We start from the raw sequence: 52,436 nt of genomic DNA, 5'->3' as shown, positions 1-52,436 counted from the left end.
CGGCCAGGTCGAGTCCCACAGCCTGATGGACGGCGCCGATGCCCACGACCTCGACCAGGCCCTCACCCGCCGCGCGATCGTCCGAGGCAAGCTGGGTGATACCGATTCGTTCGACGTCCGCCGCTCCAAGGCAGCCGGCGACCTCGCCCGCCAGGACCTCTCCCTGGACCTGCTCTTCGCCGACGAAGAAACCGGTGAAGTCATCGCGCAGTCACCCGGTCGCAAGGTCGTCCTCAACGTCCACATCACCGACACCACCCTCAACGACGACGAGACAGGCAACGAGTCCGAGAACCCGTTCGTGAAGCCCGACCCGAACCCGGTCGCGAATCCGGTGGGGCGGTGGGCCGACAAGCAGGTCCCGATCTCCACGGCGCAGATCAAGGAATGGCTCCGCGCACGCGACACCACCGTCATCGTGCGCCCCGTCATCGACCTCAAGGACTGCGTCCCGGTCGATTCGTACGAGATCCCCGACCGCATCCGCCGCCGAGTCGAACTCAGAGATCACACCTGCCGGTTCCCCGGCTGCCCGAAGCAAGCCACCGCTTGCGACGTCGACCATGCGAAACCCCACGGCCAAGGTGGGCAGACCTGTCCCTGCAATTTGGTTGCCCTGTGTCGACGACATCACCGCGCCAAGACCTTCTCCCGGTGGCGCTACGTGATCGTCCTGCCTGGTTTCTACCTGTGGACCAGCCCCCATGGCCGACACTTCCTCGTCGGACCCGACGGCACCCGAGCCCTCGACCCACCACGCTCACCGGACCCCGGCGAATAGCTCGAGTGCCCAGCACCCCGCTCATCGGCGGGGCCTGTGGCATGCCCGGGGCGCGTCAGTGGCCCTCGCCTGACGCGCGCACATGCCGATGTGAGGCTGATGGGACGGCCGCCGGCCGCGCGGGCTGACGTCTCAGCCTGGTTGGGCGGAATTGGCGTCCGGAATGGCCTGGTCTGCGCCATTTCTGCCCAACCGGTGGAGTGCCATCACCGTCACACGGAGGACCGCACGGATCTGCCGCTGAGCGCGCTTTCCGGCACGCGGCGACCGCACCCAGCGAGCAACTCGGCCGGGGGGCGCCCGCTGTCACGGAGCGACCGCAGGCGAACCCGTGACCGGCGCAGAGCGCCGTGCGATGCGATCTGCGGGCATCGGCGCCGGGCGAATCGCATCTGTGCCGTTAGCTCGACAGCGGCTCGACCGATGCAGCCTTGACGGCCTCGACGAAGAGCGGATGAGCCCTGGTGAGCACCAGGTCGTCACGTCGCACGTGGACGCCCACGGTGTTCCTCGCGGCGTTCAGCACACCCAGCCCGAGTCCGCCCGCGACGAAGGCGCCGCCGACGCCGGCCAACAGCCCGGAGAAGTCGTCTCCGACCGTGGCCGCTGCGACCAGGACAGCAACACCGGCCAGTCCCACGAGCACTGCAAGGCGCCTGTTGCCGCTCCAGCGGTCATGGGCCGCGTGGGAGAACGGCAGCGTCACGCGGTACCGGCGTGAGGTCATCATCGCCGCGAACAGGAAGCCGACGATCGAGCAGAGCAGCAGCAGCGTGACCCACGACGGCGTGGTCTGACCGCGCAGCGTGACGCGTTCGTCGGTGACGCGTCCTGTCTTCACACAGATGTCGAGGTCGACGAGCACGGTGCTGCCCGCCGGCCCCAGGATCACGTCAGCCATGCGCTCAGGCGCCAGGAACGATCCGCAGGTCCCGTGCTGCTCCGCCGTCGAGCGCAGCCAGCGCCTCCTGGTAGGCCTCGGAGTCGTGAGCCGCACGCGCAGCGTCGACGCTCTCGAACTCGATGACGATCGTGCGGGTGTTGAGCCCTGCCTCGTAGACCTGTTCCGGCATGCCCCGGGCGAGGAAACGACCGCCGGCTCCGGTCAGAGCGGGGCCGGCGAGGGCGGCGTACGCCGCGACCTTGTCCGCGTCGTAGACCTCGGGGTACGTGCTGATCCAGTAGGCAGGCATGAGGTCCATCATGCCGTCAGTGATACTCGACCCATGTCCGACCTGTCGTCCGAGGATCAGAAGCTCGTCACGCTTGCCCGCGCCACCCGCGCTCGCATCAACGCTGCGGAGGGTGCAGCGGTGCGTGACACCGACGGACGCACCTACGCTGCGGCGACCGTGGACCTCCCCTCGCTGAAGCTGACCGCCGTCCAGGCGGTGGTGGCGATGGCCGTGGCCTCGGGCTCCACGGGCGTCGACGCCTGCGTCGTCCTCGGGGGCGCGGACGACCTGACCGAGCCCGATGAGGCCGTGCTGCAGGACTTCTCCGGACCCGACGGCGTCGCGATCCACCTGGGCGATGCGCGCGGCATGATCGGGAATTCCTTCACGTCCTGAAACCCGCTCGTCACCACTGCGGGGTAGATTCATGGTGTGACAGATCGCGGCTGGCACCAGCACCAGGACGCCGTTGATCGGCTGTCGTCGTCGTACGCAGCCCTGCCGTCCGGTGCCCCCGTGCGCCTCGCGAAGCGCACCACCAACCTGTTCCGCGCGCGTACGGCGTCCACGGCGCCGGGCCTGGACGTCAGCGGCCTCGACGGCGTGATCGAGGTCCTCGCCGACAGCGAGGACGGACCGGTCGCCGAGGTGCAGGGCATGTGCACCTACGAGTCGCTGGTCGACGCGACTCTCCCGCACGGCCTGGTTCCGTACGTCGTCCCGCAGCTGCGCACCATCACCCTCGGCGGCGCGGTCACCGGTCTGGGCATCGAGTCGACGAGCTTCCGCCTCGGCCTGCCGCACGAGTCGGTGGTCGAGATGGACGTCTTCACCGGCGCCGGCGAGGTCGTCACGACCCGACCCGGCGACGACCTGTTCGACGCCTTCCCGAATTCCTACGGCTCGCTGGGCTACGCCACCCGGCTGCGCATCCGACTGGCCCCCGTGCCGTCCTTCGTCGCTCTCCACCACCTGAAGTTCGACGACGCCGACCTCCTGGTGAAGACGATGAGCGAGATCGCCGCCACCCAGGAGTACGACGGCGAGCCGGTCCACGGACTCGACGGAGTCTCCTTCGGGCCGGGTGAGCACGTGCTGACCATCGCGCGCTGGACCGACGAGCCCGGACCCACGTCCGACTACGCCGGCCAGGACATCTACTTCCGTTCGCTGGAGACGTGCGACCGCGACCGCCTCACCACCTACGACTACCTCTGGCGCTGGGACACCGACTGGTTCTGGTGCTCGGGCGCCTTCGGTGCGCAGGACCCACGGATCCGCCGGTTCTGGCCGCGCCGCCTGCGCCGTTCCGACGTCTACATGCGGCTGCTGCACCTCGACCGGCGGTTCGGGATCGCCGACCGTCTCGACCGCCGCGCCGGCCGACCCCAGCGCGAACGGGTCGTGCAGGACGTCGAGGTGCCGGTCGAGCGGCTGGGGGAGTTCCTCGCCTGGTTCGACGAGGAGATCGGGATGCGCCCCGTCTGGCTGTGCCCCCTGGTCTCGACAGGCTCGACCAACGGGGCCCAGTGGCCGTCGTACCCGCTCGAACCGGGGCGGCTCTACGTCAACGTCGGCTTCTGGGGCACGGTCCACGTCGGTCCCGACGCGACGGACTCCCCACGCAACCGCGCGATCGAGGCCAAGGTGCACGAGCTCGGCGGCCACAAGTCGCTGTACTCCGAGGCCTTCTACGACCGCGAGACCTTTGACGCGCTCTACAACACCACCCACCTGGCGGTGGTGAAGCGCCAGTTCGATCCCGACGACCGCTTGACCACCCTCTACGACAAGGCAGTGAGGAGCCGATGACAATCCGCCAGGCACCAAAGGTGCGCATCCCCGCCCTGACCATCGCCGACGCTTTCGGCATGGTGATCGCCGACGAGCTGCCCCTGCGCTTCACGGCGTACGACGGCAGCTCGATCGGGCCCGACGATGCTCCCTTCCACTTCCACCTCGCCACCGAGCGCGGGCTGTCCTACCTCGTGAGCAGCGTCGACCCGGACCTGGCGCTGGCGCGCGCGTACGTCGCCGGCGACCTGATCCTCGAGGGCGCCCACCCGGGCGATCCCTACCCGATGCTGGTGGCCCTCAAGGAGGGCATCAAGTTCCGCCGGCCGTCGCCGACCGATGCCCTCATGCTGGTGCGGACCCTCGGCCTCAGCCGGTTCCTGCCGCCGCCCCCGCCCCCTCAGGAGGCGCCCGGTCGGGTGCGGCGGGTGATCGACGGCGTGCGGCACAGCCTGGGACGCGACGCCGAAGCGATCAGTCACCACTACGACGTCTCGAACCGGTTCTACGAGCTCGTCCTCGGCCCCTCGATGACCTACACCTGCGCGGTCTATCCGACCGATGACGCCACCCTCGAGGAGGCGCAGTTCGAGAAGTACGACCTGATCGCCCGCAAGCTCGACCTGAAGCCCGGACAGCGCCTGCTCGACGTCGGTTGCGGCTGGGGCGGGATGGTCCGCCACGCGGCGCGCGAGTACGGCGTGAAGGCGCTCGGCGTCACCCTCTCCGAGGAACAGGCGTTCTGGGCGCGGCAGGAGATCAAGCGGCAGCGGCTGGACCACCTTGCGGAGGTGCGCCACCTGGACTACCGGCTGCTCGAGGAGACCGGGTTCGACGCGATCAGCTCGATCGGGCTGACCGAACACATCGGCATCAAGAACTACCCGTCGTACTTCGGCTTCCTGCACGACCGCCTCGCTCCCGAGGGTCGCCTGCTCAACCACTGCATCACCCGCGCCCACAACCGCCCGACCGACACCGGTGCCTTCATCGACCGCTACGTCTTCCCGGACGGCGAGCTGACCGGCTCCGGCACGATCGTCGCCTCGATCGAGGATGCCGGGTTCGAGGTGCAGCACCACGAGAACATCCGCGAGCACTACGCCCGCACCCTCGCTGGCTGGTGCCGCAACCTCGCGGAGAACTGGGACGAGTGCGTTGCCGAGGTCGGGGAGAACACCGCTCGCGTGTGGGGCCTCTACATGGCCGGGTCGCGGTTGTCCTTCGAGCGCAACGAGATCCAGCTCCACCACGTGCTGGCGACGAAGACCAACGGTGAGGGGGCGAGCGGCTACCCGCTGCGGCACCGTTTCTAGTCGAGGCTCCAAACCCCGATAACCTTCGCGGGTGAGCACCAGGGCCCAGCAGTACGACGCCGAAGTGGTCGCGCGCGAGCAGTTGACCCCGCACCTGGTGCGCCTGACCCTGGACGTGCCCGGCTTCGTCTCCACCGGCATCGCCGACGAGTGGGTCGGGCTGATCGTGCCCGGGCAGTTCCAGAGCCGTTACTACACGGTCCGTTCGGTCGAGGACAGCACGCTGGTCCTCGACGTCGTGGTCCACGAGGTCGGGCTGGTCACCGAGTGGGCGCTGACCGACCCGGTCGGACAGCGGGTGACGATCACCGAGGCGAAGGGCTCGTTCCTGCCGCCGGTCGATGCCGCCTGGCTGCTCCTCGTGGGTGACCTGACCGCGCTGCCGGCCATGGCCCGCATCGCCGCGACCCAGGGGGCTTCGCTGCCGACCCGGATCGTGGCCGAGGTGCCGGCCGACTCGCGGATCGAGGGCTACTTCCCCGAGGGGGCCGACGTCACCTGGCAGCCCGGTGACGGCGAGAGCCGTTTGGCCGAGATCGTCGAGGGTCTCGACTGGCCCGAGGGCGACGGCTACTTCTGGATGGCGGGGGAGTCCGCGCAGATGCGGGCGATCCGCAAGCACGTGATGCGCGAGCGCAAGCTCCCCAGCACGCACTACGACGTGATGGGCTACTGGCGGGCGGTGACCCGACGGCAGCCTCGCGCCGTTGATCCCGGTCCGATCTGGCGCGCAGGCAAGGCCGCAGGGAAGTCAGACGACGAGATCTGGGCCGATTACGACGCAGCACAGGGAGCACAGCAATGAGCGACGACTTCGGCGACGAGATCGACACGGACGACGACGAGTTCGACGAGGACTTCGGGGCGCTGCCGCCGCCCGCACCGGCCCCGGCGATGTTCGGCTCCCTCAACCTTCCCGACAACTACCGCAGCGGCTTCGCCTGCTTCGTCGGTCGCCCCAACGTCGGCAAGTCCACGCTGACCAACGCGCTGGTCGGGCAGAAGATCGTGATCACCTCCGACAAGCCGCAGACCACGCGGACCGTGGTGCGTGGCATCGTGCACCGCGCCGACGGTCAGCTCGTGCTCGTCGACACCCCCGGTCTGCACCGGCCCCGGACGTTGCTGGGCGAGCGGCTCAACGACCTGGTGAAGACCACGTGGGCCGAGGTCGACGTGGTCGCGGTCTGCTTCCCGGCCGACGAGAAGATCGGTCCCGGCGACACGTTCCTCGTCAACGAGCTGGCCAAGGTCCGTCGTACGACGAAGATCGCGGTGGTCACCAAGACCGACGTCGCGACGCCCGAGCGCATCGCCGAGCACCTGGGCGACATCGTCGCGCTGGGTGTCGAGACCGGCACCGACTGGGCCGAGATCGTGCCGGTGTCCTCGGTGAGCGGCGACCAGATCGAGCTGCTGGGCAACCTCCTCGTCGCGTTGATGCCCGAGGGCCCGCCGCTCTACCCGGACGGTGACCTCACGGATGCACCCGAGGAGATCCTCGCTGCCGAGCTGATCCGGGAGGCCGCGCTCGAAGGCGTCCGCGACGAGCTCCCGCACTCGATCGCCGTCGTGGTCGAGGAGATGGGCCTGCGCGAGGGCCGCGACGCGGACCGGCCGCTGCTCGACATCCACGCCAACTTGTACGTCGAACGCGACTCACAGAAGGGGATCATGATCGGCCACAAGGGCGCCCGCCTGCGCGAGGTCGGCACCGTTGCCCGCAAGCAGATCGAGGCCCTGCTCGGCACCCCGGTCTACCTCGACCTGCACGTCAAGGTTGCCAAGGACTGGCAGCGCGACCCGCGCCAGTTGCGAAAGCTCGGTTTCTAGCGTTACCCAATCGCCCAGCAGCGGCCGAACTTCTGGCCCATCGACCACTGCTCGGCGGTCGGCCACTCGTAGCCCCACTCGAAGACGAGCGGGTCCTTGGCGGTGTCGGCCGCGGCGTCCTCGCACTGGCCGCGGCCGGCCGCACGGACCTTCTTCTCGCCGGGGTACTTGCCCTCGTCGAAGACCACGACGTCGATGGCACGCCACTTGTGCCGGGCCGAGCAGGGCACGCGTTCGAAGTTCTTCGCATCCGGGGCAGCCGTGCCGCACATGGCGAACCGGTCGCTGACCTTGCGCTTGCCCAGCACGCCCTTGAGGCTGGTCGTGAGCTGGGCGAGGGTCGACGTACCGGCCAGGACGACTGCGTCGCAGCGGTACCACTCGGCGCCCGCGTCGGAGTCCTTGACGGTGGGCGTGAACCACACCGGGCGGATCATGCTGAGACGAAGGCGTTCGCGGGTCCCGCCGACGTACTTGATCAGAGCCTGCGGGCAGGCGCTCGCGACCTGCGCCTGGACCCGCTCGGAGTCCACGGCGACCAGGTGACCGTCGACGACGGCATTGATGGTGCCGACCGCCACGGTCTCGCTCGTGTGGCCGGCGGTGCAGGCCACCGGTCCGATCTCGGAGGTCGGGGCGACGGCGGTCTCGAACGGCAGCGGGTAGCAGGCGCCGGCCTTGGGAGCCGCGGGCGGAGCGGCTGCGACGGTCTGGGTCGCGGTGGGTTCAGCGGCGTCCGGGTCGCCCTTGCCGTCGTCGCCGCTGCAGGCCGTCAGCGTCACCGCCAGGACCAGGACAACCGATCCCAGCAGCCCGCCACGGAGCCGGGCACGCCTGCGACGTGTCACTTGGCGCTCCTCGCCCAGCAGACAGAGCGCCGTATGCCGGCGTCCCACTCGGCACGGTGGAAGAAGGTGAAGCCGTACTCGAACTCCGCGGGGTAGTTCAGCCAGGCCTTGACCGACTGGGCGCAGAAGGACCGGGTGCGGCTCTCCATGACGCGGTCGCCGGGGTACTCGTCCGTCGGCTTGCCGAGCTTGACCGTCGTGACCGCACGCCAGTCGTGCTTCTGTGCGCACGGCACCTTCTCGCCCTCCGCGACCGATGCTCCGCGGGCACAGCTCAACCACGCGTCGTTGGGCCTGCCTGACAGCATCCCCTTCGCGGTCTCCGGGAGCGGTCGGTACTCGGGGCTCGAGGCATTGCCGCCGACGACGTCGCAGCGGTACCAGCGGGCGCCCTTGCCCCAGGCCTTCTCCGAGGGGCGGAACCAGGCCCAGCTGATGGTGGTGCGCAGGACCAGGCTCTCGTCGGCACCGACGAACGCAGCGAACTGCGTGGAGCACGTGGTGTAGGCGTAGGTGGCCAGCTCGGTGTCGTCGTACTCGACGTCGTCGAACGTGGCGGGGAGCTCACCGGTCACGAACGTCTCGGCGGTGTGCTTCTTGGCGCAGTCGATGGTCTCGGTCGCGTTGGCCGGCCGGGCCACGTCATCGGGCGTCAGGTTGCGGCACAGGCCGTTCTCCGGGAGCGCGGTGGCGTCCACGAGGTCGGGGTCGGTGTTGCCGCCCTGGTCCTCGGCGCCGCAGGCCGTGAGCAGGCCACTCGCGAACGTGAGCAGACCGAGCAGGAGTACGGCGACGGCGCGTCGCTGCGTCATCGCGTGGGCTCCCTTCTCATGCGGTCAGCAGTGCCGCGATGGTAGCGCCCAGGGTGTACGCGGCTTCGTTCGCGGCGTCGTCCACCTCGCCGAGGACCCCGAGGACGTCGTACCCCTGCCGCCAGCCGAGCGCACCGACGATCGACTCGACCGAGCGCTGGGCGCCGGTCAGGTCGTAGCGACCGTGCAGCCACAGGCCGTAGGGCCGGCCCGCGGTCGAGCCGGTGGCGTCGCTCGCGTCACCGGGTGCTCCGGTCGGGTCGAGCGAGCCGCCGATGGACAGGAAGGTCGAGTCGAAGAAGTGCTTGAGCGCCCCGCTCATGTAGCCGAAGTTGGCGGTCGTGCCGAGGAGGTAGCCGTCGGCGGCGAGGACGTCCTCGGCCGTCGCCTCCAGCGCAGGTCGTACGACGACCTCAACCCCCGCGCCCGACTGCACCTCCTCGTCGTGCGCGCCGGCGACCACCTGGTCGAGCAACGCCTGCATCGACCGGGTCGGGGAGTGGTGCACGATCAGCAGACTGGCCACGAAACGAGACTAGCCCCGGCCGCAGCGGCGACCGATCCTGTTAGAGTGGGGCGTCATGATGATGCGAGCCCTTCTCCTTAGCGGCCGCAGCGAGGTCCCCGCCTAATCAGGCACAGCCAGCCGGACCCCCTCGTTGCGGAGAGAGAGTCGCGCGCCCGGCGCCCCTGCAAGACCAGCCGAGGAATGTCATGACCCACCGCATCACCATCCCGAACCAGCAGCCGAGCGGGATGCCGTTCGAGCGTTACCGGGCCTTCGAGCCCGTCACCGTGCCGGACCGCACCTGGCCGGACCAGAAGATCACCCGCGCGCCGCGGTGGCTGTCCACCGACCTGCGTGACGGCAACCAAGCGCTCATCGACCCGATGAGTCCCTCGCGCAAGATGAAGATGTTCGAGCTCCTCGTGAAGATGGGCTACAAGGAGATCGAGGTCGGGTTCCCGGCCGCGAGCCAGACCGACTTCGACTTCGTGCGCCAGCTCGTCGAGGGCGACAAGATCCCCGACGACGTCCGGATCTCGGTGCTGACCCAGGCCCGCGAGGACCTGATCGAACGGACCGTTTCGTCGCTCGCCGGCGCCGACAAGGCGACCGTCCACCTCTACAACGCGACCGCCCCGTTGTTCCAGCGGGTGGTGTTCGGCGTGAGCGAGGCCGAGTGCATCGCGATCGCGACCCGCGGCACCGAGTGGGTGATGAAGCACGCCGAGAACCTGCTCGAGGGCACCGACTTCGGCTACCAGTACAGCCCGGAGATCTTCACCCAGACACCCACCGACTTCGCGATCGAGGTGTGCGAGCGGGTCTCTGACGTGTGGCAGCCCGAGGAGGGTCGCGAGATCATCCTCAACCTGCCCGCGACCGTCGAGATGTCGACGCCGAACACCTACGCCGACCAGATCGAGTACTTCTCGCGCCAGCTGAGCCGCCGCGAGCACTCCGCGATCAGCCTGCACCCGCACAACGACCGCGGCACCGCCGTCGCGGCCACCGAGCTGGCGCTGATGGCCGGTGCGGACCGGGTCGAGGGCTGTCTGTTCGGCCACGGCGAGCGCACCGGCAACGTCGACCTGGTCACCCTGGCGATGAACCTGTTCAGCCAAGGCATCGACCCCCAGGTCGACCTGTCCGACATCGACGAGGTCCGCCGCACGGTGGAGTACTGCACGCAGCTGCCTGTGCACCCGCGGCACCCGTACGCCGGTGACCTCGTCTACACCGCGTTCTCCGGCTCGCACCAGGACGCGATCAAGAAGGGTCTGGAGGACCTCGACCGGATCGCTGCCGAGCAGGGCAAGCCGGTCGGCGAGATCCCGTGGGAGGCGCCGTACCTCCCGATCGACCCGAAGGACGTCGGCCGCACCTACGAGGCCGTGATCCGCGTGAACAGCCAGTCCGGCAAGGGCGGCGTCGCCTACGTCCTCAAGGCCGAGCACAGCCTCGACCTGCCGCGGCGCGCACAGATCGAGTTCAGCCGGGTCATCCAGCAGCGCACCGATGCCCAGGGCGGCGAGGTGACGCCGGACGAGATCTGGTCGATCTTCCGCACGGAGTACCTCGACCGCGAGGAGCCCTACAGCCTCGTGGCGTTCTCGTCGACGACCGACCAGGAAGGTGACGACCGCCAGGAAGTCACGATGGTCGTCCGTGGTGAGGAGCAGTCCTTCACGGGGATGGGCAACGGTCCGGTCGCGGCCTTCGTCGACGGCATGCGCCAGGCGGGTGCCGACATCCGGGTCCTCGACTATGCTGAGCACGCCCTCTCCTCAGGAGGCGACGCGGTCGCAGCGGCGTACGTCGAGTGCGAGATCGCCGGCGAGATCGTCTGGGGCATCGGCATCCACCACAACATCGTGACCGCCTCCCTGCGTGCGGTGGTGTGCGCGGCCAACCGGGCCCAGGCCATCACGATTCCGTCGTCCCCGACGGGAGCCTGAGCATGGGTCGCGCCGCGTTGGCCTCGGAGATGGTCGGCCAGTGCTTCATCGAGGGGCCACGCGGACGCGACCGCCTGGAGTTCACCGAGTACGGCGGCGGTGACGCCTGGGTCGTGCTCGTGCCGCCGTTGCTGGTGTCGCGCCGGGTGCACGCCCACGCGGCGCGCGCTCTCGCGTCATCCGGCCTGCACGTCGTCGTGCTCGACCCCCTCGGGCACGGCCGGTCCGACCGTCCCGAGGACCCGCTGTCCTACTCGGTGACCGCGTACGCGGAGCAGGTCGTCGCACTGCTCGACCACATGGGTGCGTCCCGCGCGGTCATCGGTGGCAGCTCGCTCGGTGCGAACGTCGCCCTCGAGGTGGCGGCGATCGCCCCCGAGCGGGTCTCCGGCCTGGTCCTGGACGGTCCGGTGCTCGACAACGCGCTGGCCGTGCAGATGGCGCTGCTGACCCCCGTGCTCCTGGCCGCGCGGTACCTGCCGCTCTCGGTGACGGCGCTGCGGACGGCGACGCGACCGGTTCCGCGCCGGTTGCTGCCGCCGTGGCTCCGGATCGCCCTCGACACGTTCGACCAGCGCCCCGGCGTGGTCGCCGCGGCTGCTCACGGTGTGCTCTTCGGACGGTTCGCCCCCTCGTCGGTCGAGCGCGCGGCGATCACCGCACCGACGCTGGTCCTGGCCCGCTCGGGCGACCCGTTCCACCCGGTCGCCGATGCGGAGCTGCTGGCCGGCGAGATCGCCGGGTCCACGATCGAGCACGCTTCTGCGCCGCTGGAGTGGCGACGCCGCCCCGAGCGGCTCGACCTGGTCGTGACCCGCTTCGCCCGTGAGTGCGCGCGTCCGGGGCTGCGGAACCGTCGTACCCGCTCCTCCTGATCGGTCAGCAGTTGGATCACGAGTCCGGGCCGGGACTTTGGTCCCGGGTTCGCTGATTCGCCGACCCGGCGGCCCGTTCGCTGAAAGGGTGGGCCCATGAACACCCCTCTCTCTCGTCGCTTTGGCATGCCCGGACTCCGTCGGATGGCCGTGGTCGTCGCCGCTGCAGGCGCCCTCACCCTCGGATCGGCGGGCGGTGCCCACGCCGGCACCTGGAGCCACACCGACCCCGCCGGCGACGTCCACCAGTTCACGGAGGATGCCGCCACCCCGGTCCCCGACCGGGTGATCGGCGACGTGGTCCGCACCAACGTCACGCACTCCCGCACCCACCTCGTCTTCCGGATCACGCTCAAGCAGGCGCTGCCGGCCACCGACTGGGCGGTCTTCGCCGACATCCGCACGCGCGTGGCCCGGTTCGACCTCACGATGCTGCGCATCGGTGACATCCGTGGGCTCGTCCTCCTCAACGCGAAGGGGAACAAGGTCCGCTGCTCCGGCCTCTCCCGCACGCTCGACGGCCGCGTCGTCCGTCTCGTGGTGCCGCGTGCCTGCATCGGCCGGCCGAGCCTGGTCCGGGTCGGGGTCGGCGTCACGTCGAGCAACCCTGACGGTGAGTTCGGCGAGTTCGGCGACGACGCGTTGCGGGGCACCGTGCGGGAGAACCTCGCGCTGTCCCCGCGCATCTACCGAGGCTGATCTCCGGAGTGGTGCCCGGCTCCTGTCGGAGGCGGGCGCCACAATGGGGGAGTGCCGCTCTACCGTGACGAAGCGATCGTCCTGCGCACCCACAAGCTGGGTGAAGCGGACCGCATCATCACGCTGCTGACCCGCGAGAACGGCCGGATCCGGGCGGTGGCCAAGGGCGTGCGTCGTACGACGTCCCGGTGGGGCTCGCGACTCGAGCCCTTCACACACGTGGACCTCCAGCTGGCCGAGGGGCGCAACCTCGACACGATCACGCAGGCCGAGACCCGCGGCGCCTATGGCGCACAGGTCGGGCGCGACTACGACCGCTACACCGCCGGCACCGTCATGCTCGAGACCGCCGAACGTCTGGTGGTCGAGGAGCGGGAGCCGGCGCGCCAGCAGTTCGGCCTCCTGCTCGGTGGCCTCAACGCGATGGCAGCGGGGGAGCGCGGCGCCCACCACGTGCTCGACTCGTACCTGCTGCGCGCCCTCGCCATCGCGGGCTACGCCCCGGCGTTCGTGGAGTGCGCCCACTGCGGCCGTCCGCCGGTGATGGCGACCGGCGAGCTCAGCCACCACCGCTGGTTCAACCCGTCGATGGGCGGGGTGCTGTGCTCGACCTGCCGGATCCCCGGCTCGGCCACCCCTGCCCCCGAGACCCTCACCCTCCTCGGCGCCTTGCTCGCCGGCCACTGGCCGACCATCGAGGCCGCCGACCCCCGTCACGTCCGCGAGGCCAGCGGCCTGGTCGCGGTGTTCGTGCAGTGGCAGCTCGAGCGGGGCCTGCGTTCGCTGGCCTACGTCGAGCGCTGACAGACTGCCTCCTGTGACTCGCTCCACCCGACGCTCCCGTGCCGCCGCGGCGACCGCCGCCCGTCGCACCGAGGTCCGGCCGCCGACGCCGCACCCCTCCGGCGCAGCTCCGCCCGCGATCCAGCCTGAGCTGGTGCCGCACCACGTCGCGATCGTGATGGACGGCAACGGCCGTTGGGCCAAGGAGCGTGGCCTGCCGCGCACGAAGGGCCACGAGGAGGGCGAGTCCAGCCTGTTCGACGTCGTCGAGGGTGCGATCGAGATCGGCGTGAAGGCGATCTCGGCGTACGCGTTCTCGACGGAGAACTGGTCGCGCAGCCCCGACGAGGTGAAGTTCCTGATGGGATTCAACCGCGACGTGATCCGCCGACGTCGCGATGAGATGCACGAGCTCGGCGTCCGGGTCCGCTGGGCCGGTCGGGCACCGAAGCTGTGGAAGTCGGTCATCACGGAGCTCCAGGTCGCCGAGGAGATGACGAAGGACAACGACGTCCTCACCCTCACCATGTGCGTCAACTACGGCGGCCGCTCCGAGCTCGGTGACGCGGCCCGCGGGCTCGCTCGCGACGTCGCCGCGGGGAAGGTCAACCCGGAGAAGGTCGACGAGCGGACGCTCGCGCGCTACCTGTACGTTCCCGAGCTCCCCGATGCCGACCTGATCTGGCGCACGTCCGGGGAGCAGCGGCTCTCGAACTTCATGCTCTATCAGGCGGCTTATTCGGAGTTCGTGTTCACCGACGTGCTCTGGCCCGACGTCGACCGCCGCCACCTCTGGCAGGCCATCGACACCTACGCCCGCCGTGACCGGCGGTACGGCGGCGCGGAGCCCAACCCAACTGGTTGAGCTGGGTCGGCGCACCGACCAGAATTGCTGTCCCGAGGGCCTTGCAACGACAATTCTGGTTGGTACGACGCGCGTCAGTGCTCGTCGTAGTGCGCACCGTGCTCGGCGTGCCGGTGCCCGTCGTGGACGTAGTCGACGTGGTCGTCGTGCGGCACGGCCAGGTGTCCGCAGTCGGGGCCGTGGGCGTGCGGGTGCTCGTCACAGGCCTCGTGCAGCGGCACCGTGCCGTCCGGGAACGGCTCGCGGAGCCGCGCTCGTCGTCGGCTCCAGATCCCGATCGGCCACGCCACGACGTAGCAGGCGAGGGCGAGCAGGACGATGGTCGGACCCGGCGCGACGGTGGCCTGGTACGACGCGAAGGTGGCCACCACGAGCCCGCCGACCGACGCGAAGACACCGAGCACCATGGCGGCGCCGATCGTCGTACGGAACGAGCGGGTCAGTTGTTGGGCGGTCGCCACGGGGACCACCATCAGCGCGGAGACGAGCAGGAGCCCCACCGTGCGCATCGCGACGGTGACACTGACGGCGGCGAGCATGGCGACGAGCACGTTGTAGAACCGCACCTGCAGGCCGGCGACCCGGGCGAACTCCTGGTCCTGGGCCACGGCGAACAGCTGCGGCGCCAGTCCCACGCTCAGCCCCACGACGGCGATGGCCAGCACCATGGTGACGATGACGTCGTCGGCGGAGATGGTCGTCAGCGAACCGAAGAGGTACCGGTTCAGGGACGAGGCGCTCTGGCCGTCGATGCCACTGACGAGGATGCCGCCGGCGAGACCGCCGTAGAACAGCAGCGCCAGGGCGACGTCACCGTTGGTCTGTCCGCGCTCACGGATCACTTCGATGAGCACGGCGCCCAGGATCGCCACCACGACGGCGGCCCAGGTGGGGGAGGTGTTGGTCACCAGCCCGATGGCGACACCGGTGACCGCGACGTGGCCGATCCCGTCGCCCATCAGGGCGAGCCGGCGCTGGACCAGGAACGTGCCGATGGCCGGCGCGGCCAGGCCGGTCAGCAGCGCGGCGATCAGGGCGCGCTGCATGAAGGGGAGTGCGAACAGCTCGGCGGGACTCATCGACCTTCACCTCGGGGTCGGTCGACGGGGGAGCCGACGTGGGGTACGTGGTCGGTCTGCTTGGGCGCGGAGTCGTGAGGATGGTGGTGGTGCGTGTGCGGTTCGGCGAACCACGGCTGGTGCACCTCGTGATCGGCCAGGGCAGCGCCGTCGTACACGATCCGTCCGTCGCGGAGCACGACGGCGCGGTCGACGAGTGGCGCGAGCGGCCCGAGCTCGTGGGCGACCAGCACGATCGTGGCGCCGCGGGACTTGAGCTGGGCGAGGGTCTCGGCGAGCACCTGCTGGTTCGGCAGGTCCACGCCGGCTGTCGGCTCGTCGAGGAAGAAGAGCTCGGGTTCACCGGCGAGGGCGCGGGCGATGAGGACCCGCTGCTGCTGCCCGCCGGACAGGTTGCTGACCGCTTCGCGACGCCGGTCGGCGAGCCCGACGATCTCGAGGGCGTCGTGGATCGCGGCCCGGTCGGCACGTGAGAGCGGACGCAGCAGGCGGCGGCGGGTCAGCCGCCCGGCGGCCACGACCTCCCAGACCGAGGCAGGGACGCCGGCGGCCGCGGTGGCGCGCTGGGGGACGTAGCCGATCCGGCACCAGTCGTCGAAGTCGTCCAGGGGTGTGCCGAACATCCGCACCTCGCCGGCGGCCAACGGCCGGAGACCGACGAGGGCGCGCACGAGGGTGGACTTGCCGGAGCCGTTGGCCCCCATGAGGGCGACGAATTCGCCGGGCGCGACGCCCAGGTCGATCCGACGCAGCACCGGGCGCCCGCCCAGGGCGACGCTGCCGTTGCTGATGGCGACAGCGGGCGTGCGGGTGGTGTCGTCGGTCGTCATCGACAACCGTTGGCGGAGACGAGGGTCTCCAGGTTGGCGTTCATCAGGGAAAGGTAGTCCGAGCCCTTGGGTGCGTCCTTGATCAGGCCCTCGATCGGGTCGAGCACGCCGTTGCTGAGGCCGAGGTCGGTCGCAAGGTCTTCGCCGAGCGCGGGCTCGAGGGGCTCGCTGAACACCGTGGTGATGCCTTCCGTCCGGATCAGTTCCTGCAGCTCGCCGAGGACTGCGGCGGTGGGCTCGGCCTCGGGGGACAGCCCCACGATCGAGGCGATGTGGAGGCCGTACTTCTCCAGGTAGCCGAACGCGTCGTGGGACACCACGATCGTGTCACGCTCGCAGTCGGCGAGGCCAGCGCTGAAGGCCTTGTCGGTGGCTTCGAGGTCCTTGCGGAGGGCGGCGGCGTTGGTGCGGTACGTCTCGGCGTTGTCGCCGTCGACATCTGCCAGCTTCTCGGCCATCGCGTCGCCGAGGTCGGCCATGCGCAGCGGGTCCTGCCAGAAGTGCGGGTCGGCATCCCCGTGGTCGTGCTCACCGCCTTCCTCCTCGGCGTGCTCCTCGTGCTCGGCCGCCGACTCGTCGACGGGCAGCAGGTCGACCACGTCCGTCGCGTCGAGGGTGGCCCCGTCGGCGTTCTGCTCGACGGTGTCGTCGACGGCGGGCTGGAAACCGGACTCGAAGACGACCAGGTCGGCATCGACCACGACGGCCGTCTGGCTGACGTCGAGCTCGAGGTCGTGTGGCTCGGTGCCCGGGTGGGTGAGCAGGTCGACCTTCGTGTCGGTGCCCTCGGAGACCCGCTCGGCGACGTAGGCGAGCGGATAGAACGCCGCGGCCACCTTGGTGGTGCCGTCGTCGTCCGCGCTGTCGCTGAAGGCCGAGCAGCCGGAGGCCAGCAGGGCGAGGGCGGAGAGCGTGACGAGACCGGAAGAGAAGCGCATGAGAATCATTCTCAACACTGCGCTGCTTCCGGTCAAGTCGGCGACGTCGGTTCCTCAGGGAAGGAGGCGGACCAGCTCCCTGCCCACGGCCCTCAACGGTGCGTCGGTACGACGGGCGCGACTCACGAGCAGTGCCCCCTCGATGGCGCTCACGATGAGCGCGGCCCGGTCGGCCGCCTCCCCGGAGGCAAGGCCGCGTCCGGCCAGGGCCTCGGCCAGCAACTGCTCCCACGTCGCGAAGGCGCCGCTGGCGGCGTCCCGTGCCGCGGCCGTGTCGTCTCCCGAGAGCGCGGCAGCGGCGATGGGGCAACCGGCGGCGAAGTCGCTGTCGAGCAGCACGCCCGACCAGTGGTCGATCATCGTCTCGACAGCGCCGACCGGCTCTGCGCTGTCGACGACCCCTGCGACCAGTCGGCCCATGAGGTCCCCGGCGCGTCGGGTCGCGTCGTGGGCCAGCTCGGCCTTGCCGCCGGGGAAGTGGTGGTAGATCGACCCCCGTGGCGCACCGCTGTGGGCCACCACGTCGCGCAGCGAGGTGGCCGCGACGCCGCGCTCGCGGAACAGGGCGATCGCGCTGTCCAGCATGGCGTCGCGTGGTGAGCGGGTCCGGGTGGTCACACGCGCTCCAGGCGGGCGGGGACGTACTTGTGCCACGGAGTGCCCGCGAGCCAGTCCCGGTGGTGCAGCGACGTCAGCTCGTTGGGTGCGACGCCCGGGCTGCCGTCAGCGTGCTCGATCCCCATGCCGTTGGGGAGGGAGACGTGTCCGGGCTGCATCTGCTCGGTCACCTCCACCTGGGCGACGGCCTCGCCCTTCTCGGTCACCACGCGGAGGCTGTCGCCGGTCGTGACGCTCAGCGCCCAGGCGTCCTCGGGGTGGATGCGGAGCGCGCCGTCGGCATCGCGCCGTCGCCACGACGGGTCGCGGATGATCGTGTTCGCCGTGAACGCGCGCCGCTCTCCGGCGGACAGGACGAAGGGGAACTCCTCGGTCGTCCACGAGCTCGGCTCGGTGGACAGTGACACCAGGTGCTCGAGCAGCTCGGGCACGTCGAGGGTGAAACGGCGATCGGGGCGGCGGGTGTAGTCCCACGCGTGCTCGTAGTCGTCGACTGTGAAGACCACGCCCTCACCGGTGAGGATCCGGTCGAAGAGCTGGTTGCCGGCGTCGAAGCCTGCGCCGTCGAAGCCGGCCCGGGCCACGGAGTCGGGGTTGCCCATGGCGCACAGCTGGCTGACCCCCCACAGCGACGCGGTCCCGCGCGCGCCTTCGGGCAGCGTGGTGCCGAGCGTCTCGTACAGCACGTGGCCGGCGAGGCCCATCAGCCTCGGGTCCGCTGCCACGGCCGCGAAGAAGGCGATCGCGAACTGGGTGCGTCCACGACGGGCCGCGCGACGCAGCGGGGCGAGCACCGACTCGCCGACCGGCGCGAGGGCGCGGATCAGGCGCGCATAGATCTCCGGCTCGGGCAACGTTCCTTCGAGCGGCTCCATGGCCGGCTTGCGCAGCTGGAAGACGTTGCGCGGGAAGTCGACGTTGAAGAAGGTGCACTCCCACTTCTCGAACTGGGTCGACGCAGGCAGGACGTAGTCGGCCAGTCGCGCCGTCTCTGTCATCGCGATGTCGATCACGACGCTCAGGTCGACGGCGCGCATCGCCTGGCGGAACGACTCGGAGTCGGCGAGGGAGTGCGCCGGGTTGGTGCTGTCGAGCCAGAGCGCGCGGAAGCGGTCCGGGTGGTCGGCGAGGCACTCCTCGGCGATCGAGTTGCACGGGACCAGGCCGGCGATGATCCGCGCTCCGGTGACCGGTGTACGACGGTCGGCGGCCGGGCGACGCGCGGCACCGGTGGGGCTGGTCGGCCCGTTGGCGACCTTCGCGACGAGACCGCTCATCGCTGCGGCCACCGGTTCGGCGATCACGCCCGGCAGGAAGGCGGGCAACCGGATCGCGGCGGCGCCGACCGCGGTGGTGGCCGCCGCCTGGGTGGTCCGTACGGCCCGCTGCAGGGGCGAGCGTCTGCGACCGGAGCCGGACCCGCCCGGCGGCGCGCTGCCGGCGATCGGCGCGAACGTCGAGTGCAGGAACATGGCGCCTGGCTTGGCGAAGTTGCCGGTCAGGATCCAGAGCATCTTGTTGAGGTAGGAGTTCAGGGTGCTGTGCGGTGCCTGCTGGATGCCGAGGTCCTCATAGGTGCAGACACTCGCGGCGGCCCCGATCCGGCGCGCGGTCTGCCGGATCAGCTCCTCCGGCACGCCGCAGCGTGCGGCGTAGTCGGCGACGTCGACGGCCGCGTAGGCGGCGAGGACCGGGTCTGCGCCGGTCGTGTGCTGGTCGATGAAGTCGTGGTCGACCAGGTCCTCCTGGACCAGGACCCCGCCGAGCGCGGCCAGGCACCAGGCATCGGTGCCCGGGCGGACCTGCAGGTGGATGTCGGCCATGGCCGCGGTCTCGCTGCGTCGCGGGTCGATGACCACCATGCAGCGATCGGGGTCGGCCGCCATCTCCTTGAGCACCGGGCGGGTGCGCGGGAAGGAGTGCGACTGCCAGGGGTTCTTGCCGATGAACACGACCACCTCGGCATGCTCGAAGTCTCCCTTGGTGTGACCGCCGTACAGCCGACCGTCGACGTACATCTCGCCCGTCTTCTCCTGGGCGAGCGCGTTGGAGCGGTACTTCACACCGAGGGCGGCCTGGAGGGACTGGCTGTACGTCGCGCCGAGGTGGTTGCCCTGGCCGCCACCGCCGTAGAAGAAGATCTTGTCGCCGCCGTGCTCGTCGCGGATCCCGGCGAGGCGCGCTGCGATCTCGGCGATGGCCGTGTCCCAGTCGATCTCCTCGTAGCTGCCGTCGGGCCGCCGGCGCAGGGGAGAGGTGAGCCGCTCGGTGCCGTTCTGGTAGCGGTCCAGGCGCAGCGGCTTCTCGCAGGTGTAGCCCTCGGAGCCGGGGTGCGACTTGTCGCCGCGGATCTTCACCAGGTGGCGGTCCTCGACCTGCAACTCGATCCCGCAGTTGCACTCGCACAGGATGCAGGCGGACTTCAGCCAGGTGGTGGTCTCGGCGGTCACGGGGGCTCCCTCGAATCGACTATGACAGGTGTCATAGTCGTCGTCGATGGCCGCCGGGTCAAGCGCGGCGGGACTGCGTAGAGTTCGCACGTGCTCGTCGTGAATCGTTTCCGGGTCCCCGCTTCCGAGGATCCCGACCTGCTGCGGGCGGACCTCGAGCGTGTCCACGGGCTCCTGCTCGACAAGCCCGGGTACGTCGCCGGGTGGATCGGCCGCAACGTCGACGAGCCCGACCTGTGGGTGCTGACCACCCGCTGGGTCAACGTCGGGGCGTATCGGCGGGCCCTGTCGTCGTACGACCTGAAGCTGCACGGGGTGCCCGTACTGATGCGGGCGATCGACGAACCGGGCGCCTACGAGGTCGTCGAGCCGAATACCGTGCTCAACGTGGCCGAGGCTCGCGTAACCTAGGGGACTGCTCCCGCGAGTCGTTCAACAACACTGACAAGCACCGCCCGGCAGCCAGCCGGGCTCGTTCCCATAAAGGAATCCCCCTGTGGCCAAGCCGCCCCCGTCCACCGTCGACCAGGTTGTCTCCCTCGCGAAGCGCCGAGGCTTCGTCTACCCCTGCGGAGAGATCTACGGCGGCACCCGTTCCGCCTGGGACTACGGCCCGCTCGGTGTGGAGCTCAAGGACAACATCAAGCGCCAGTGGTGGAAGTCCATGGTGCAGATGCGCGAGGACGTCGTCGGTCTCGACTCCAGCGTGATCCTGCCGCGCCAGACCTGGGAGGCCTCGGGCCACGTCGCGACCTTCTCCGACCCGCTCACCGAGTGCCAGTCGTGTCACAAGCGGTTCCGGGCCGACCACCTGCAGGAGCAGTACGCCGAGAAGAAGGGGATCGAGGACCCCGACACGGTCGACATCGCCACGCTTGCCTGCCCCAACTGCGGCACCCGCGGCGCCTGGACCGAGCCCCGCCAGTTCTCGGGCCTGCTCAAGACCTACCTCGGCGTCATCGAGGACGAGTCCGGCCTGCACTACCTGCGTCCCGAGACGGCGCAGGGCATCTTCCTCAACTTCGCCAACGTGGTGACGAGCCAGCGGATGAAGCCCCCGTTCGGCATCGCCCAGATCGGCAAGAGCTTCCGCAACGAGATCACGCCCGGCAACTTCATCTTCCGGACCCGCGAGTTCGAGCAGATGGAGATGGAGTTCTTCGTCAAGCCGGGTGAGGACGAGGAGTGGCACCAGTACTGGATCGACGCGCGCACCGCCTGGTACGTCGACCTCGGCATCGACCCCGAGAACCTGCGCCACTACGAGCACGCGCAGGAGAAGCTGTCGCACTACTCCAAGCGCACCGTCGACATCGAGTACCGCTTCCGGTTCGCCGGCTCGGAGTGGGGCGAGCTCGAGGGCATCGCCAACCGCACCGACTTCGACCTCAGGACGCACAGCGAGGCCTCGGGCACCGACCTGTCCTACTTCGACCAGGCCAACAACGAGCGCTACACGCCGTACGTCATCGAGCCGGCAGCTGGACTGTCGCGCAGCCTGATGACCTTCCTGGTCGACGCCTACACCGAGGACGAGGCGCCCAACACCAAGGGCGGTGTCGACAAGCGCACCGTGCTGCGGCTCGACCCGCGTCTCGCGCCGATCAAGGTCGCGGTGCTGCCGCTGTCCCGCAACGCCGACCTGTCGCCCAAGGCCAAGGACCTGGCCGCCGAGCTGCGGCGCAACTGGACCGTGGACTTCGACGACTCGGGCGCCATCGGACGCCGCTACCGCCGCCAGGACGAGATCGGCACGCCGTACTGCGTCACCGTCGACTTCGACACCCTCGAGGACCACGCGGTGACGGTTCGCGAACGCGACACGATGTCCCAGGAGCGGGTGTCCCTCGACAAGCTGACCGGCTACTTCGCTGAGCGGTTCCTCGGATGCTGATGCGAGTCGCGGCCGGCGTGCTGGCCCTCGGCCTGCTCGCTGGCTGCGGCTCGAAGGACGACGACAAGGCTGAGGAGAAGGAGTCGGCGAAGCCGAGTCCCTCCGCCACGACCGAGGCCCCGGCCTCGTACTACGACGTGCCGTTCGGAGTCACGCTCACCGAGCCCGGCACGCAGCTCGCCCTCGGCGCGGAGGGCGTGATCGCGTTCGAGCGGCGCCAGAAGGAGATCGGCGTCCTGTCCGTGAAGGTCGAGCGGATCGAGCGCACCTCGTTCCAGGAGTCCTTTGCCGGCTGGAACGTCGACGACGTGACGGCAGCGCGGACGCCGTACTTCGTCCGGCTGACGGTCACCAACCTCGGTGACACCGACCTGGGTGGTCTCAAGCTCGACAACGTGATCTGGGCCAACGACGGCACCACCCTCGAAGCGCCGAACCAATACACCAAGGCCCAGCTCCCGGCCTGTGCGGGCGACCCGCTCCCTGCGTCCTTCCTGAAGGCCGCAACGGCGCAGATCTGTCAGGTCTACTTCATCGCACCCGCCCGCACGCTGGAGACGATCAGCTTCATCCCGCCGGCGGGGCTCGACCCGGTCACGTGGGCGGGCGAGATCAGCAAGGTCGAGAAGCCGGTCAAGAAGAAGCCCAAGAAGAAGCCGAGCCAGGAAGCCACGTGAGCGTCGCGACGACCGGACTGCGCCTCGGGTCCCTCGAGGTGCCGACCCCGGTGGTGCTGGCGCCCATGGCCGGCATCACCAACGCTGCCTACCGCCGCCTCTGTGCCGAGTACGGCGCCGGCCTCTACGTCTGCGAGATGATCACCAGTCGCGGCCTGGTCGAGGGTGACGAGACCACGAAGCGGATGCTGGTCTTCGACGAGGCCGAGACGGTGCGCTCCGTCCAGCTCTACGGCACCGATCCGACGTACGTCGGCAAGGCCACCCGGATCCTCTGCGAGGAGTACGGCGTCGCGCACGTCGACCTCAACTTCGGCTGCCCCGTCCCGAAGGTCACCCGCAAGGGTGGCGGGGGCGCGTTGCCGTGGAAGCGCAACCTGCTCGGGCGGATCCTCGAGGAAGCGGTGGCCGCCGCGACGCCGTACGACGTCCCGGTGACCATGAAGACCCGGAAGGGTCTCGACGACGACCACCTCACCTACCTCGACGCGGGCCGGATCGCCCAGGAGTCCGGCATCGCGGCGATCGCGCTGCACGGGCGGACCGTCGCGCAGGCCTACTCCGGCCAGGCCGACTGGGAGGCGATCGCGAACCTGGTCGACCACGTCGACATCCCGGTGCTGGGCAACGGCGACATCTGGGAGGCCGCGGACGCGCTCCGGATGGTCGAGCAAACAGGGGCCTCCGGTGTCGTCGTCGGGCGCGGCTGCCTCGGGAGGCCGTGGCTCTTCCGCGACCTCGCCGCAGCCTTCGGCGGCGAGGCCGTGACCACGCTGCCGACCCTCGGCGACGTACGCACCATGATGCGCCGCCACGCCGAGCTGCTGTGCGAGCACATGGGGGAGGAGCGTGGCTGCAAGGAGTTCCGCAAGCACATCGCGTGGTACCTCAAGGGCTTCCGCGCAGGCGGCGAGCTGCGCCGGTCGCTCGGTCTCGTCGACTCGCTGGCCACCCTCGACCGGCTCCTCGACGAGCTCGATCCCAGCGAGCCGTTCCCGGTCGGAGAGCTCGGCGCACCGCGGGGACGACAGGGCGCGCCGCGCAGTCGCGTGGTCCTTCCGGAGGGTTGGCTGGACGACACCGATGGCCTCTGCGAGGGCGGTTCAGGGCTGCTGGAGGAGGTCAACGAGACCACCGGGGGGTGACCCGGAACACCCCAAATGTGTGATCCAGGGATTATTGAAGCGGCAATTACCTGTGCTTCACTCGATTGATACGCCTGACCCGGCAACGAGTCAGGCGTCGTCATGTCAGCAACAGCAAAGGATCAGCGCGTGGCAAACAGCCACAAGCGGGAAACCGCGCGACGTAAGCCCCGAGCCGCAGCACTTGCCGGCTCGCTGGCCGTTCTGGCGACTGGAGCAGTCGTCACCGCCGGAGTGCTCAGCAGCTCCCCGACGCCCGACTCCAACGATGTCATCGCCGTGGACCGCACCCTCGCCGCCAACGCGGTGAGCGGAGCCGTCCGCGAGCTCCCCGTCCTCTCCCGTGACAGCGCGCGTGGGGACGCAGCCTCGAGCAAGCTTGCTCGGCTGCTCGACGCCGACGCCGTCGCGAAGGCCATCAAGAACGCCGACACCCGCCGCTGGACGACTGCCGCCCTCAACCTGTGGGCGCGGCCGGACAAGAAGGCCAAGAACGTCGGCGAGCTCGACGAGGGCGAGAAGGTCCTCCTCACCGGACGCAAGTACGACGGTCGCTCGGAGATCGTCGTCGAGGGCAAGTCTCGCTGGGTGACCTCCGGCTACTTCAGCAAGGAGAAGCCCCCGACCCTGGGTGGTGACTGCACCAACGGCACCTCCGTGCCCGCCGGCGTGAGTGCCAACATCAAGAAGGTCCACGAGGCCGTTTGCGCGAACTTCCCCGAGATCGGTGCCTACGGCACCTTCCGGGGCGACGGTGAGCACTCGCAGGGCATTGCCGTCGACATCATGGTGTCGGGCGCGCGTGGTCAGGAGGTCGCCGACTTCGTGCGCGCGAACTACGCGGCCCTGGGCGTCAACTACGTCATCTACTCGCAGCGGATCTGGTCCGTCGACCGGGCCGGCGAGGGCTGGCGCGGGATGTCGGACCGTGGTTCCACCACGGCGAACCACTACGACCACGTCCACGTGACCGTCTACTGATCGCAGCGCCGGAGGCTTTCCGGGCGGGCCTCGATGGGCCTACCTTGAGCCATGAGCCTCTGGGGCCGGATCTTCGCGGCCGGGTACGACCGCATCATGGCAGGGCCCGAGAAGGCCGTTCTGCGACAGCTCCGCAAGGAGCTCCTGGAGCCGCTCGCCGGCCGGGTGCTGGAGGTCGGGGGCGGGACCGGTGCCAACCTCCGGTTCTACGGCCCGGGGGTCACCGAGCTGGTCGTCACTGAGCCCGAGGAGCCGATGGCTCGGCGTCTCGAGCGCCACGTCGCGGACCAGCAGGTGTCGGCGACCGTGGTGCGGGCGCCCGCCGAGAAGCTGCCGTTCGATGCGGGCACGTTCGACGCCGTCGTGTCGACGCTGGTGCTGTGCACGGTGGACGACCCGACCAGGGCGCTGGCGGAGGCCCACCGGGTCCTGAAGCCCGGCGGTCGACTGGTCTTCCTCGAGCACGTGCGCTCCGAGGACCCCGGGCTCGCTCGCTGGCAGGACCGCCTGGAGGGACTGCAGGTGAGGATCGGCCACGGATGTCATCCCAACCGGCCGACCCTGGCGAGCATCGAGGCTGCGGGGTTCACCGTGGCGAGCGTGCAGCACGACCAGCTGCTCAAGGCGCCTCCCATCGTGCGGCCGCTGATCGTCGGCGTCGCCGAACGCAGCGCCTGAGGTCGGCTGTGGGAGGTCCTCGTCGTCTCCGCCGATAGGGTCGCGTCGTGGACCAGGTGGAGCAGCGGTACGACGATCAGGCGCGTGAGCGCATCGTGCCCGAACCGCCGAAGCGGGTCGAGGCGCCGGTACGGCTGGCGTTCGAGCGCGACCGTGCGCGGGTCGTGCACGCGGCGTCGTTCCGGCGGCTCGCGGCGAAGACCCAGGTTGTCGGGCCGCAGAGCGACGACTTCGTCCGCAACCGCCTGACCCACAGCCTGGAGGTGGCGCAGATCGCGCGCGACCTCTCGCGGGCCCTCGGCACGCACCCCGACATCACCGAGACCGCTGCCCTGGCGCACGACCTCGGGCACCCGCCGTTCGGGCACAACGGTGAGCGAGCGCTTGCTGCCCTGGCGGTGGACTGCGGCGGCTTCGAGGGCAATGCCCAGACGCTGCGACTCTTGACCCGGCTCGAGGCGAAGACCTCCGACGCGGCGGGGGAGTCGGCCGGGCTGAACCTCACGCGCGCGACCCTGGATGCCTGCACCAAGTACCCCTGGGGCGTCGCTGACGCTCCCGAGAGCGCCGCCGGCAAGTTCGGTGTGTACGACGACGACCGACCCGCGTTCGACTGGGCCCGCGCCGGGGCGCCGACCGGCCGGCGTTGCGTCGAGGCACAGGTGATGGACCTGGCCGATGACGTCGCCTACTCGGTCCACGACGTCGAGGACGGCACCGTGGCGGGCAAGCTCGACCTGACCCGCATCGACACCTCGGCGGTCTGGTCGACCGTCCGCTCGTGGTACCTCCCCGACGCGACCGATGACCGCCTCGATCACGTGCTCGAGGGCCTCAGGTCCGTCGGCAGCTGGCCGCAGGCGTCGTACGACGGGCGCCGGGGGAGCCTGGCTGCGCTGAAGAACCTCACCAGCGACCTGATCGGGCGGTTCTGCGGCGCCGTGCAACAGGCCACCTTCGCGACGTCCGACGGGCCGTTCGTCCGGTACGCCGCCGATCTGGTCGTCCCGGAGGACACCTGGCTCGAGATCACCGTGCTCAAGGGCATCGCCGCGCACTACGTCATGCAGGACGCGACCCGGATGGCCCTGCAGGTCCGGCAGCGCGAGCTGTTGACCGAGCTCGTCGTGAGCCTGCTCGACCGTGACGGCGACGACCTGGACGAGACCTTCGCCGGGGACTGGGCCGCCGCGGCCGACGACGCGGCCCGGACCCGGGTCGTGATCGACCAGGTGGCCTCGCTCACCGACGCCAGCGCGGTCGCCTGGCACCGTCGCCTGGTCAAGTGAAAAACGACCGACCGGCCGCAGCTGGTGGGCTGCGGCCGGTCGGATTGCCGACAAATGAGGATGTGCCGAGAAGGGTGACCCGTCAGGGTCGGTTGGCCAGGATCAGCCGGTGACCGGGACGTGCGACTCGATCGGGGTCGGGGTCGGAGCGTCGCTCGGGTCCGTCTCCTCGTCGCTGGTGACCTCGCCACAGGTGGCGGAGGCCACCGTCAGCTCGATCTGACCCAGGATGCTGACGTGCAGGGCGTCGACGGTGAAGGTGCCGTCGGCGTTGGCGGTCTGGCGGTTGGCGGTGATGGTGACCAGGCCGGCGATGTCGAGCGTGGCGTTCGGCTCGCTGACGTCGATGTCGACCGGGAGGCCGAGGGCAGCCAGGTCGGTGATGACGGTGGTGCCGGTGTCGCCGTTGCACTCGGCGATGACGGCGTCGGCGCCGACGAGCTGGGTGTCACCGGACAGGACGTCGCACAGGCCGTCGAGCTGGAGGTCGGTGAGGCTGGACAGGTTGAGCGCGCCGAGCAGGCCCAGGTCGAGCGGCGTGCCGTCGGTCGCGTCGGCGATCTGGTCGAGCAGGCCACCGAGCTGCGGGAGCAGGGTGCCGAGCAGGGCGTCGTTGATCGCGCCGGTGACCGGGTCGAGCCCGGCGGACAGCTGGTCGCAGACGGTGCCGAGCTGGTCGGTGATCTCCGAGGGCAGCTGGGCCAGCAGGCCGTCACCGACGCCGAGGTCGGTCACGCTGGAGCTGGCCTTGCCGTTCTCCGCGCTGACGTTGACCACGCCACCACTGGCCACCGGGTTGGCCGGCAGACCGATGAGCGAATCCGTGACGACCTTTCCGTCGGTCGACTCGACCGCCGGGATCTGGTCGAGGACCGCGTTGTCGGCGATGGTCAGCTCGAGGCCGAACGCCGACGACGGCTCGCCGGCAGCAACGGCGACGCCGCCGCCACCCAGCAGGGCGAGCGAGGCGCCTCCGCCGACCAGCACGAGGGCACTGGCAACCGAGGCCAGGGTCCGTGTGTTCTTCATGGGGATTCCCTTCATCTTCATCATTTGTAGGCAGTTCATGTTGTAGCGGTTCGGGTCACGCCTTGTCGACGATCACCGGGGTTCCGATGGGGACTGTCCGGAGCAGGGCGAGTGCCGCGTCGGGCACCCGGACGCATCCGTGGCTGATGGCTTTGCCGAAGACGGACGGATCCGTCCATCCGTGCAGGGCCACCGTGCCGGGGCCTCCGCCGTAGGAGTCGAGGGTCGCGCTGTGGCTGCCGAGCGGCAGGATGACCGGAGAGAACGGCTGCTTCTCGTCGACGATCTGGCCGAGCACGAAGGTGCGGCCCGTGGGGGTCGGCGTCGCGTCGGCGCCGATCGCGACCGACCACGAGTTGACCAGCTCGTTGTCCTCGAAGAACTCGAGGGTTCGCGTGCGCAGGTGCACCTGGATCAGGAAGCGGCTGTGTGCCTCGGCCAGCTCCGACGAGCGGAGCCAACCGGTCGAGTTGTTCGGCTTCGACGGCAACATCACCTGCACCCAGTCCCGGTTGCGGGTGATGACCGGGAGCCAGGTGTCGCCGAACTGGCGCGGACCGATCTTCGCGAACGGCTTGCCGTCCGGGGCGTCGTACAACGCCACCACCCGCTTGGGATGGACGACCGTTCCCTTGGGGATGCCCTTCGGGCGTGGATCCTTCGGGGCGGCCTTGATCGTGGTCTTCGTGGAGCTCGCGGGGAGCTTCTTCAGGTCGAGCTGCGCAGCGGCCGTGGTCGTGCTGGGCTTCTTCTGCTGCGGGGACTCCTCGTCGCCGCGTCCGAACACGAGGTAGCCGGAGATCACGAGGATGACGACGATCAACGGCACAGGCCAGGACGCGCCAGAGCGCGCAGGCAGCTGCCCCATCGTCGGTCCCTCCCCGATTGTTCATCCCAAACCCCTACTCGCGGTTCCCTTCCCCCAGGGACAACGAGCAGAGTGCAACCTAAGTCACGCCTGCGACAATAGTCGAGCTGTCACCCGTCCGTGGGGGATCCCTGTGGATGGACGTCACGGGCCAGACCACCCGTCAGTAGGATCGCCCCATGGCCGGACGGATTCGTGACGAGGACATCGCCGCGGTCCGTGAAAGGGCGCGGATCGACGAGGTGGTGTCCTCCTACGTCACGCTCCGCAACGCCGGTGGCGGATCGCAGAAGGGGCTGTGTCCGTTCCACGACGAGAAGTCCCCGTCGTTCCACGTCACGCCCAGCCGCAACTTCTTCCACTGCTTCGGCTGCCAGGAAGGCGGCGACGTCTTCACGTTCCTGATGAAGATCGACGGCCTGAGCTTCAGCGAGGCCGTCGAGCGGATGGCCGACAAGTACGGCGTGCAGCTCCGCCGCGACGACTCGGGCACCGATGACCGGCCCAAGGGTCCGCAGCGTCGCCGTCTGATCGAGGCCCATGCGGCGGCTGCGGAGTTCTACGCCGAGCAGCTCGCGACCCCGGAGGCCGTCGCCGCGCGTCAGTTCCTCGACCAGCGCGGTTTCGACCAGGCCTCTGCCCTCACTTTCGGCGTCGGTTTCGCCCCTCGCGACGGCGAAGCACTCTGGCGTCACCTGAGCGGACGCAAGTTCACCTCGGAGGAGGTGATCGCCGCGGGACTGATCGCCATGGGCCGCTCGCTCTACGACCGGTTCCGTGGCCGGCTGCTGTGGCCGATCCGGGACGCAACGGGCGACACCATCGGTTTCGGTGCGCGCCGCATCTTCGATGACGACCGGATCGAGGCGAAGTACCTCAACACCCCCGAGACGGCGATCTACAAGAAGAGCCACGTCCTGTACGGCATCGACCTCGCCCGCCGGGAGATCGCCCGCACCTCCCAGGCCGTGATCGTCGAGGGCTACACCGACGTGATGGCCTGCCACCTGGCCGGCGTCGGCACTGCGGTCGCCACCTGCGGTACGGCGTTCGGCGATGACCACACCCGGGTCCTGCGCCGGTTCCTCGACGACCACGAGCAGTTCCGCAGCGAGGTCGTCTTCACCTTCGACGGCGACGAGGCGGGCCAGAACGCTGCCCTGAAGACGTTTGCCGGTGACCAGAAGTTCGTGTCCCAGACCTACGTCGCGGTGGCGCCTGAGGGCATGGACCCGTGTGAGCTCCGGATCAAGCAGGGCGACGCCGCTGTCCGTGAGCTGATCGCGACGCGCCGGCCGTTGTACCGGTTCGTCCTCGAGAACGTCGTCGGTCGTTACGACCTCGATCGTGCGGACGGCCGGATCGACGCCGTCCGGGCCGCGGCCAAGCTGGTCGCCTCGATCCGCGACCAGTCCAAGGTCACGGCGTTCGCGCAGGAGGTGTCGCGGATGATCGGGTCCGAGGTCGACACGAACCGCGTGCTGTCCGAGGTGCGCCGTGCGGCCGCGCGTGGCCCCGAGCCGACCGCGCCGCGGGAGCGGAGTGGCGCCCAGCCGGCTCCCGAGCCGCCGCCGCCGCGTGCCACCTACCCCGACCTGCGTGAGCCTCGCTTCAGCATCGAGCGGGAGACCCTCAAGCTGGTGCTGCAGCATCCGATCGCCATCGGTCGTACCACGGCCGACATCGGCGCCAACGACTTCAGTCACCCGATCTACCGCGCGGTGTGGGAGCTCATCGCGGCCGCTGGCGGTGCTGTCGCCGGCCAGAGCGATCCGGCGTGGGTGTCGCGCATCCGTGAGGCATCGACGGACCCGGCGGTGTCGTCCGCGGTCAGTGCCCTGGCGGTCGAGCCCATTCCCGCCACCCGGGAGGTCGATGCGGGTTACGTCGCGCACCACCTGCACCGGCTGCAGGAGCTGACCGCCCTGCGCCGTATCGACGAGGTGAAGTCCCGCCTGCAGCGCACCAACCCGGTCGAGCACGCGGCTGACTACAACAAGATGTTCGGCGAGCTGGCGGCCCTCGAGCAGCATCGCCGGATGCTCCGCGAGAAGATCGTGAGCGCCAGCGCGTGAGGTTCCCGTCCCTTCCCCCGTTGCCGTCGCGCCGCGCTCCGGTCGAGGTGCGCGCGGGGGAGCGGGTGCTGGCCTGGGCGCCCGTGCCCCATCCGCGGCCCGGTGGGCCCACGGGGGTCGCCGGCACCCGCGACGCGCTGTACCTTCCCGGGCGCCTGCCCTGGGAACAGGTTGCCAGCGCTGACTGGGACCAGGAGGAGTCGACCCTGCGCGTGGTGGAGGTGGGGCAGTTCGGTGAGCCGAGCCCGGTCCACGTGGTGCGCCTCGACGACGCGGGCCGGCTCTTGCAGCTCGTCCGGGAGCGGGTCACGGCGAGCATCGCGGTCCAGCGCCACGTCCCCGTGCAGGGCCGCAAGTCGGTCCGGGTCCTCGCGCGCCGGGCTCCGGGTGCGCCGGGGGAGCTGGCCTGGTTCGTCGAGTACGACGAAGGGCTGGACCCGTCCGACCCGCGAGTCGACGCCGTCGTACAGGACGCACTGGCTGCTGCACGCAGCGACGTGGGCGGCTGACGGGGTCTCGATTTCTGGCGCAGGGCCGGGCTTGCTAGTGTTTCCCCGCTGCACAGCGCCTTCCAGGTGTGAGCAGTTTTGTGATCCCCCGTAGCTCAACTGGCAGAGCATGCGACTGTTAATCGCAGGGTTATTGGTTCGAGTCCAATCGGGGGAGCCAAGGAAACCCGTCGACACGTGATGTCGGCGGGTTTCGTCGTCTTGCAGGACCCGCCGGCGACCCGCCGGCGACACACCGTCGGGGCCCAGCCCGACCCTATCTACAAAGATGATAAAGTTAGTGCAGATTCAGTCGAGGTGCGTCTCGGTGGCGCGGAACGAGGGAGTGCGCGCGTGCAGACGTTGATCGTGAAGGCTTGGCCCAAGGTGATCGGCATCGGTCTTCTTGTCGCTCTGGTGGGCAGCCTCCTGGTCGTCGCGCTGACGTACGCCCCGGGGAATGGCGCCGGCAAGCGCCCGGTCACCGAGCCTGTCGTCGAGGGCCCTGTGGCGACGGTCGCTGCTGCCGACGGATCGGTCCAGCACGAGAACCTTCCGAAACAGCCCAATGTCGTCCTGGTCATGGCCGACGACATGCGGGTCGACGACCTCGCGTTCGCGCCGAACCTGCGCAAGCTGATCGCCGACCACGGCGTCACCTTCGAGAACTCGTTCGCGCCCTTCCCCCTGTGCTGCCCGAGTCGCGCGTCCTTCCTGACGGGGCAGTACGCGCACAACCACAAGGTCTACTGGCACGACCCGCCGTACGGCTACGGCGCCTTCGACGACTCCCGCACCATCGCCACCTCGCTGAAGGCGGCCGGCTATCGCACCGGCTACCTCGGCAAGTACCTCAACCGCTACGGCCTCGCTCGCTCGAAGGTCACGGGCGAGCCGTCCCTCACCTACGTCCCCAACGGCTGGGACGACTGGCGTGCTGCGGTCGAGCCGCCCGGTGAGTCGTACGTCCACGGCCAGACCTACGACTACATGGACACTCCGTTCAACGTCAACGGAGTGATCGACAACAACTACCGGGGCGTCTACCAGAGCGATGTCATCGGCGACATGTCCGTCGACATGGCCGGGAAGTTCGCGAAGAAGAAGGACCCGTTCTTCCTCTACGTCAACTACGTCGCACCGCACCACGGTGGACCGAACGCGGCCGACGAGCCGAGGGACGTGCTCGACGAGAACGGTCGCGAGGTCAACGTCGTGACTCCCGGGGTGCCGGACTGGGTGCGGGGCAAGTTCGACGACCGGATCGACCGCGCGTCGGGGATCGCGGCCACCGGTGAGCAGATCGAGACGGACTTCAGCGACAAGCCGCCGGCTCTCCGCAAGCGGATCCAGCCCCTCGGCGACGAAGCGAAGGACGCGCTGCGCTACGCCACGCGGCGCCGGGCCGAGGCCGTGTACGTCATGGATCGCAACATCGCCCGGCTGGTGGCTGAGCTGCAGCGATCCGGTGAGTGGGAGGACACCGTGTTCGCGTTCACCTCCGACAACGGCATGATCCTCGGCGAGCACGGCCTGGGCATGACCAAGGTCCGTGCCCACGAGCCTTCCCTGCGGGTGCCGATGCTGGTCACCGGCCCCGGGCTCCGCACCAAGGAGAAGCGGTACGACCCGATCTCGACTGTCGACCTGACGGCGACGATCCTCGACTTCGCCGACGCGAAGCCCTCGCACAAGCCCGACGGAGTGAGCCGCGCGGACTCACTGGTCGGCGGCGACCAGGGGTGGACGACGCCCGTCGTCACCGAAGCCGTCTTCACGTCGCGGGGCAACGACCCGGCGTTCACCGACATGCGCAGCACCATCGGGATCCGGGTGAGCCGGTACTCCTACACGCGTTACAACGACGGAGCCACCGAGCTCTACGACCTCGTCGAGGACCCGCGTGAGGACCAGAACGTCGCCGACGACCCCCGGTACGCCGACGCACTGGCCGCGCTGGACGAGCTGTGGCCCGCCATCAAGGACTGCCGGGGGAGGGCCTGCTCGCCCGACCTGGCTCCCGTGCTCTCGGCCGATCCGAAGCTGAACGCGTCGAACACCGAGACGTACTGGGCCGAGATCCTCGCTGCGTACGGCTGGGAGAAGTAGCGGGGGCGTCGGCGCGCTCAGCTTGAGGAGGTGGGGTTGTCCTGGGACGACGGTTCGCCCTCGTCCTGCTGGGGCACGGTGCCGGGCGGCAGCAGGTCGGTGTCCGGCTGCGGCATGTTCGGTCCGTCGCGACCGGGACCTCGCCGGCCCGGGAAGTCGCCCCGCTCTCCGGGCCCCTCGATCCGGTGATGGCGACCCGCTCGGTCCTGGTCGTGGTCGAACACCAGCGTGCCGAGCACGCCTGCTCCTGCGCCGAGGATGACCGAGGCGAGCGCGACGGCCAGCACTGCCCGGAACTGGAAGGCTCGGTCGCGCCAGCGCACCTTGGTGGGTGGGGCGGGATCGAGCGGCTGCGTGGGCGCTGCGGCGGCGACGGACGGCGCGGGGTCGGGCACCGGCGCGGGATCGGGTGTGGCTGCGGGCTGGTCCGGAGCGTTGTCGTTGTCCATGTGCTCACCGTGCGGCCCGATGCTGTGTGCCGACTGTGACGAATCGATGAGAGGGCGATGGGATCCTTGTGGATCGCACATCGCCTTCACAGGAAGGACACAGATTGGTGGCACAGTCTGATGTCGTGACCGAGACAGCCACCCGCCCCGACGGCACGCCGCTGCGTGCCCTGGTCGTCGATGACGAGATCAACATCGCCGAGCTGGTGGCGATGGCGCTGCGCTACGAGGGCTGGGCCGTCGAGACCGCCCACACCGGTGGCGAGGCCGTGGTGGCCGTGCGCGGACAGAGCCCCGACGTCGTCGTGCTCGACATGATGCTGCCGGACTTCGGTGGTATGGAGGTGCTGCGGCGGATCCGGGCCGATGACCCCTCGGTGCCGGTGCTGTTCCTGACGGCCAGGGACGCCGTCGAGGACCGTGTTGCCGGTCTGACCGCTGGGGGCGACGACTACGTCACCAAGCCGTTCTCGCTCGAGGAGCTCGTCGCGCGGCTGCGCGCGCTGGTCCGGCGCGCTGGCGCAGCCGTCGAGCAGGACCGCTCGACGCTGGTCGTCGGTGACCTGCTGATGGACGAGGACAGCCGTGAGGTGACCCGTGGCGGCGAGCAGATCTCGCTGACGGCCACCGAGTTCGAGCTGCTGCGCTACCTGATGCGCAATCCTCGGCGGGTGCTGAGCAAGGCGCAGATCCTCGATCGGGTCTGGAACTACGACTTCGGTGGCCAGGCCAATGTCGTCGAGCTCTACATCTCGTACCTCCGCAAGAAGATCGATGCCGGTCGCGAGCCGATGATCCACACCATGCGCGGCGCCGGGTACGTCCTGAAGCCGGCGGCCTGATGGGGTTCGGATGGCCGCGCTCGCTCAGCTCGCGGCTGGTCGTCACCGCGGTCGCTCTGGTGGCCGTCGTGTCGCTGCTGATCGGAACGGTCACCACCATCGGCATGCGGGCCTGGCAGACCGACCGGCTGGACGGCGACGTGCGCGCCGCGCTCAACCGGGTGTCGGGCTTCCGCGGCGGGGGAGGCCCTCCGGGGTTTCCGGGTGTCGAGGAGCCCGGTGGTACCCGGGTCGGGTTCGCAGAGGTCGGTCTGGTCACGGCGACGTTCTCCGATGCCGGCGACCAAGGCATCCTCGCCCGCGACTCCGGTAGGGGTGGGGTGTTGACGGCACTCGACGGCGACACGCTCGAGGTGCTCGAGGACGGCGCCGGGCGCGCGCCGCGCACCATCGACCTCCCGGGTCTCGGAAGCTATCGAGTGGCGTCGGGGCGTAACCAGCTCGGGGACAAGGTCGTGGTCGGACTCCCCACCGACGACGTCGATGAGGCCACGATGTCTCTCGTGAGGTGGGAGCTGGTGCTCGCCCTGCTCGGCATCCTCGCCGCCGCCTTCGCCGGTTCTGCCGTCGTACGACGCCAGCTGCGTCCGCTGCGCGAGGTGGCTGCCACGGCGCACGCCGTGGCGGAGCTGCCGCTCGACTCGGGCGACATCGGGGTGACCGAGCGGGTGCCCGAGCACCTGACCGACGTACGCACGGAAGCCGGTCAGGTGGGCGCAGCACTCAACCAGCTGCTCGCCCACGTCGAGTCGTCGCTCTCTGCCCGGCACCGCAGTGAGCAGCAGGTGCGGCAGTTCGTCGCGGATGCGTCGCACGAGCTGCGCACTCCGTTGACCACGATCGCCGGGTACACCGAGCTCGCCCGCCGCCGGGGAGACATGGAGACCTCGACGATGGCGCTCGGGAAGGTCGAGGAGGAGGCCGGGCGGATGACGGCGCTCGTGGAGGACCTGCTGCTCCTCGCCCGTCTCGATGCCGGCCGTCCCCTGGCGTCCGACACGGTGGACCTGACCCGTCTGCTCCTCGAGGCGGTCGATGACGCTCGGGTCGTTGCGCCCGATCACCGCTGGCAGATCGTGCTGCCCGACGACGGCGAGCCGATCGAGGTCAGCGGCGACGAGCGCCGACTGCACCAGGTGGTGACGAACCTGCTCACGAATGCCCGCAAGTACACGCCGGCCGGAACGACCGTCACCGTGACGGCGCGAGCAAACGGGTTCGACGTCCACGACGACGGTCCGGGCTTCCCCCCGGACCTCGTGGCCACGGCGTTCGAGCGCTTCACCCGCGGTGACGCCTCGCGGCACCGCTCCGACGGGATCGGACTCGGTCTGGCGCTCGTCCAGGCGATCGTCGCGGCCCACGGGGGCGCCGTCACCCTGGCCACAGAGCCGGGGGACACCCGAGTGTCCGTACGCCTCGGCTGACGATCAGGGGACGACTCGAAGGGCTGTCGGTTACGGATCGGCCGACCATCGGAAGCGATGGAACGTGTTTCTGTGATCCCCGCCACATGGGCGGTCCGGATGCGTCAAGGTGTCGTCGTCAGAGCCATGCCCCCCAGGCTCTCGGGGCCTCCTGCTCCCAGGAGACAAACATGTCGAAACACCGCCGTCGTCGATTCACACCTCCGCTCCTTCCCGCCAGGCGACTCGGCGCCGTTGCCATGGCAGCAGCCCTCGTCGCTGCGTGTGCCGCTTCCATCCCGGCTCAGGCCCAGACCACCGTGACGCCGAATGAGGCCGGTCCCATCCCTCTCGTGCGTGACAGCGCGGTGACGATCAAGGTCGACGTCAGTGCGATGCACTACTCGCGTGGAACGGCCACGGCCAACTACACACAGGCCTCAGCAGCGACCGTCGCCGGCAGCGGGTGCAAGGGCGACAACCCGGCAGGCGTCGACCTGTCCCCGCGAACGATCGTGACGGTCAAGAACCCGAACAACGCGGTCGTGCTGACGACCACTTCACCGGTTCGTGATCTGTCGTTCGCCGGGCTCTTCGGCAATCCACAGAGCCCGCCGCTCAGCCCGCAGCCGGCGCCGTCCGACACCAACTATCGGGGCGACTTCTCCGGCAGCGGTGCGTCCCACGGGTTCTCGGCGCAGCTGAACCTCGCCGGACAGCCGGCCGGCACGTACACGGTCACCACCACCGACATCAACACCTATCGGACCAAGCCCCTGTTCGGAGCGGCCACTCCCTGCATCGTCGGCACGCCGGTCGCCAGCGGCACCGGCTTTGGAAACACGGCGGTCGCCGGTCCGAAGGTCACCACGACCACCTTCGAGTACCGCCCCTGGGCGGCGACCTTCAAGGACGTCTTCGGCAAGGGGAGCGTCAGCGCGAACATCGTGCCGGCCGAGTTCAAGTTCACCCTGGACGGCACGACGTCGCCCATCTTCACCGGTCCTCCGGCTCCGGGCACCGGTGGCGCGACCCAGTTCTACGCACTCCCCGGCGGCTTCGCACTGCCGTCGGACCCGGCGGCCTGCGTCGCCGACCCGGCGAGCTGCCTTCCGGCCTCGGCTGTGCAGTGCGTACCGTCAAACGGCTGCACGCCGCGCGCGATGCTCATCAACCGGCCGGCCAACGTGGTCGGGGCTACCGGGCTGGTCGGTGTGTTCGACCTGAGCACGAAGGCGTTCGTGGCCCACGCCACGATCGGCGGCAAGAAGCGGGTCCTGATGTCGCTCGGTACGGCGAACGACGCCTACTACGCCAGCGTGCTCAACCAGCTGGCTACAGGTGCGGCCGCCAAGGGCATCGACCTGCCGACGATCCTGGCGACCCAGGTGAACGTGACCACCGGCGGCCAGCGGACCTCGCTCAGCCTCCTCAACGGTCTCCAGATCGATCCGTCCACCGCTGCGGGCGGCGTCCAGATCGCTTCCAACGCCTCGGTCCAGGCCGGCATCGTCCTCAACATCTACAGCTCGTTGCGGCTCGACGGTGGTGTCTGCCTCACCCAGAGCGCCAGCTCGAGCACCGCGCCGGCCCGGTTCACCCGGAGCGCACCGGACGGCTACACCGTGACGAAGTCGGACCTGTTGCCTGCTGTTCCTTCGGTGGGCCCGCTCGGCGCCCTCGTCGGCGGTCCGATCTACCACATCACGGGCAAGGCCGGGACGGGTGTCCTGGTCAACACCTCGGCCGCCATCATCGGTGTGGACACCGCCGCCAACGAGCCGAACGGCTACCCCGTCTGGGTGTCGCCGTTCCTCAGCGGAGTGCACACCGTCGAGCCCAAGACCTTCGACTTCCTCGGGACGGGAACCTGGTCGGCGAGCGAGAAGCCCGTTGTCAATGGGTGCCTCGTGATCGACTTCCTGCTCGGCGCCGGAGTCATGGTCTACAACAACCCGCTGCCGGTGGGTCTCGGGACGATCTTCGACCCGCTGACCACGCCTTCCCCGGCCGCCGAGCAGCTGACCGATGCGGTCAACTCGGCGATCACCGACGCCGTCCTTCCGGTGGCGTCCAACCCGGCGGTCGACTCGCTCCTCGGACAGCTGACGGGGTTGTTGAACCCCTGAGCACCCGAATGAGCTGAACGCGGGCCCACAGGACCCTCACAGCGCGGACAGAACGACATCACAGTCCGCGCTGTGAGGGTCGGGCTCGTGACCCGACTGCTCCAGCGCGTGCGCCCACCGTGGCGCCGCCCGCGCCGACTCGTGTTCGTCCTCACCGCTCTCGTCGCGCTCTCGGGCGCGGCGGGAGCGTGGCTGCTCCTGCGTGACGACGCCCCCGCGGCGGCTGCCTCGACCACGGCGACCGTCGCGACCCAGACGCTGAAGGAGACGGTGACCGCCAGCGGCACGGTGGCGGCAGAGACCACCGCAGACCTGTCGTTCCCGGTCAACGGCACCGTCACCGACGTCTTCGTGGAGCCCGGCGACACGGTCCGCAACGGCCAGAAGCTCGCGGCCATCGACGACACGGTCCTGCAGGCCGAGCTCGCTGCCGCTGAGAGCGCCCTCGACGCCGCACAGGCAGCCCAGTCCGAGCACCTCTCCGACGGTTCCTCCGACGAGCAGACCGCCGCTGACGAGGCGGCCGTGGCGGCGGCCGAGTCGAGCCTCGCTCAGGCCAGGGAAGCGGTGTCCGACGCGGTCCTCCGGTCGACCACGGCAGGCACCGTCACCGCCGTCGGCCTCGAGGTCGACGACACGGTCGGGAGCGCAGGCGGAGCAGGTGGCAGCACCGACACCACCGACCCGGCCACCGGCACCATCACCGTGGTCTCCACAGGGCGCTTCGTGGTCGAGGCGTCGGTGGCGAGCGGCGACCTCGAAAGGGTGACGGACGGACTCCAGGCCGAGGTCAGCGTCAGCGGTGTCGACGGGACCGTCTACGGCACCGTCGAGGAGGTTGGACTCGTCGCCGAGACCGACTCGAACGGCGCCGCTGTGTTCCCGGTGACGATCGCGATCACCGACGAGCGTGACGACCTGTTCGCCGGTACGTCGGCGGACCTGTCGATCATCGTCAGCCAGCGAGCGGACGTGCTGACCGTGGACAGCCGCGCCGTGCAGAACGACGGCGACAAGACGTACGTCGAGAAGGTCACCGACGCGGCCACGGGTGAGTCCACCCGCACCGAGATCGAGATCGGCGAGATCAGCGGGATGGCCACCGAGGTGGTGTCCGGGTTGGTCGCGGGCGACGTGGTCGTGGTGCCCGGGTTCTCCGGTCCGGGCGGTGGTGGCGGCGACCAGGAGATGCAGGAGCTGCAGGAGCAGATGCGCGAACGGTTCGAGCAGGGTGGCCAGATGCCTCCGGGCGGCTTCATCCAGGGTCCCGGCGGCGGCCAGTGAGCGCCCTCATCGAGCTCGACGGGGTGCGCAAGACCTACCGTTCCGGGTCGGTCGAGTTCGAGGCGCTGCGCGGGATCGACATCACCGTCGAGACGGGGGAGTACGTCGCCGTGATCGGCCCGTCCGGCTCCGGCAAGTCGACCCTGATGAACCTGCTCGGCTGTCTCGACGTGCCGACGGAGGGCCGTTACGTGCTCGCCGGCGACGACACGTCCGAGCTCGACGAGGCGGCATTGGCGGCGATCCGCAACCGGCGGATCGGCTTCGTGTTCCAGCAGTTCCACCTGCTCGCGTCGATGCCGGCCTGGCGCAACGTCGAGCTCCCGCTCATCTACGCCGGCGTGCCTCGCGCCCAACGCCGCGAACGCGCCGAGGCCGCGCTCGCGCGGGTCGGCCTGGCCGACCGGCTGGCCAACCGGCCCGGCGAGCTGTCGGGTGGCCAGCAGCAACGGGTCGCTGTCGCACGTGCCCTGGTGACCGAGCCGGACCTGCTGCTCGCCGACGAGCCGACGGGCAACCTGGATTCCGCGTCCAGCCGCGACGTGCTCGGGCTGTTCGACGAGCTCCATGACGCGGGTCGCACGATCGTGCTGATCACCCACGAGCCCGATGTCGCCGCCCGCGCCGGTCGCAACCTGGTCATCGACGACGGACTGATCACCAGCGACCGACTCCGGTCGGCCGCCCCTGCAGGTGCGCGATGAGCTGGTGGGAAACGGTTCGGTCCGGGCTGTCCGCGATCCGTGCGCACCGGCTGCGCTCCGCCCTGACCGTCCTCGGCATCGTCATCGGCATCTCCTCGGTGATCCTCACCGTCGGCCTCGGCCAGGGTGCCCAACGCGAGGTCGAGGAGCAGATCGATGCCCTCGGCTCGAACCTGCTCATCGTGTCCCCGGGCAGCAGCACCAGCAGCTCGGGCATGCGGGGCGGCTTCGGCTCGGCCTCGACCCTCACCTTCGCGGACGCCAGGGCGATCGCCGACCCCGACGTCGTTCCCGATGCGGCCGCCGTTGCGCCGGCGAGCACGAGCTCGGTGGCGCTGGTCAACGGTGACACCAACTGGACGACGTCCCTGGTCGGTACGTCGACCGCGTGGCCCCGGGTACGCAGCAGGGAGCTCTCGGCGGGCCGGTTCTTCACGGGTGCCGAAGCCGAGCAGGGCGCAGCAGTCGTCGTGCTCGGGCCCGACACGGCGTCCGAGCTGTTCGGGAGGCGGAGCCCGGTGGGGCAGCAGGTGAGCGTCAACGGGACCCGGCTGACCGTGATCGGAGTGCTCACCTCGTCCGGGGCGTCAGCGAGCGGGTCCAGCGAGGACGACCTCGCGGTCACACCGGCCGCGACCTCCAGCCGGCTGACGGGCAGTACGGCCGACACGGTCTCGACGATCTACGTGGAGGCCACCAGTGAGGACATGCTGTCGGCCGCCTACCAGGAAGTGCAGGCGCTGCTGGTCAACCGGCACGGCGTGACGACCAGTGAGGCGGACTTCTCGATCGCGACCCAGGCGTCGCTCGTGGAGACCGCGAACGAGACCAACCGGACCTTCACGGTGCTGCTCGGCGGCGTGGCCGGCATCTCACTGCTCGTCGGCGGCATCGGCGTCATGAACATCATGCTGGTCTCCGTGACCGAACGCGTCCGCGAGATCGGGCTGCGCAAGGCGCTCGGTGCGGCACCGGGAGTGATCCGGCGCCAGTTCCTCGTCGAGGCGTCGCTGCTCGGACTCACCGGCGGTGTCGTGGGCGTCCTCATCGGTGTCGTCGGTGCGCAGGTGCTGCCGCGATTCATCGACCAGGCCGTGGCCATCTCGGCAGTCGCGACGGTCGCGGCGCTCGCCACCGCACTGGCCCTGGGCATCGGCTTCGGCGTCTACCCGGCGACACGGGCTGCCCGACTCACCCCCATCGACGCGCTCCGCAGCGAGTGATTCCCATGGCTGATTCCCGAGACCCGCAGAAGAAAGCGACTCCCATGTCACTGAACCTCCTTGTCCTCCCGTTGCGACCGATCGGTGCTCTGGCCACGGGCGTCGCCCTGGCCGGACTTCTGGTCGGCTGCGGCAGCGATGACGCCGCGAACGATCCGGCGACTGCCGCGAGCTCCAACGGTGCCGTCGGCGCGCCCGCGGGGGCACCCGGTCGGATGCCGGGAACGTTCGGCGAGATCGCGGCCGTCGACGGCGACACCCTCCAGGTCCGCAGCCAGATGGCCGGGCAGGTCGCCGTGACGGTCACGGACGCCACGACGGTGACCGACCAGGCCGTCGGCACGCTGGCCGATGTCAGGACCGGTGCGTGTGTCGTCGTACGAAGTGCAGGGACGGGGGACGGCTCCACGACCGAGAGCGCTCCGCCGACCGAGGTCGATGCCGCGTCGGTGTCCCTCGTGGCCGCTGGAGACGACGGCTGCGACGTCGTCGGCATGTTCGGCGGGGGACCGGGCGGAGGCGAGCGACCGTCCGGCATGCCGACGGACCTGCCCAGCGATCTTCCGACGGACCTGCCCACCGACCGCCCCTCGGGGATGCCCGACGGTGGCCGGATGGGTGGGTTCGGAGCCAACGGCGAGGTCACCGCCGTGACCGCCACAGGCTTCGTCGTGAAGGGGACCGACGGGGAAGTGACCGTGACCGTCGGTGGCGAGACCACCTACACGAAGCAGGTCGCCTCGGATGCGACCGCGTTGACGGTCGGCCGTTGCGTACGTGTGGACGGCGATGCCGACGATGCCGGCGCGGTGACCGCCGAGACGATCCAGGTCAGTGACGCGGTGAACGACCAGTGCGGGCGTTGATGCGGACCCGCCGCGTTGCGCTGCCCCTGGCTGCCCTCGCGCTGGCGGCCACCGGCATTGCGGCGTACGGCGCCGTGGCCGACGAGGCAGCGCAGTACCGCACTGTTGCGGCCACCGTCGGCGACGTCGACCAGGTGCTCGACCTGACCGGGGTGGTCGAGTCGAGTGGCCGCTCCGATCTGGCCTTCGGCACCAGCGGAATCGTCGCGAAGGTGCCCGTCGAGCAGGGGGACCCGGTGGCCAGGGGCGACGTGATCGCGGTGCTGGACCGCGCGACGCTTCGGGCTGCCCTCGATCGGGCGAAGTCCGACCTCGCAACGGCGAAGGCGCAGCTCGCGGATGATCGCGACGCCCAGACCAGCGCGGTGTCCACCGCCACCGCGTCCACGACCGACCCGGATCCGCGCGCGGCGACGACCCCTGAGCCATCGGCTGGAGCCACGCGCGGCAGCGGCTCGACTGAACCCGCGAACACGGCTCTCCTGGCCCAGCTGGCAGAGCAGCAGGACGCGGTGATCGCGGCCCAAGCAGCGGCCAGCGCCGCACTGGCCGCTGGCGCGGAGGCGCTCACGACCCAGCAGCAGGTGTGTGCGGTGCCCGAAACGCCTGCCGAGCCGACCGAGGACGCGACGGAGGGTGAGAGCGACACAGACCCGGAGGGCTTCGAACCGTCCAGCGAAGTCAGCGACGAGTGCCAGGCGGCCCTGGCTGCGGTGCAATCGGCACAGGCAGCGACCGCGACCGCCCAGACGAGTCTCCAGGGCGCCCTCGAGTCGCTCGGCGACACGCTGACGAAGGCGCTGGCCGAGGTGGAGACGGAGGTCCCGGCTGCCCCGGACACCGACACCGGCGCCTCTGCCCCCAGCACAGGAGACAACGGCTCGAGCGGATCGGACAGTGGCAGTGCCGCTCCGACCGCGAGTCCCGCCGGGCGCACGGTGACCGCCGCGACGCTCGCCCAGGACCAGGCCAGCATCGACCGTTCGGCAGCCGAGCTGGCCTCGGCGCGCGCCAGTCTTCGGGCAGCTGTGGTGCGGGCACCTGCTGCCGGAAAGGTCGTGTCCCTCGCTGTGGCCCCGGGCGACGCAGTCGCCAGTGGCGACACGGTCGCGATCGTCGTCGCGCCCGGCCTGACGACCGTGTCGCTCGACGTCACGGCCACGCAGGCGGCTCAGTTGACCGCGGGCACCGGGGTCGAGGTGACGGCGGCCGGAGCGAGCGAGGCGCTCGAGGGATCGATCACCAGGGTCGACAACGTCCCGGCCACCAGCACGACGTCGGGAGAGGATCCGTCGTACGCGGTCGAGGTGACTCTCGACGAACGCGGCCTGTCCCTGCCCGACGGCCTCCCGGCCTCCGTGGCCGTGGTCGTCGGCAGCGCCGAGCACGTCGTCACCGTGCCGGCGTCGGCGGTGGTCGACGGTGCCGTGACCGTCGTGGAGGCCGGGGTGGCCCAACGGACGCGGGTCACCACGGGGATCGTCGGCAACACCGAGGTCGAGATCATCGACGGGCTCGACGCCGGCGCGGAGGTGGTGCTGGCGGACCTCGGCGCCGAGCTCCCCTCGGCCGACACCGACGACCAGGGCGGCGACCGCATCGAGTTCGGCGGGGGTGGACCGGGTGGCAGCTTCCCCGGCGGCGCCCCGCCCGGGGGAGTGATGCCCGGCCGCTGAGTGCGACCGGCGTGTCCCACGACCGCAAACCGGTGGCGTCCGGCCGCGGCGTGGGTCACGCTGCGCTGGTGAGCACGTGGACCAGCGCCGTGTGGGGAACCGGGGAGTTCCTCGCCGACCTGTGCTCCTTCGTCCGCGGTGCGGTCGGCGAACCTGACCGCATCGAGCGCCTGGCCGACCGGCCGTGGTCGGCGGTGTGGCGGGTCACCGTCGGTACGACGACGGCGTACGCCAAGCAGAACTGTCCCGGCCAGGCCCACGAGGCCCAGGTCGTCCGTGGCCTTGCCGAGGTTGGCCCCGAGTACGTCGTCCCGGTGCTCGCCGCCGATCCCGAGCGCGACCTGTTGCTCACTGCTGACGTGGGCCCCACCGTGCGTGAGCAGGGACGCACAGCCGACGTCGACCTGTGGTGCCGCATGGTGGCGGACGCGGCTGCCCTGCAGCGGCGCGCCACGGCGACGGCCGGTGGTTGGGGGCTCACGGTCCTCTCGCCGGCGGATGCCACGACCTACGTGGCCAACGCGGTGGGTCGCCTGGCCGCGTTGGAGAGCGGGGATCCCCGGCGCCTCGAACCGGACGTCGCGGCTCGGCTCCAGGACCTGTTGCCCACGGTCGAGGTCTGGGCTGACCTGGTCGAGGAGGTCGACCTGCCGTCCACCCTGGTCCACAACGACCTGCATCCGTCCAACGTGGTCCTCGCCGACGGACGCCTGCGGTTCTTCGACTTCGGTGACGCGGTGCTGGGGGAGCCGCTCGGCAACCTGCTGGTGCCGCTGGATGCTGCGCGCCACGAGCTCGGCGCTGGCCCCGACGACGCCCGGTTGTGGCGCATCGCTGATGCAGCGATCGAGGTGTGGAGCGACGTCGTACCGGCTGCCACCCTGCGAGCTGTCCTGCCTTCGGCGCTCCAGCTGGCACGCCTGGCGCGGGTCGAGTCCTGGCGTCGGTGCGTGGCGACGATGACCGCCGACCAGCGCAAGGTCTGGGGCGCTGCCCCGGCCGACTGGCTCGGGTCGCTGCTGGATCCCTCGCCCGTCGGCGCTACGCCCCGCGCGGTGCGTACATGATCACCGCGACACCGACCAGGCAGATCAGTGCGCCGGTGACGTCGTACCTGTCGGGGCGGAAGCCGTCCATGGCCATGCCCCACGCGAGTGAGCCGGCCACGAACACCCCGCCGTAGGCGGCGAGGATCCGACCGAAGTGGGCGTCCGGCTGGAGGGTCGCGACGAACCCGTAGAGGCCGAGGGCGATGACGCCGGCGCCGATCCAGATCCAACCCATGTGCTCGCGCACGCCCTGCCACACGAGCCACGCGCCGCCGATCTCGGCCAGCGCGGCCGCGACGAACAGGGCCAACGAGCGCAGGGTGTCCACGCGGGCCATGGTTCCAGACCCGAGTGCCGTTCCGGACTCAGGCGAGCGGGCCGGTGAAGGGCAGGACGAGGGTGCAGGGGATCGGACGCGGGTGCGCCGGGTCGAGGGCGTTGAGGACGTACGCCGCCGCGACCGGGTCGGCGGCGATCTCGAAGTGCTCGGAGAGGTCGATCCCGCACTTGTCCTGGACGACGATGTTGGTCATCCCTGCCTCGCGACCGCTGGTGTAGGGAACCACCAGCTCGTCATGGTTGGTCATGATGTTGGTGTACTTCACGCCCGGCACGGCGACGCCACCTTCGCGCATCCTGGCCATGAACGCCGAGCCGGTCGCGAACTGCGCACACGCGCCACAGACCGGGAATCCGCCTTCGGGAACGCCGAACACGGTGGAGAGCAAGGGCAGGACGGAGGCGAGCGCGGTGCCGTGCCACACGGGCGCGAGCGAGACGTACGCATTGATGTACCGCGCGCCGCCCAGGAACTTCGCGTAGTAGTTGGGCATCAGGGTTCCCTGGGAGTGGCCGACCAGGTCGACCTTCGCGGCGCCGGTCGCGGTCCGCACCTTGGTGACGAACGACGCCAGCTGCGCGGCCGACGCCTCCATCGGGCCGAGCCCTCCGAAGATCGGCGGCAGGCTCGCCGGTGCGCCGTAGGTGAACGAGTAGACGCAGTAGCCCTCATTGGCCAGCAGGGGCCCGTAGGTCTGCCAGTTCGTGCTGCCGTTGCCGAGGGTCCCGTGGACGAGCACGACGGGCAGCGGGTGCGTCGCGGTCGGCTTGCAGGACCAGTTGTTCGCACCGGGCGCGGTGCCGGTGAGCTCGCCACCCCCGCTGACCGCGCTGAGGAGGAAGTTGTACGAGACGGGCAGCTTCGTGTCTGCCTGCGTCGGCGACGCGATCAGCAGCGTGCTGACGGACGCACACAGGGACAGCAGGATGGTGGCGGTACGACGCACAGCAGCGCTCCATGGGAGTGAGGGAGCGTTCAGGATCTCACGGAAGTGGAACAGGTTCTAGCACGGTGGGGCGGGTGGGGCTCGAACCCACGACCCAAGGATTATGAGTCCTCTGCTCTGACCGACTGAGCTACCGCCCCAAGGTACGGCGGCATCACCCTAGTGCGGGCGAACCGATCATTCGCCCCAACCCAGGGGGAACACCTCGAAGGGCGCGGCGAACGCCACACCCAGGCGCGAACCCGTGGCGCGCGCCATGCCTTCGAGGAACTCCCTCGGATCCCAGTTCTCCCACCCGAGGCCGTCGATGTACGCCGCGTGGGCCTTGAGCGACTCGACACCGGCGTCGAAGGTCGTCGTCGTGTCGACAGCGTGCGTCGACTCCGGGGAGCCGAAGGCCCACACCTCTCGTACGCCGCCCCACGGCTCGAGGCCGTCGGTCAGCTGCTCGGCGAAGATCCACCGGTTGCCGGCGTCACGCGCCGCATCCAGGACCGCCCGCCCGACGGCGATGTGGTCGGCCTGGTTGAGGTTGCGCCCGCCCCAGGTGGGATGGAAGTTGCCGGTGATCACGATGTCCGGCCGATGCCGTCGTACGACGCCCGCGAGATCACGACGGAGCGCGACGCCGTACTCGAGGACTCCGTCGGGTTGGCGCAGGAAGTCGACGACATCGACGCCCACGATCTCCGCGGAGGTCACCTGCTCGGCCTCGCGCACCGTGCGGCACTCGTCCGGGTGGAGACCGTCGATGCCGGCCTCGCCGCTGGTCACCATGCAGTAGGTCACCGTCTTGCCCTGGCCGGTCCAGCGTGCGACCGCGGCTGCGGCCCCGAACTCCATGTCATCGGGGTGGGCGACGATGCACAACGCGTGGTGCCAGTCCTCGCTGAGGGGCGCGAGCGGCACAGGGGTCTCAGCCATGGATCGAGCATGCCACGCAACCGCCCCGCCCGGCGCCTGCGGGACCAGCGGGTCCTCGCGGCCTACGCTGCGGCTGTGATCAAGTACCTCGGCTCGAAGCGCACGTTGGTGCCGACGCTGGGGGACATGGCGGTGGCGACGGAGGCCCGCACCGCGGTGGACCTGTTCACCGGGACCACCCGGGTGGCCCAGGAGTTCAAGCGGCGGGGGATCGAGGTGACCGCGGCCGACGTGGCGTCGTACTCCGAGGTGCTGAGCGACTGCTACATCGCCGCGGACGCGGACCTCGTCGACCACGACCTGCTGGACGCCGAGCTCGCGCGGCTCAGTGACCTGCCCGGCACGCACGGTTACTTCACGGAGACCTTCTGCGAGCAGGCCCGTTTCTTCCAGCCCAAGAACGGCGTGCGGATCGACGCCGTGCGCCAGGTGATCGAGCGCGATCACCCGCCCGGCAGCCCCTTGCGTCCGATCCTGCTGACCAGCCTGATGTTGGCCGCTGATCGCGTCGACTCCACCACCGGCGTCCAGATGGCCTACCTCAAGCAGTGGGCGCCCCGGTCCCACGCCGAGCTGGAGCTACGCCGCCCCGACCTGCTCCCCGGTCCCGGCCGCACCCTCACCGGCGACGTCATGGACACCGTCGAGGCGATCGGTCCCGTGGACCTCGCGTACGTCGACCCGCCGTACAACCAGCACCGCTACTTCGCGAACTACCACATCTGGGAGACCCTGGTCCGCTGGGACGAACCCGAGCACTACGGCATCGCCTGCAAGCGCGTCGACACCCGCGAGCGCAGCAGCGTCTTCAACAGCAAGCGCTCGATGCCGACGGCGCTGGCCGATGTCCTGGGCCGGCTCCGGGCCGAGGTGGTCGTCGTGTCCTACAACGACGAGTCCTGGATCACGCCTGAGGAGATGACCACGTCGTTGCGCGCCGCCGGCCACGCCGAGGTGGCGTTGCTGGCCTTCGACCGCAAGCGGTACGTCGGCGCGCAGATCGGGATCCACAACCGCTCCGGTGAGCGGGTCGGTGCCGTCGGTCGGCTCCGCAACGTGGAGTACCTGTTCGTCGCCGGTTCGGCGGACAAGGTGGCCGCGGCCGTCAGCGCAGGCGACCCGACGCGCCGGCAATGAGCAGCCGCTCGCCCTGCCGGACCAGGCGCAGGGTGACGTCCTCGGTGCGCCGCGACCCGTTGAAGCGGTAGCGGTAGGTGTAGGTGACCGACATCGTGTCGGGGTCGCCGTCCACCTCGAGGATCTCGGGGTCCTCGATCGCGCCCCACACCTCGCGGTAGCGCGGGCTGGCCTGTTGGTAGGTCCCGGTGAGCAGCGCGAACCCGCGGTCGGGGTCGCTGCTCGCCGTGGCGACGTAGGTCCGTGCGAAGTCCTCGAGCTCAGCTGCCGGGACGGGCTCGGCGGACGCGGTCGCCGTCGGCTCGTCGGTGACGGAGTCGTCCGCGCCGGAAGGCGAGGTGTTCGCGGTCGGTTGCCGGACACGCTCGTCGTCCGCACCGAAGAGAAGCGCGGCGCCGATCGCTGCGAGACCGATGATGAGCGCCGCGCCGATCAGGAGCATCGCGCCCCCGGAGATCCGGCGCTGCGGGGGCGCAGGGTCGGCGACCCGGGCCCGGAGGTAGTCAGCGACGTCCGCCATGGTCGGCCGGTCACGGGGATCGGTGTGCAGGGCCAGCTCGATGAGAGGAGCCAGCCAGCTGACGTGGCGCGGGTCTGCGTCGTCGATCGAGGGCGGTCGGCCGGTGGTCACGTGGAGCAGGACAGCAGCGAACGACCACACGTCGCCGGCCGCCGGATGGGGGCGGAGGCCCCAGGTCGGGTCCGGTGGAGCGAATTCCGGATCGGCAGGCACGTCGCCCGGATCGGCAATGGTGGCGTGTCCCAGGGCGTCGACGTGGATGGCCGTCGGTGAGATGGCGCCATGCACGCGAGCGCCGGCGTGGAGCGCCCTGAGCGACTCCGCGACGGGCAGCAGGAGGTGCGCGGCGTCGTCCGCGGAGAGCACGCCGCGTGTGCGCACGCGATCGGCCAACCGGGCGTCGTACTCGCTCACCTGCCGGAGGCTACCCACATTCGCGGTTCTTGCGGAGGGTTCGCCACACCTATCCCGCTCGGGCGCCGGCGATCAGGAGCTCGCCGCCCTGTTCCTCGAGCTGGAGGGTCACCTCTTCGGTGCGCTTGCCCTGGCCCGGGAACTGATAGCTGTAGGTGTACGTCACGGTCATCGCCGCCGGGTCGGCCGCGATCTCGGTGATGGTGGGCGAGTGGAGGGGGCCCCAGAACTCGGCATAGCCGGGGCTCTCGGCCTGGTACGCCGGGGTGAGCATCCGGAATCCGGCTTCCGGGTCCTGGTCAGCCGTCCGTACGTAGGTCTCGGCGAAGTCCTCGAGCTCGCGGGCCGTCCGGCCCGCGACCGGCGAACCGGTGGTGGCTCCGTTGGCCGCGTTCTGGCCCGGATCGCCGCCGCCCTGGCCGATCAGCAGGAGAGCGGCGACGAGCGTCGCCACCACGAACGCGGCTGTCAACACGGTGGCCGCCACCCGGCGGCGCCCGGACGGCGCCGCGATGGCCATCGGGAGCGCCGCCGGGAGCGCCGCGGTGTCCGTCGCTGCGGAGTCGGCGCGACGCAGGTGGTCACGGACCTCCGCCATCGAGGGGCGCGCGGCCGGGTCGGCGGTCATCGTCATCGCGATCAGGGGGCCGAGCCAGCCCGCCTCGGCCGGCCGGGGCGGTTCGCCGTGGACGATGCGGTAGATCACCGCGAGCGGGCCGTTCTCCGCGTTGTCGAGGTGGTACGGCGGCCGCCCGGTCAGGACGTGGACGAGGGTCGCTCCGAAGGCCCACACGTCACTGGCGGGGCTTGCCTGGATGCCGGTTGCGACCTCGGGGGCGAGGTACGCCGGCGACCCGGTCACCAGGCCGGTCTGGGTCAGCGTCGCGTCCTGCTCGCCGCGGGCGATGCCGAAGTCCGAGAGCTTCGCGCTGCCGTCGCCTCCCACCAGGATGTTCGAGGGCTTGACGTCGCGATGGACGACTCCTTGTTCGTGCGCTGCCACCAGCGCGTCCGCGACCGGCTCCAGCAGGCGCGCCGCCGCGTCGGGCGTCAACGGGCCGCGCTCCTTGATCGCGGTCGACAGGGACGGACCGTCGACGTACTCCATCACCAGCCAGAGCGCGTCCTCGGTCTGCACCAGGTCGAACACCGCCACGACGTGGGGGTGGTTGATCCGTGCCGCGAGCCGCCCCTCGCGTGCTGCACGGGCCGGGTCGTCGGTGTGGCCGGGCAGCAGCCGGATCCGCTTCACCGCGACCTGGCGTCCGAGGAGCTCGTCGCGACCGAGCCAGACCGCGCCATTTGCTCCCCGACCGACCTCGCGGTCGAGTGTGTAGCGCCCGTCCACCTGTGTCCCGCCCATGATGTCTGCAAGGTACCCATTGCCTGTGCGCCGAACCCTGTCGGCGCCACGCTGCCGGATGGGGCAGGCTTGGCTCCAGCACCTGATCGAATTTGCTCCGACCCGAAAGGACCGACGTGTCCGTCGACCCCACCCTCCTTGATGATCTCGCGTGGCGCGGCCTGCTGGCCGAGTCCACCGACCGCGACGCGCTTCGCGCGGCGCTTGCGGAGGGCAGCGTCCGGTACTACGTCGGCTTCGACCCCACGGCGCCGAGCCTGCACATGGGCAACCTGGTGCAGATCGTGACCGCCATGCGCCTCCAGCGCGCGGGGCACACGCCGTTCGCCCTGGTCGGAGGCGCGACCGGGATGATCGGAGATCCGCGGGACTCGGGGGAGCGGACCCTCAACTCGCTCGACACGGTCCAGGACTGGACGGCACGGGTCCGCAGCCAGATCGAGCCGTTCCTCTCCTTCGAGGGCGACAACGCGGCGACGATGGTGAACAACCACGACTGGACAGCCGGCCTCTCGGTGATCGACTTCCTCCGCGACATCGGCAAGCACTTCCCGGTGAACCGGATGCTGGGGCGCGAGACGGTGAAGCGCCGGCTCGAGTCAGGGATCAGCTACACCGAGTTCTCCTACGTGCTGCTGCAGTCGATGGACTTCCTGACCCTGTTCCGCGACCACGGCGTCACGCTCCAGTTCGGGGGGTCCGACCAGTGGGGCAACCTCACCGGCGGCGTCGAGCTCATCCGGCGAGCCGACGGTGGTCACGCCCATGCGTTCGCGACCCCGTTGATCACCAAGGCCGACGGCACGAAGTACGGCAAGACCGAGGGCGGAGCGCTCTGGCTGGATCCCAAGCTGATGGCGCCCTACGCCTTCCACCAGTTCTGGCTCAACGTCGAGGACGAGAAGGTCATCGAGCTGATCAAGACCTTCACCTTCGTGTCCCGCGAGGAGATCGAGGCGTTGGAGGCGCGGCATGCGGAGAAGCCGTTCCTGCGTGAGGCACAGAAGCTGCTTGCCGACGAGGTCACCACGCTGGTCCACGGCTCGGTCGAGACCGAGCAGGCCAAGACGGCAGCCGCCGCTCTCTTCGGAGGGGGCGACATCACGGCGCTGTCCGCGGTGACGCTGGGCGCCGCACTGGGGGAGGCCGGCGCCGTCGAGGTGGACGGCGCCGCGGGGATCCCCGACGTGGTCGAGCTGCTGACCCTCACTGGACTCGCCGCGTCGAAGGGTGAAGCGCGCCGGACGGTTGCCGAGGGCGGCGCGTACCTCAACAACGTCCGCGTCGACGACCCCGGTTTCACGCCGACCACGAGCGACCTGATCGGGTCCTCCTGGCTGGTTCTCAGGCGTGGAAAGAAGCGTTTCGCAGGCGTACGCGTGCGCTGAGAGACGCCTCCAGAGGCAGTGTGGCCCGGGTCACGCCCCCCGGATTTGTGCTCTCCGGGGGAGTGTCGTAATGTTCTGCATGTCGCCGGGTGCGGCGGGAAGCAAGGAGCCGATCGGCTCCGGGCTACCGGCCCCAGCGAACACCATCTCGATCGCAGTCAGATCGGATGCCAGTCCGAAAAGCAGGCCTTGTGGGCCTGGTACAGACCGGGATCCGGATTGTGATTAGATAAACCATCAGCGCGAAGACGAACCGGCAACGGGGAACTTCGGAGTGTTTGATGTTTGAGAACTCAACAGTGTGTCATGCATATAGATTGTTGTGACTGTTTTGGCATCAGCTGCCTTTGGGTGGTTGGTGTGTGGTTTCGGCAATATGATTGA

The 52,436-nt window shown here is 70.0% G+C and carries 50 protein-coding genes and 2 tRNA genes; 33 read left to right on the top strand and 19 right to left on the bottom strand.

Annotation, left to right across the window (positions count from 1 at the left end; all coding sequences use genetic code 11):
• Window positions 1-781 (top strand): HNH endonuclease signature motif containing protein (locus ASD84_RS24565; protein ID WP_162251593.1); only part of this gene is annotated, 781 nt, incomplete at its 5' end.
• Between the two features lie 400 nt (window positions 782-1,181).
• Here ASD84_RS24565 and ASD84_RS24560 read toward each other — a convergent pair.
• Both ASD84_RS24560 and ASD84_RS24555 read right to left on the bottom strand, forming a co-directional pair.
• Window positions 1,182-1,682, bottom strand: coding sequence for a hypothetical protein (locus ASD84_RS24560; RefSeq protein WP_056717028.1), 501 nt, complete (start codon window positions 1,680-1,682; stop codon window positions 1,182-1,184).
• A 4-nt stretch (window positions 1,683-1,686) separates the two neighbouring features.
• Complete coding sequence (locus ASD84_RS24555; RefSeq protein WP_056717041.1) at window positions 1,687-1,974, bottom strand: DUF1330 domain-containing protein; 288 nt, start codon at window positions 1,972-1,974, stop codon at window positions 1,687-1,689.
• A 33-nt stretch (window positions 1,975-2,007) separates the two neighbouring features.
• On the opposite strand from ASD84_RS24555, the gene ASD84_RS24550 reads away from it, so the two are divergent.
• Genes ASD84_RS24550 through era form a run of 5 tightly spaced genes read left to right on the top strand, consistent with a single transcriptional unit; the run spans window position 2,008 to window position 6,899 of the window.
• On the top strand, window positions 2,008-2,352 hold the full coding sequence (locus tag ASD84_RS24550) for a hypothetical protein (protein WP_056717025.1): 345 nt from the start codon (window positions 2,008-2,010) through the stop codon (window positions 2,350-2,352).
• Window positions 2,353-2,388: 36 nt separating this feature from the next.
• A complete protein-coding gene (locus tag ASD84_RS24545; RefSeq protein WP_056717023.1) occupies window positions 2,389-3,768 on the top strand; it encodes an FAD-binding oxidoreductase in 1,380 nt (459 codons plus the stop codon).
• A gap of 20 nt (window positions 3,769-3,788) precedes the next feature.
• Window positions 3,789-5,066, top strand: a complete 1,278-nt coding sequence (locus tag ASD84_RS24540; protein ID WP_321164052.1) for a cyclopropane-fatty-acyl-phospholipid synthase family protein — start codon at window positions 3,789-3,791, stop codon at window positions 5,064-5,066.
• Between the two features lie 31 nt (window positions 5,067-5,097).
• Window positions 5,098-5,871 carry a siderophore-interacting protein gene (locus ASD84_RS24535; protein ID WP_056717019.1) on the top strand — a complete coding sequence of 258 codons (774 nt, stop codon included), beginning with the start codon at window positions 5,098-5,100 and terminating at the stop codon, window positions 5,869-5,871.
• On the top strand, window positions 5,868-6,899 hold the full coding sequence (era, locus tag ASD84_RS24530; protein WP_414858613.1) for a GTPase Era: 1,032 nt from the start codon (window positions 5,868-5,870) through the stop codon (window positions 6,897-6,899). Before ASD84_RS24535 ends, era begins: the two co-directional genes overlap by 4 nt.
• 2 nt (window positions 6,900-6,901) lie before the next feature.
• Here the strand turns inward: era and ASD84_RS24525 are convergent, their stop codons facing one another.
• The 3 genes from ASD84_RS24525 to ASD84_RS24515 are packed head-to-tail and all read right to left on the bottom strand — an operon-like array spanning window position 6,902 to window position 9,085.
• A complete protein-coding gene (locus ASD84_RS24525) occupies window positions 6,902-7,747 on the bottom strand; it encodes a septum formation family protein (RefSeq protein ID WP_056717017.1) in 846 nt (281 codons plus the stop codon).
• Window positions 7,744-8,559, bottom strand: coding sequence for a septum formation family protein (locus ASD84_RS24520; RefSeq protein ID WP_056717014.1), 816 nt, complete (start codon window positions 8,557-8,559; stop codon window positions 7,744-7,746). Before ASD84_RS24520 ends, ASD84_RS24525 begins: the two co-directional genes overlap by 4 nt.
• 16 nt (window positions 8,560-8,575) lie before the next feature.
• Entirely contained in the window at window positions 8,576-9,085 is a 510-nt protein-coding gene (locus tag ASD84_RS24515) for a flavodoxin family protein (protein ID WP_082574029.1), read from the bottom strand.
• Window positions 9,086-9,273: 188 nt separating this feature from the next.
• On the opposite strand from ASD84_RS24515, the gene leuA reads away from it, so the two are divergent.
• From leuA to ASD84_RS24490, 5 genes are all read left to right on the top strand, one after another.
• Window positions 9,274-11,022, top strand: a complete 1,749-nt coding sequence (leuA, locus tag ASD84_RS24510) for a 2-isopropylmalate synthase (RefSeq protein ID WP_056717012.1) — start codon at window positions 9,274-9,276, stop codon at window positions 11,020-11,022.
• Window positions 11,023-11,024: 2 nt separating this feature from the next.
• The gene (locus tag ASD84_RS24505; RefSeq protein ID WP_235531209.1) at window positions 11,025-11,897 is read left to right on the top strand and encodes an alpha/beta fold hydrolase; all 873 of its coding nucleotides are present in this window, start codon (window positions 11,025-11,027) and stop codon (window positions 11,895-11,897) included.
• Between the two features lie 96 nt (window positions 11,898-11,993).
• Window positions 11,994-12,596 (top strand): hypothetical protein, encoded by a 603-nt coding sequence (locus ASD84_RS24500; protein WP_156392216.1) that lies wholly within the window; start codon window positions 11,994-11,996, stop codon window positions 12,594-12,596.
• A 51-nt stretch (window positions 12,597-12,647) separates the two neighbouring features.
• On the top strand, window positions 12,648-13,400 hold the full coding sequence (gene recO, locus ASD84_RS24495) for a DNA repair protein RecO (RefSeq protein WP_056717008.1): 753 nt from the start codon (window positions 12,648-12,650) through the stop codon (window positions 13,398-13,400).
• Between the two features lie 13 nt (window positions 13,401-13,413).
• Window positions 13,414-14,244 carry an isoprenyl transferase gene (locus tag ASD84_RS24490; protein ID WP_056717005.1) on the top strand — a complete coding sequence of 277 codons (831 nt, stop codon included), beginning with the start codon at window positions 13,414-13,416 and terminating at the stop codon, window positions 14,242-14,244.
• Between the two features lie 74 nt (window positions 14,245-14,318).
• On the opposite strand, the gene ASD84_RS24485 is transcribed toward ASD84_RS24490, so the two are convergent.
• The 5 genes from ASD84_RS24485 to ASD84_RS24465 are packed head-to-tail and all read right to left on the bottom strand — an operon-like array spanning window position 14,319 to window position 20,159.
• Window positions 14,319-15,323 (bottom strand): metal ABC transporter permease, encoded by a 1,005-nt coding sequence (locus ASD84_RS24485; protein ID WP_056717003.1) that lies wholly within the window; start codon window positions 15,321-15,323, stop codon window positions 14,319-14,321.
• Window positions 15,320-16,153 (bottom strand): metal ABC transporter ATP-binding protein, encoded by an 834-nt coding sequence (locus ASD84_RS24480; protein ID WP_056717002.1) that lies wholly within the window; start codon window positions 16,151-16,153, stop codon window positions 15,320-15,322. Before ASD84_RS24480 ends, ASD84_RS24485 begins: the two co-directional genes overlap by 4 nt.
• Window positions 16,150-17,091 (bottom strand): metal ABC transporter substrate-binding protein, encoded by a 942-nt coding sequence (locus ASD84_RS24475; protein ID WP_156392214.1) that lies wholly within the window; start codon window positions 17,089-17,091, stop codon window positions 16,150-16,152. Before ASD84_RS24475 ends, ASD84_RS24480 begins: the two co-directional genes overlap by 4 nt.
• A gap of 54 nt (window positions 17,092-17,145) precedes the next feature.
• Window positions 17,146-17,709: a TetR/AcrR family transcriptional regulator gene (locus ASD84_RS24470; RefSeq protein WP_200954673.1), complete on the bottom strand. Its 564-nt coding sequence runs from the start codon at window positions 17,707-17,709 to the stop codon at window positions 17,146-17,148.
• Window positions 17,706-20,159: a molybdopterin-dependent oxidoreductase gene (locus ASD84_RS24465; RefSeq protein ID WP_056716999.1), complete on the bottom strand. Its 2,454-nt coding sequence runs from the start codon at window positions 20,157-20,159 to the stop codon at window positions 17,706-17,708. The genes ASD84_RS24470 and ASD84_RS24465 overlap by 4 nt, the downstream gene beginning before the upstream one ends.
• A 90-nt stretch (window positions 20,160-20,249) precedes the next feature.
• Between ASD84_RS24465 and ASD84_RS24460 the strand changes: the two genes are divergently transcribed.
• The 7 genes from ASD84_RS24460 to ASD84_RS24430 all read left to right on the top strand — a co-directional run bounded on the left by ASD84_RS24460 (window position 20,250) and on the right by ASD84_RS24430 (window position 26,823).
• Window positions 20,250-20,570: an antibiotic biosynthesis monooxygenase family protein gene (locus tag ASD84_RS24460; RefSeq protein WP_056716997.1), complete on the top strand. Its 321-nt coding sequence runs from the start codon at window positions 20,250-20,252 to the stop codon at window positions 20,568-20,570.
• 85 nt (window positions 20,571-20,655) lie between these two features.
• Window positions 20,656-22,053: a glycine--tRNA ligase gene (locus ASD84_RS24455; RefSeq protein ID WP_056716996.1), complete on the top strand. Its 1,398-nt coding sequence runs from the start codon at window positions 20,656-20,658 to the stop codon at window positions 22,051-22,053.
• A complete protein-coding gene (locus tag ASD84_RS24450; protein ID WP_056716994.1) occupies window positions 22,047-22,730 on the top strand; it encodes a hypothetical protein in 684 nt (227 codons plus the stop codon). The genes ASD84_RS24455 and ASD84_RS24450 overlap by 7 nt, the downstream gene beginning before the upstream one ends.
• Window positions 22,727-23,875 carry a tRNA dihydrouridine synthase DusB gene (gene dusB / locus ASD84_RS24445; protein WP_056716991.1) on the top strand — a complete coding sequence of 383 codons (1,149 nt, stop codon included), beginning with the start codon at window positions 22,727-22,729 and terminating at the stop codon, window positions 23,873-23,875. The genes ASD84_RS24450 and dusB overlap by 4 nt, the downstream gene beginning before the upstream one ends.
• Before the next feature lie 129 nt (window positions 23,876-24,004).
• Window positions 24,005-24,856: a hypothetical protein gene (locus ASD84_RS24440; protein WP_156392212.1), complete on the top strand. Its 852-nt coding sequence runs from the start codon at window positions 24,005-24,007 to the stop codon at window positions 24,854-24,856.
• 51 nt (window positions 24,857-24,907) lie between these two features.
• On the top strand, window positions 24,908-25,534 hold the full coding sequence (locus ASD84_RS24435) for a class I SAM-dependent methyltransferase (protein ID WP_056716987.1): 627 nt from the start codon (window positions 24,908-24,910) through the stop codon (window positions 25,532-25,534).
• Window positions 25,535-25,581: 47 nt separating this feature from the next.
• Window positions 25,582-26,823 (top strand): deoxyguanosinetriphosphate triphosphohydrolase, encoded by a 1,242-nt coding sequence (locus ASD84_RS24430; protein ID WP_056716985.1) that lies wholly within the window; start codon window positions 25,582-25,584, stop codon window positions 26,821-26,823.
• Between the two features lie 102 nt (window positions 26,824-26,925).
• Here ASD84_RS24430 and ASD84_RS24425 read toward each other — a convergent pair whose 3' ends face one another.
• Both ASD84_RS24425 and ASD84_RS24420 read right to left on the bottom strand, forming a co-directional pair.
• On the bottom strand, window positions 26,926-27,852 hold the full coding sequence (locus ASD84_RS24425) for a choice-of-anchor P family protein (protein WP_156392210.1): 927 nt from the start codon (window positions 27,850-27,852) through the stop codon (window positions 26,926-26,928).
• 55 nt (window positions 27,853-27,907) lie between these two features.
• Window positions 27,908-28,720 (bottom strand): L,D-transpeptidase, encoded by an 813-nt coding sequence (locus tag ASD84_RS24420; RefSeq protein WP_056716981.1) that lies wholly within the window; start codon window positions 28,718-28,720, stop codon window positions 27,908-27,910.
• Between the two features lie 179 nt (window positions 28,721-28,899).
• Between ASD84_RS24420 and dnaG the strand changes: the two genes are divergently transcribed.
• The 4 genes from dnaG to ASD84_RS24400 all read left to right on the top strand — a co-directional run bounded on the left by dnaG (window position 28,900) and on the right by ASD84_RS24400 (window position 33,392).
• The gene (gene dnaG, locus ASD84_RS24415) at window positions 28,900-30,795 is read left to right on the top strand and encodes a DNA primase (protein ID WP_056716980.1); all 1,896 of its coding nucleotides are present in this window, start codon (window positions 28,900-28,902) and stop codon (window positions 30,793-30,795) included.
• Window positions 30,792-31,304, top strand: a complete 513-nt coding sequence (locus tag ASD84_RS24410) for a hypothetical protein (protein ID WP_200954672.1) — start codon at window positions 30,792-30,794, stop codon at window positions 31,302-31,304. The genes dnaG and ASD84_RS24410 overlap by 4 nt, the downstream gene beginning before the upstream one ends.
• An 84-nt stretch (window positions 31,305-31,388) precedes the next feature.
• Window positions 31,389-31,464 (top strand) — tRNA-Asn (locus ASD84_RS24405).
• Between the two features lie 173 nt (window positions 31,465-31,637).
• Window positions 31,638-33,392 carry a sulfatase gene (locus ASD84_RS24400; RefSeq protein ID WP_056716975.1) on the top strand — a complete coding sequence of 585 codons (1,755 nt, stop codon included), beginning with the start codon at window positions 31,638-31,640 and terminating at the stop codon, window positions 33,390-33,392.
• 17 nt (window positions 33,393-33,409) lie between these two features.
• Here ASD84_RS24400 and ASD84_RS24395 read toward each other — a convergent pair whose 3' ends face one another.
• Window positions 33,410-33,841, bottom strand: coding sequence for a hypothetical protein (locus ASD84_RS24395; protein WP_056716972.1), 432 nt, complete (start codon window positions 33,839-33,841; stop codon window positions 33,410-33,412).
• 125 nt (window positions 33,842-33,966) lie between these two features.
• On the opposite strand from ASD84_RS24395, the gene ASD84_RS24390 reads away from it, so the two are divergent.
• The 9 genes from ASD84_RS24390 (at window position 33,967) to ASD84_RS24350 (ending at window position 45,038) form a co-directional block, all read left to right on the top strand.
• The gene (locus ASD84_RS24390; protein ID WP_200954671.1) at window positions 33,967-34,683 is read left to right on the top strand and encodes a response regulator transcription factor; all 717 of its coding nucleotides are present in this window, start codon (window positions 33,967-33,969) and stop codon (window positions 34,681-34,683) included.
• Window positions 34,683-36,110 (top strand): sensor histidine kinase, encoded by a 1,428-nt coding sequence (locus tag ASD84_RS24385; RefSeq protein WP_056716967.1) that lies wholly within the window; start codon window positions 34,683-34,685, stop codon window positions 36,108-36,110. The genes ASD84_RS24390 and ASD84_RS24385 overlap by 1 nt, the downstream gene beginning before the upstream one ends.
• A 170-nt stretch (window positions 36,111-36,280) precedes the next feature.
• Window positions 36,281-38,218 carry a hypothetical protein gene (locus ASD84_RS24380; protein WP_156392206.1) on the top strand — a complete coding sequence of 646 codons (1,938 nt, stop codon included), beginning with the start codon at window positions 36,281-36,283 and terminating at the stop codon, window positions 38,216-38,218.
• An 87-nt stretch (window positions 38,219-38,305) separates the two neighbouring features.
• Window positions 38,306-39,502 carry an efflux RND transporter periplasmic adaptor subunit gene (locus ASD84_RS24375; RefSeq protein ID WP_056914086.1) on the top strand — a complete coding sequence of 399 codons (1,197 nt, stop codon included), beginning with the start codon at window positions 38,306-38,308 and terminating at the stop codon, window positions 39,500-39,502.
• Window positions 39,499-40,206 carry an ABC transporter ATP-binding protein gene (locus ASD84_RS24370; protein WP_056716961.1) on the top strand — a complete coding sequence of 236 codons (708 nt, stop codon included), beginning with the start codon at window positions 39,499-39,501 and terminating at the stop codon, window positions 40,204-40,206. Before ASD84_RS24375 ends, ASD84_RS24370 begins: the two co-directional genes overlap by 4 nt.
• On the top strand, window positions 40,203-41,429 hold the full coding sequence (locus ASD84_RS24365) for an ABC transporter permease (protein ID WP_056716959.1): 1,227 nt from the start codon (window positions 40,203-40,205) through the stop codon (window positions 41,427-41,429). Before ASD84_RS24370 ends, ASD84_RS24365 begins: the two co-directional genes overlap by 4 nt.
• A gap of 44 nt (window positions 41,430-41,473) precedes the next feature.
• Window positions 41,474-42,295: a DUF5666 domain-containing protein gene (locus ASD84_RS24360; protein ID WP_056716957.1), complete on the top strand. Its 822-nt coding sequence runs from the start codon at window positions 41,474-41,476 to the stop codon at window positions 42,293-42,295.
• Window positions 42,295-43,971, top strand: a complete 1,677-nt coding sequence (locus ASD84_RS24355) for a biotin/lipoyl-binding protein (RefSeq protein WP_056716955.1) — start codon at window positions 42,295-42,297, stop codon at window positions 43,969-43,971. The genes ASD84_RS24360 and ASD84_RS24355 overlap by 1 nt, the downstream gene beginning before the upstream one ends.
• A gap of 68 nt (window positions 43,972-44,039) precedes the next feature.
• Window positions 44,040-45,038 (top strand): phosphotransferase, encoded by a 999-nt coding sequence (locus ASD84_RS24350; protein ID WP_162251592.1) that lies wholly within the window; start codon window positions 44,040-44,042, stop codon window positions 45,036-45,038.
• Here the strand turns inward: ASD84_RS24350 and ASD84_RS24345 are convergent.
• The 4 genes from ASD84_RS24345 to ASD84_RS24330 form a co-directional block, all read right to left on the bottom strand.
• On the bottom strand, window positions 45,013-45,348 hold the full coding sequence (locus tag ASD84_RS24345) for a YnfA family protein (RefSeq protein WP_156392203.1): 336 nt from the start codon (window positions 45,346-45,348) through the stop codon (window positions 45,013-45,015). The two genes, ASD84_RS24350 and ASD84_RS24345, sit on opposite strands and share 26 nt — an antisense overlap.
• Window positions 45,349-45,385: 37 nt before the next feature.
• The gene (locus ASD84_RS24340) at window positions 45,386-46,306 is read right to left on the bottom strand and encodes an esterase/lipase family protein (RefSeq protein ID WP_056716950.1); all 921 of its coding nucleotides are present in this window, start codon (window positions 46,304-46,306) and stop codon (window positions 45,386-45,388) included.
• Window positions 46,307-46,372: 66 nt separating this feature from the next.
• A tRNA-Ile gene (locus ASD84_RS24335) sits at window positions 46,373-46,446 on the bottom strand.
• Between the two features lie 37 nt (window positions 46,447-46,483).
• Complete coding sequence (locus tag ASD84_RS24330; protein WP_056716947.1) at window positions 46,484-47,230, bottom strand: PIG-L deacetylase family protein; 747 nt, start codon at window positions 47,228-47,230, stop codon at window positions 46,484-46,486.
• 9 nt (window positions 47,231-47,239) lie between these two features.
• Here ASD84_RS24330 and ASD84_RS24325 point away from each other — a divergent pair, with 9 nt between their 5' ends.
• Window positions 47,240-48,367: a DNA adenine methylase gene (locus ASD84_RS24325; RefSeq protein ID WP_200954670.1), complete on the top strand. Its 1,128-nt coding sequence runs from the start codon at window positions 47,240-47,242 to the stop codon at window positions 48,365-48,367.
• Here ASD84_RS24325 and ASD84_RS24320 read toward each other — a convergent pair.
• A complete protein-coding gene (locus ASD84_RS24320; RefSeq protein ID WP_056716945.1) occupies window positions 48,336-49,301 on the bottom strand; it encodes a hypothetical protein in 966 nt (321 codons plus the stop codon). The genes ASD84_RS24325 and ASD84_RS24320 overlap by 32 nt on opposite strands.
• A gap of 49 nt (window positions 49,302-49,350) precedes the next feature.
• Window positions 49,351-50,664 carry a serine/threonine-protein kinase gene (locus tag ASD84_RS24315; RefSeq protein WP_082574021.1) on the bottom strand — a complete coding sequence of 438 codons (1,314 nt, stop codon included), beginning with the start codon at window positions 50,662-50,664 and terminating at the stop codon, window positions 49,351-49,353.
• A gap of 116 nt (window positions 50,665-50,780) precedes the next feature.
• Here ASD84_RS24315 and tyrS point away from each other — a divergent pair, with 116 nt between their 5' ends.
• Window positions 50,781-52,052: a tyrosine--tRNA ligase gene (gene tyrS / locus ASD84_RS24310; protein WP_056716941.1), complete on the top strand. Its 1,272-nt coding sequence runs from the start codon at window positions 50,781-50,783 to the stop codon at window positions 52,050-52,052.
• Window positions 52,053-52,436: the final 384 nt, after the last annotated feature.

The organism is Nocardioides sp. Root682 (assembly GCF_001427795.1).
GTDB lineage: Bacteria > Actinomycetota > Actinomycetes > Propionibacteriales > Nocardioidaceae > Nocardioides.
This window is presented reverse-complemented; position numbering and strand designations above follow the sequence as displayed.

What these genes read in the sequence shown, in the direction of transcription:
- ASD84_RS24395 (WP_056716972.1), bottom strand. Translation starts at nt 33,841, where the DNA reads ATGGACAACGACAACGCTCCGGACCAGCCCGCAGCCACACCCGATCCC.
- dnaG (WP_056716980.1), top strand. Translation starts at nt 28,900, where the DNA reads ATGGCCGGACGGATTCGTGACGAGGACATCGCCGCGGTCCGTGAAAGG.
- ASD84_RS24355 (WP_056716955.1), top strand. Translation starts at nt 42,295, where the DNA reads ATGCGGACCCGCCGCGTTGCGCTGCCCCTGGCTGCCCTCGCGCTGGCG.
- ASD84_RS24475 (WP_156392214.1), bottom strand. Translation starts at nt 17,091, where the DNA reads ATGCGCTTCTCTTCCGGTCTCGTCACGCTCTCCGCCCTCGCCCTGCTG.
- era (WP_414858613.1), top strand. Translation starts at nt 5,868, where the DNA reads ATGAGCGACGACTTCGGCGACGAGATCGACACGGACGACGACGAGTTC.
- ASD84_RS24365 (WP_056716959.1), top strand. Translation starts at nt 40,203, where the DNA reads ATGAGCTGGTGGGAAACGGTTCGGTCCGGGCTGTCCGCGATCCGTGCG.
- ASD84_RS24560 (WP_056717028.1), bottom strand. Translation starts at nt 1,682, where the DNA reads ATGGCTGACGTGATCCTGGGGCCGGCGGGCAGCACCGTGCTCGTCGAC.
- ASD84_RS24550 (WP_056717025.1), top strand. Translation starts at nt 2,008, where the DNA reads ATGTCCGACCTGTCGTCCGAGGATCAGAAGCTCGTCACGCTTGCCCGC.
- ASD84_RS24520 (WP_056717014.1), bottom strand. Translation starts at nt 8,559, where the DNA reads ATGACGCAGCGACGCGCCGTCGCCGTACTCCTGCTCGGTCTGCTCACG.
- ASD84_RS24500 (WP_156392216.1), top strand. Translation starts at nt 11,994, where the DNA reads ATGAACACCCCTCTCTCTCGTCGCTTTGGCATGCCCGGACTCCGTCGG.
- ASD84_RS24555 (WP_056717041.1), bottom strand. Translation starts at nt 1,974, where the DNA reads ATGCCTGCCTACTGGATCAGCACGTACCCCGAGGTCTACGACGCGGAC.
- ASD84_RS24360 (WP_056716957.1), top strand. Translation starts at nt 41,474, where the DNA reads ATGTCACTGAACCTCCTTGTCCTCCCGTTGCGACCGATCGGTGCTCTG.
- ASD84_RS24435 (WP_056716987.1), top strand. Translation starts at nt 24,908, where the DNA reads ATGAGCCTCTGGGGCCGGATCTTCGCGGCCGGGTACGACCGCATCATG.
- ASD84_RS24315 (WP_082574021.1), bottom strand. Translation starts at nt 50,664, where the DNA reads ATGGGCGGGACACAGGTGGACGGGCGCTACACACTCGACCGCGAGGTC.
- ASD84_RS24505 (WP_235531209.1), top strand. Translation starts at nt 11,025, where the DNA reads ATGGGTCGCGCCGCGTTGGCCTCGGAGATGGTCGGCCAGTGCTTCATC.
- ASD84_RS24485 (WP_056717003.1), bottom strand. Translation starts at nt 15,323, where the DNA reads ATGAGTCCCGCCGAGCTGTTCGCACTCCCCTTCATGCAGCGCGCCCTG.
- ASD84_RS24330 (WP_056716947.1), bottom strand. Translation starts at nt 47,230, where the DNA reads ATGGCTGAGACCCCTGTGCCGCTCGCGCCCCTCAGCGAGGACTGGCAC.
- ASD84_RS24480 (WP_056717002.1), bottom strand. Translation starts at nt 16,153, where the DNA reads ATGACGACCGACGACACCACCCGCACGCCCGCTGTCGCCATCAGCAAC.
- ASD84_RS24325 (WP_200954670.1), top strand. Translation starts at nt 47,240, where the DNA reads ATGCCACGCAACCGCCCCGCCCGGCGCCTGCGGGACCAGCGGGTCCTC.
- ASD84_RS24380 (WP_156392206.1), top strand. Translation starts at nt 36,281, where the DNA reads ATGTCGAAACACCGCCGTCGTCGATTCACACCTCCGCTCCTTCCCGCC.
- ASD84_RS24450 (WP_056716994.1), top strand. Translation starts at nt 22,047, where the DNA reads ATGCTGATGCGAGTCGCGGCCGGCGTGCTGGCCCTCGGCCTGCTCGCT.
- leuA (WP_056717012.1), top strand. Translation starts at nt 9,274, where the DNA reads ATGACCCACCGCATCACCATCCCGAACCAGCAGCCGAGCGGGATGCCG.
- ASD84_RS24420 (WP_056716981.1), bottom strand. Translation starts at nt 28,720, where the DNA reads ATGGGGCAGCTGCCTGCGCGCTCTGGCGCGTCCTGGCCTGTGCCGTTG.
- ASD84_RS24425 (WP_156392210.1), bottom strand. Translation starts at nt 27,852, where the DNA reads ATGAAGAACACACGGACCCTGGCCTCGGTTGCCAGTGCCCTCGTGCTG.
- ASD84_RS24385 (WP_056716967.1), top strand. Translation starts at nt 34,683, where the DNA reads ATGGGGTTCGGATGGCCGCGCTCGCTCAGCTCGCGGCTGGTCGTCACC.